47 protein-coding genes (2 of these 47 running past the window's edge) are annotated in these 57,671 nt (G+C 35.1%); 21 read left to right on the top strand and 26 right to left on the bottom strand.

Annotated features, from left to right (window positions below; all coding sequences use genetic code 11):
• Positions 1 to 1,032, bottom strand: the 5' portion of a protein-coding gene (locus B0X80_RS14855; protein ID WP_077341560.1) for an HD-GYP domain-containing protein. Its footprint begins 18 nt before the window's first position; 1,032 of the gene's 1,050 nt are visible here — the first part of the coding sequence; it begins with the start codon at positions 1,030 to 1,032; its stop codon lies off the left edge, out of view.
• 244 nt (positions 1,033 to 1,276) lie between these two features.
• On the opposite strand from B0X80_RS14855, the gene B0X80_RS14850 reads away from it, so the two are divergent.
• A complete protein-coding gene (locus B0X80_RS14850; protein WP_077341558.1) occupies positions 1,277 to 3,232 on the top strand; it encodes a RiPP maturation radical SAM C-methyltransferase in 1,956 nt (651 codons plus the stop codon).
• A gap of 30 nt (positions 3,233 to 3,262) precedes the next feature.
• On the opposite strand, the gene B0X80_RS14845 is transcribed toward B0X80_RS14850, so the two are convergent.
• From B0X80_RS14845 to B0X80_RS14835, 3 genes are all read right to left on the bottom strand, one after another.
• Positions 3,263 to 4,255: a C1 family peptidase gene (locus tag B0X80_RS14845; protein WP_077341556.1), complete on the bottom strand. Its 993-nt coding sequence runs from the start codon at positions 4,253 to 4,255 to the stop codon at positions 3,263 to 3,265.
• A 90-nt stretch (positions 4,256 to 4,345) separates the two neighbouring features.
• Complete coding sequence (locus B0X80_RS14840; RefSeq protein ID WP_077341554.1) at positions 4,346 to 5,041, bottom strand: iron-containing redox enzyme family protein; 696 nt, start codon at positions 5,039 to 5,041, stop codon at positions 4,346 to 4,348.
• Positions 5,042 to 5,224 carry an aroma-sacti cluster domain-containing protein gene (locus B0X80_RS14835; RefSeq protein ID WP_077341552.1) on the bottom strand — a complete coding sequence of 61 codons (183 nt, stop codon included), beginning with the start codon at positions 5,222 to 5,224 and terminating at the stop codon, positions 5,042 to 5,044.
• Between the two features lie 199 nt (positions 5,225 to 5,423).
• On the opposite strand from B0X80_RS14835, the gene B0X80_RS14830 reads away from it, so the two are divergent.
• Entirely contained in the window at positions 5,424 to 11,627 is a 6,204-nt protein-coding gene (locus tag B0X80_RS14830) for a response regulator (protein ID WP_077341550.1), read from the top strand.
• Between the two features lie 31 nt (positions 11,628 to 11,658).
• Complete coding sequence (locus B0X80_RS14825) at positions 11,659 to 12,564, top strand: GGDEF domain-containing response regulator (RefSeq protein ID WP_077341548.1); 906 nt, start codon at positions 11,659 to 11,661, stop codon at positions 12,562 to 12,564.
• A gap of 43 nt (positions 12,565 to 12,607) precedes the next feature.
• On the opposite strand, the gene B0X80_RS14820 is transcribed toward B0X80_RS14825, so the two are convergent.
• The 7 genes from B0X80_RS14820 to B0X80_RS14790 all read right to left on the bottom strand — a co-directional run bounded on the left by B0X80_RS14820 (position 12,608) and on the right by B0X80_RS14790 (position 21,547).
• Positions 12,608 to 13,834, bottom strand: coding sequence for a cyclic di-GMP phosphodiesterase (locus tag B0X80_RS14820; protein WP_077341546.1), 1,227 nt, complete (start codon positions 13,832 to 13,834; stop codon positions 12,608 to 12,610).
• Between the two features lie 281 nt (positions 13,835 to 14,115).
• Entirely contained in the window at positions 14,116 to 14,712 is a 597-nt protein-coding gene (gene leuD / locus B0X80_RS14815; RefSeq protein WP_077341544.1) for a 3-isopropylmalate dehydratase small subunit, read from the bottom strand.
• A 9-nt stretch (positions 14,713 to 14,721) separates the two neighbouring features.
• A complete protein-coding gene (gene leuC, locus B0X80_RS14810) occupies positions 14,722 to 16,134 on the bottom strand; it encodes a 3-isopropylmalate dehydratase large subunit (protein WP_077341542.1) in 1,413 nt (470 codons plus the stop codon).
• A 2-nt stretch (positions 16,135 to 16,136) separates the two neighbouring features.
• Positions 16,137 to 17,231, bottom strand: coding sequence for a 3-isopropylmalate dehydrogenase (gene leuB / locus B0X80_RS14805; protein WP_077341540.1), 1,095 nt, complete (start codon positions 17,229 to 17,231; stop codon positions 16,137 to 16,139).
• Positions 17,232 to 17,333: 102 nt separating this feature from the next.
• Positions 17,334 to 18,884: a 2-isopropylmalate synthase gene (gene leuA / locus B0X80_RS14800; protein WP_077341538.1), complete on the bottom strand. Its 1,551-nt coding sequence runs from the start codon at positions 18,882 to 18,884 to the stop codon at positions 17,334 to 17,336.
• 393 nt (positions 18,885 to 19,277) lie between these two features.
• Complete coding sequence (locus tag B0X80_RS14795) at positions 19,278 to 20,375, bottom strand: glycosyltransferase (protein WP_077341536.1); 1,098 nt, start codon at positions 20,373 to 20,375, stop codon at positions 19,278 to 19,280.
• A complete protein-coding gene (locus B0X80_RS14790; protein WP_077341534.1) occupies positions 20,372 to 21,547 on the bottom strand; it encodes a glycosyltransferase family 9 protein in 1,176 nt (391 codons plus the stop codon). The genes B0X80_RS14795 and B0X80_RS14790 overlap by 4 nt, the downstream gene beginning before the upstream one ends.
• Positions 21,548 to 21,780: 233 nt before the next feature.
• Here B0X80_RS14790 and B0X80_RS14785 point away from each other — a divergent pair, with 233 nt between their 5' ends.
• Positions 21,781 to 23,328 carry a capsule assembly Wzi family protein gene (locus B0X80_RS14785; protein ID WP_077341532.1) on the top strand — a complete coding sequence of 516 codons (1,548 nt, stop codon included), beginning with the start codon at positions 21,781 to 21,783 and terminating at the stop codon, positions 23,326 to 23,328.
• A gap of 83 nt (positions 23,329 to 23,411) precedes the next feature.
• On the opposite strand, the gene B0X80_RS14780 is transcribed toward B0X80_RS14785, so the two are convergent.
• Positions 23,412 to 24,002 carry a TIGR04211 family SH3 domain-containing protein gene (locus tag B0X80_RS14780; protein ID WP_077341530.1) on the bottom strand — a complete coding sequence of 197 codons (591 nt, stop codon included), beginning with the start codon at positions 24,000 to 24,002 and terminating at the stop codon, positions 23,412 to 23,414.
• Between the two features lie 279 nt (positions 24,003 to 24,281).
• On the opposite strand from B0X80_RS14780, the gene B0X80_RS14775 reads away from it, so the two are divergent.
• The 7 genes from B0X80_RS14775 to B0X80_RS14745 are packed head-to-tail and all read left to right on the top strand — an operon-like array spanning position 24,282 to position 30,179.
• Positions 24,282 to 25,784 carry a CYTH domain-containing protein gene (locus B0X80_RS14775; protein WP_077341528.1) on the top strand — a complete coding sequence of 501 codons (1,503 nt, stop codon included), beginning with the start codon at positions 24,282 to 24,284 and terminating at the stop codon, positions 25,782 to 25,784.
• Between the two features lie 35 nt (positions 25,785 to 25,819).
• Positions 25,820 to 26,347, top strand: a complete 528-nt coding sequence (locus B0X80_RS14770) for a hypothetical protein (protein WP_077341526.1) — start codon at positions 25,820 to 25,822, stop codon at positions 26,345 to 26,347.
• A 3-nt stretch (positions 26,348 to 26,350) separates the two neighbouring features.
• Entirely contained in the window at positions 26,351 to 26,542 is a 192-nt protein-coding gene (locus B0X80_RS14765) for a hypothetical protein (protein ID WP_076419557.1), read from the top strand.
• 27 nt (positions 26,543 to 26,569) lie between these two features.
• Positions 26,570 to 28,153 carry an apolipoprotein N-acyltransferase gene (gene lnt, locus B0X80_RS14760; protein ID WP_077341524.1) on the top strand — a complete coding sequence of 528 codons (1,584 nt, stop codon included), beginning with the start codon at positions 26,570 to 26,572 and terminating at the stop codon, positions 28,151 to 28,153.
• On the top strand, positions 28,140 to 28,439 hold the full coding sequence (locus B0X80_RS14755; protein WP_077341522.1) for an acyl carrier protein: 300 nt from the start codon (positions 28,140 to 28,142) through the stop codon (positions 28,437 to 28,439). The genes lnt and B0X80_RS14755 overlap by 14 nt, the downstream gene beginning before the upstream one ends.
• Entirely contained in the window at positions 28,432 to 29,670 is a 1,239-nt protein-coding gene (locus B0X80_RS14750) for a beta-ketoacyl-[acyl-carrier-protein] synthase family protein (protein WP_175623955.1), read from the top strand. Before B0X80_RS14755 ends, B0X80_RS14750 begins: the two co-directional genes overlap by 8 nt.
• Positions 29,671 to 29,693: 23 nt before the next feature.
• Positions 29,694 to 30,179, top strand: a complete 486-nt coding sequence (locus B0X80_RS14745) for a GNAT family N-acetyltransferase (protein ID WP_077341518.1) — start codon at positions 29,694 to 29,696, stop codon at positions 30,177 to 30,179.
• 63 nt (positions 30,180 to 30,242) lie between these two features.
• On the opposite strand, the gene B0X80_RS14740 is transcribed toward B0X80_RS14745, so the two are convergent.
• From B0X80_RS14740 to B0X80_RS14705, 8 genes are all read right to left on the bottom strand, one after another.
• Positions 30,243 to 30,701 (bottom strand): potassium channel family protein, encoded by a 459-nt coding sequence (locus B0X80_RS14740; protein WP_245825470.1) that lies wholly within the window; start codon positions 30,699 to 30,701, stop codon positions 30,243 to 30,245.
• Between the two features lie 44 nt (positions 30,702 to 30,745).
• Positions 30,746 to 31,069, bottom strand: coding sequence for a hypothetical protein (locus B0X80_RS14735; protein WP_076419563.1), 324 nt, complete (start codon positions 31,067 to 31,069; stop codon positions 30,746 to 30,748).
• Positions 31,070 to 31,072: 3 nt separating this feature from the next.
• Positions 31,073 to 31,714 carry a hypothetical protein gene (locus B0X80_RS14730; RefSeq protein ID WP_077341516.1) on the bottom strand — a complete coding sequence of 214 codons (642 nt, stop codon included), beginning with the start codon at positions 31,712 to 31,714 and terminating at the stop codon, positions 31,073 to 31,075.
• Between the two features lie 88 nt (positions 31,715 to 31,802).
• Positions 31,803 to 32,492 carry a PspA/IM30 family protein gene (locus tag B0X80_RS14725; RefSeq protein ID WP_077341514.1) on the bottom strand — a complete coding sequence of 230 codons (690 nt, stop codon included), beginning with the start codon at positions 32,490 to 32,492 and terminating at the stop codon, positions 31,803 to 31,805.
• Positions 32,493 to 32,518: 26 nt separating this feature from the next.
• On the bottom strand, positions 32,519 to 32,932 hold the full coding sequence (locus B0X80_RS14720) for a YjfI family protein (protein ID WP_077341512.1): 414 nt from the start codon (positions 32,930 to 32,932) through the stop codon (positions 32,519 to 32,521).
• 149 nt (positions 32,933 to 33,081) lie between these two features.
• The gene (locus B0X80_RS14715; protein ID WP_077341510.1) at positions 33,082 to 34,791 is read right to left on the bottom strand and encodes a polyamine aminopropyltransferase; all 1,710 of its coding nucleotides are present in this window, start codon (positions 34,789 to 34,791) and stop codon (positions 33,082 to 33,084) included.
• Between the two features lie 113 nt (positions 34,792 to 34,904).
• Entirely contained in the window at positions 34,905 to 35,807 is a 903-nt protein-coding gene (locus B0X80_RS14710) for a DUF350 domain-containing protein (protein WP_077341508.1), read from the bottom strand.
• 24 nt (positions 35,808 to 35,831) lie between these two features.
• Positions 35,832 to 36,812, bottom strand: coding sequence for a hypothetical protein (locus tag B0X80_RS14705; protein WP_077341506.1), 981 nt, complete (start codon positions 36,810 to 36,812; stop codon positions 35,832 to 35,834).
• Between the two features lie 341 nt (positions 36,813 to 37,153).
• On the opposite strand from B0X80_RS14705, the gene glnE reads away from it, so the two are divergent.
• On the top strand, positions 37,154 to 40,027 hold the full coding sequence (glnE, locus tag B0X80_RS14700) for a bifunctional [glutamate--ammonia ligase]-adenylyl-L-tyrosine phosphorylase/[glutamate--ammonia-ligase] adenylyltransferase (protein WP_245825469.1): 2,874 nt from the start codon (positions 37,154 to 37,156) through the stop codon (positions 40,025 to 40,027).
• 68 nt (positions 40,028 to 40,095) lie between these two features.
• Here glnE and B0X80_RS14695 read toward each other — a convergent pair whose 3' ends face one another.
• The 3 genes from B0X80_RS14695 to lpxL all read right to left on the bottom strand — a co-directional run bounded on the left by B0X80_RS14695 (position 40,096) and on the right by lpxL (position 42,865).
• Positions 40,096 to 40,794, bottom strand: coding sequence for a putative porin (locus B0X80_RS14695; protein ID WP_076419571.1), 699 nt, complete (start codon positions 40,792 to 40,794; stop codon positions 40,096 to 40,098).
• A gap of 402 nt (positions 40,795 to 41,196) precedes the next feature.
• Positions 41,197 to 41,874 carry a TcpQ domain-containing protein gene (locus B0X80_RS14690; protein ID WP_077341502.1) on the bottom strand — a complete coding sequence of 226 codons (678 nt, stop codon included), beginning with the start codon at positions 41,872 to 41,874 and terminating at the stop codon, positions 41,197 to 41,199.
• Between the two features lie 52 nt (positions 41,875 to 41,926).
• On the bottom strand, positions 41,927 to 42,865 hold the full coding sequence (lpxL, locus tag B0X80_RS14685) for an LpxL/LpxP family Kdo(2)-lipid IV(A) lauroyl/palmitoleoyl acyltransferase (protein ID WP_077341500.1): 939 nt from the start codon (positions 42,863 to 42,865) through the stop codon (positions 41,927 to 41,929).
• Positions 42,866 to 42,934: 69 nt separating this feature from the next.
• On the opposite strand from lpxL, the gene hldE reads away from it, so the two are divergent.
• Positions 42,935 to 44,362 carry a bifunctional D-glycero-beta-D-manno-heptose-7-phosphate kinase/D-glycero-beta-D-manno-heptose 1-phosphate adenylyltransferase HldE gene (gene hldE / locus B0X80_RS14680; protein WP_077341498.1) on the top strand — a complete coding sequence of 476 codons (1,428 nt, stop codon included), beginning with the start codon at positions 42,935 to 42,937 and terminating at the stop codon, positions 44,360 to 44,362.
• Between the two features lie 323 nt (positions 44,363 to 44,685).
• On the opposite strand, the gene tolC is transcribed toward hldE, so the two are convergent.
• Entirely contained in the window at positions 44,686 to 46,011 is a 1,326-nt protein-coding gene (gene tolC / locus B0X80_RS14675) for an outer membrane channel protein TolC (protein WP_077341496.1), read from the bottom strand.
• Between the two features lie 224 nt (positions 46,012 to 46,235).
• On the opposite strand from tolC, the gene B0X80_RS14670 reads away from it, so the two are divergent.
• The 6 genes from B0X80_RS14670 (at position 46,236) to B0X80_RS14645 (ending at position 51,537) form a co-directional block, all read left to right on the top strand.
• A complete protein-coding gene (locus B0X80_RS14670) occupies positions 46,236 to 46,880 on the top strand; it encodes an NUDIX domain-containing protein (protein WP_077341494.1) in 645 nt (214 codons plus the stop codon).
• Positions 46,877 to 47,332 carry a DUF1249 domain-containing protein gene (locus B0X80_RS14665; RefSeq protein ID WP_089024893.1) on the top strand — a complete coding sequence of 152 codons (456 nt, stop codon included), beginning with the start codon at positions 46,877 to 46,879 and terminating at the stop codon, positions 47,330 to 47,332. The genes B0X80_RS14670 and B0X80_RS14665 overlap by 4 nt, the downstream gene beginning before the upstream one ends.
• 19 nt (positions 47,333 to 47,351) lie before the next feature.
• Positions 47,352 to 48,137 (top strand): metallophosphoesterase, encoded by a 786-nt coding sequence (locus B0X80_RS14660; protein WP_077341490.1) that lies wholly within the window; start codon positions 47,352 to 47,354, stop codon positions 48,135 to 48,137.
• Positions 48,127 to 48,705, top strand: coding sequence for a YqiA/YcfP family alpha/beta fold hydrolase (locus tag B0X80_RS14655; RefSeq protein WP_077341488.1), 579 nt, complete (start codon positions 48,127 to 48,129; stop codon positions 48,703 to 48,705). The genes B0X80_RS14660 and B0X80_RS14655 overlap by 11 nt, the downstream gene beginning before the upstream one ends.
• A gap of 62 nt (positions 48,706 to 48,767) precedes the next feature.
• Positions 48,768 to 50,654, top strand: a complete 1,887-nt coding sequence (gene parE, locus B0X80_RS14650; RefSeq protein ID WP_139345329.1) for a DNA topoisomerase IV subunit B — start codon at positions 48,768 to 48,770, stop codon at positions 50,652 to 50,654.
• Between the two features lie 256 nt (positions 50,655 to 50,910).
• Positions 50,911 to 51,537 carry a hypothetical protein gene (locus B0X80_RS14645; RefSeq protein WP_077341484.1) on the top strand — a complete coding sequence of 209 codons (627 nt, stop codon included), beginning with the start codon at positions 50,911 to 50,913 and terminating at the stop codon, positions 51,535 to 51,537.
• A 265-nt stretch (positions 51,538 to 51,802) separates the two neighbouring features.
• Here the strand turns inward: B0X80_RS14645 and B0X80_RS14640 are convergent, their stop codons facing one another.
• Together B0X80_RS14640 and fdhD are read right to left on the bottom strand one after the other, a co-directional pair.
• The gene (locus B0X80_RS14640; protein ID WP_077341482.1) at positions 51,803 to 54,100 is read right to left on the bottom strand and encodes an FdhF/YdeP family oxidoreductase; all 2,298 of its coding nucleotides are present in this window, start codon (positions 54,098 to 54,100) and stop codon (positions 51,803 to 51,805) included.
• 349 nt (positions 54,101 to 54,449) lie between these two features.
• Positions 54,450 to 55,322, bottom strand: a complete 873-nt coding sequence (gene fdhD, locus B0X80_RS14635; protein WP_077341480.1) for a formate dehydrogenase accessory sulfurtransferase FdhD — start codon at positions 55,320 to 55,322, stop codon at positions 54,450 to 54,452.
• 118 nt (positions 55,323 to 55,440) lie between these two features.
• Here fdhD and B0X80_RS20520 point away from each other — a divergent pair, with 118 nt between their 5' ends.
• Both B0X80_RS20520 and B0X80_RS14625 read left to right on the top strand, forming a co-directional pair.
• A complete protein-coding gene (locus tag B0X80_RS20520; RefSeq protein ID WP_077341478.1) occupies positions 55,441 to 55,638 on the top strand; it encodes an ArsR family transcriptional regulator in 198 nt (65 codons plus the stop codon).
• A 348-nt stretch (positions 55,639 to 55,986) separates the two neighbouring features.
• Positions 55,987 to 57,671, top strand: the 5' portion of a protein-coding gene (locus B0X80_RS14625) for a tetratricopeptide repeat-containing diguanylate cyclase (protein WP_077341476.1). It continues 160 nt past the right edge of the window; the window shows 1,685 of its 1,845 coding nt (coding positions 1–1,685); the start codon lies at positions 55,987 to 55,989; its stop codon lies beyond the right edge, outside the window.

Below are 57,671 nucleotides of genomic sequence, written 5' to 3'. Positions count from 1 at the left end.
CACAAATTCATCTAAATGCTCAATAAAAATATTCACTAGCGCGGGATCAAAATGAGAGCCAGACTGTGCTTGTATATAAGCAACCGCTTCATCAATTGTCCAACTGTTTTTGTACTTGCGTTTATGGGTTAATGCGTCAAATACATCGGCTAAGGCGACTATACGACCATATATGTGTATTTCGTTGCCTTTAAGGCCTCTAGGGTAGCCGCTACCGTCCCATTTTTCATGATGTTCATAAGCAATAATTCCTGCAGATTTGAAAAGTCGACGATGTGACTGTTTGAGAAAGTCTTTACCCCTTTCTGCGTGGGTTTTCATTACGTCGAATTCGCTTTCTGTTAGTTTTCCTGGCTTGTGGAGGATTTCTTTTGGAATAGCTATTTTTCCTATGTCATGCATGGGGGATGCATGGAATAGGATGATTTCGTCTTCTTCAGTTAAGCTATCTGTATAATGGGCTAATAATCTACACGATTCAGCTACACGCTTAATGTGTTGGCCGGTTTCATCTGATGTTAATTCCATCATTTCCATTAGAATGTAAATCATTTCACGCTGATTTTCTTCTAACTCGTTTGTTAATCTTTCGTGTTGAAAACCTGCTTTTAGAGTTAACTTTAGATTGTTTTGTTTTAATAGGTTTTTGGCTTTATAGAGTTCTAAATGATTTCTGACACGACATAAAATTTCTTCGGCATGAAAGGGTTTTACAATGTAGTCGACGCCGCCTAATTTAAAGCCTTTAGATATTGAATCTATATCAGATTTAGCGGTGAGAAAAATAATAGGGATATCTTTATGCTCTTCCATTAACTTAAGCTGACGGCATACTTCAAATCCGTCTAATTTGGGCATCATAATATCTAGTAAGATAAGATCGAATGTTTCATGTTTGATTAATTCGAGTGCTTCAAAGCCGTCAGAGGCAAAAGATAAGAGGTAGTGTTCTTCTTTTAGTATATTCATTGCAACCTGAATATTTTCAGATACATCGTCAACAATGAGTATTTTCATGTCCTGTAAATCCATTAATCTAAACTCCTTATTATTGACATGTTATAAAAATCACACGAATGCAATAGCAACCTGTTTATTAGGTTGTTGTATTTTAAACTGTTTAATATATAAACCATAGTAGGCTTTTCATACAACAAAATCTAGAAGAAGTTTTATCATGATCTTATTTTTATAAAAGGCATTATATCTTGTTAACTTTATGACTAAATTTTATAGTGAATATAAATAATATGTTTATGATATTAAGTCGTTTTATATGAAAACAGATATTTGCTTGATCAGTATGCCTTATACCTCTCTTAGTACCCCTTCTTTAGCACTAGGTGTACTTGAAAACTATATTAGTCAGTATGGAAATACGGTTCATTCAGTTTATGGGAATTTAGAGTTTGCTAAAAAAATAGGCTTGGCAGAATACGAATTTATTAATAACGCTTTTAACGATTACTTGATAGGTGAATGGACTTTTTCTCAATCAGCATTTCCGCAAAATGACTTAGATGACGAAGGTTTTTTCGCACTATTTAGAGATTTAGATAAGCCTAAAAAACAAATGTTGTTATCTATTAGAGATAGCGCTACAAATTTTATAGACGATATGGCTAAAAGTGTATTAGCTAAACAGCCTAAAATAGTGGGGTGTACATCAACATTTCAACAAAATTGTGCGTCCTTAGCTTTGTTGAGAAAAATTAAAAATGCAGATCCCTCCATTATTACTTTAATGGGAGGTGCCAATTGCGAAGGTATAATGGGGCAAACCATCAGTGAAGAATTTACTTGGGTTGATTATGTTTTTTCTGGTGAATGTGATGATGTTATTGGGGAATTTATTGATAAATTAGTTAAAGGTGATTCAATAGATAACCGTAACCTACCTTATGGGTTTATTACCCAAAAACATAAAGCTATTTTTACTGATGCTTCTATAAAAAAGAAAGCCCCACGAGCACATATGGAAGATATGTCGCTAGTGTCTTCGCCTATTTTTGATAGCTACTTTGATACGTTAAATAATCTTAATTTATCTGAATATATTTCTCCTGGGCTATTAGCTGAAACATCGAGAGGGTGTTGGTGGGGGGCTAAACAACATTGTACTTTTTGCGGTTTAAATGGTGGAAGCATGGATCATCGTTCAAAACTACCTGAAGTAGCCATTGAAGAAATGGATTATTTATCCACTCGGTATAATGTGAGCAAATTTTTTATTGTGGATAATATTCTCCCTGTAGAATACATGAACACTGTACTGCCTGAGCTAGCCGATAAATATGAATATAATATTTTTTATGAAACCAAAGCTAATTTAAAAAAAGGCCATGTAGAAAAACTCGCTAAAGCCGGTATAAAGTGGATACAGCCCGGTATTGAAGGATTACATGATGACTTTCTTAAAATTATTAAAAAAGGTACGACGGCTATTCAAAACGTAGCGGCTTTAAAATGGTGTAGAAGTTATGGTGTAAGGGTAACGTGGAATTTATTATGCGACGCTCCTTTTGAGCAAGCATCGTGGTACGATGAAATGGCAGAATGGTTGCCTTTGGTATCGCACTTACACCCACCTTTCGATCAAATGGCAAAAATTTGTTATCACCGTTTTAGTCCTTACTTTAATAATCCTGAACAGTTTGGTTTAACATTAGAGCCCACTAAAAGTTATCAGTATGTTTATCCGTTATCAAAAAATAAACTCTTTAATTTAGCTTATTTTTTTATTAAGCAAACAGATAAAACACAAGGGATCTATACCTTAAACTTTACTTTTACATCTGAAACATCGGCTCATGAAAAAGTACAAAATATTTTAAATGAGTGGAGTAACTCTTGGTTAGAAGGATCTTTACCTATGTTATTTATGGTTGACCAAGGGTCACAAATAATTATTATGGATACACGTAAAGTCGCAACAAATTTTACTCATATACTTACAGGTTTAACCGCGACTATATACAGAATGATTGCAGAACCAACACCTAAAGCAAGATTGCTCGTTAAACTGACTGAGTATTATCAATCAGCAGAAGAAACATATACTGAAGAAGCATTAGAAGAAAGTATTGATTTTTTAATTAAAAATCATTTAATGATCCATTTAAGTAAATGTTATATGTCACTCGCTTTTATAGGAGAGTCAACAGATATGCTAGACAATCAAGATGCTCCTAGCGGTTGTATTGATTTAGTTAAAGCGGCGGATGAATTATAAGGTTCCTCCAATAATATTACGTGTTTATCGTTACAAGGAAGATAAACACCAATAGCTAAAAGTGTTATTAACTTCTCCTTCAGTCGTATTGTAGTTACTTAAAAAAAACTGATAAGGGATATAGCAATAGCCCTTATCGCCAAAGGTATCACCGTACGAATTTCTTACTATGAACACTTCTTTTTCATCATCAAAACCAACCGCTAACATGGCATGACCACCTAACCTAATCTCGTCTTTAGTTGGCATAGTCATCACGCCGTTATTGGTGATAAGAAAAAAGCTTTTAGGTACCATCATACCAAAAATAAACGGTATACCTTTTGATAACGATAATTTTAGCTCGGTTAAATCATCCTTTACTGATAATTTGCAATAACGAATAATTTTGTATTGGTTTGCTTGCTCTATCGCTTTTGTAGAAGGTTTCTCGGTGATTGCTGCGTGTATTTCGGTTGCATTTTCTTTTAAAACTTTGGCTACTTCTAATTGAACATCTTGAAATGTTCCGGTTTTAACTACAGAGGCAATACTGCTCGGGTAGGCCATTTCAGGATAAGGCCATAGCGGTTCAGAACATACACCGTGTTTGTTTAAAACTTTAATGCCATCTCGAATAAAAACAGGTTTGTTGAAATCAACTTCGTTTGCTAATACGCGTTCGTGGTAATAAATAAACATAGGTGATGCGTTTAATGATTTTGCGGTTTGCTTAAGTTGATCTTTATGAATAGCGTTGGTATTTAGTAAGGAACTATTTTCGTTAACAAAATAGAGTTCAGCGGCAACCGACAACGCACAAGCAGAGCAAGAATTTAATAACCCTTGATTAATTATGGGGGAATTTAATAAATGGCGTAAATCAACTTTTTCATGAATATGCTCAGCTATTTTAGTTTTTAATTGAACAGGACATGAAATATGAGAATAAGAGGAAGAGTTTTCTCCATGAAGATCACAAAAAAGGTGATCTCTATGATCATAACAATCAGGCTGTACCGTTGTTTTATATAACGCTTCCATAATATCTCTTCAATTATTGATTTTTTTGTGTAAAAAAACCTTAATAATATTATTAAGGTTTTTTAAATTAATATAACTTAACGTTTTAAATTACGTGTTTTTAGGAGCCGCTCTGCAAACATCTTCCATCACTAAAGCCACATAACGATAGGTTTGAAATGCACTCATTTCAATGGCTCTAAAATGCTTTTCAGTTAGTGGCAAGCTGTTAATTGTATTTATAATATCTTGCCCATGCTGGCTGTCGATAACCGCGTGTTCTAAAATAGTACTAAAACCTTCCGCGGGTAATCCTGATTTTTCAATTAAACTTTCAACATATTCAACGGTTGGGTGATTAACTTCTAAACAAGCTATATACCCTAAAAAGGCGATAGGGTGGTGGTGGCGAATTAAATAATATTGTGAACCAACTAAAGCAGAAACATTTGAAGGTGGAATACGTGAAAAAATTTCTTCACGTGATACACCTAATTTTTCTAAATCGTTAACATACCATTGGTCATGATCTGTTTCTTCAGCAATATGTTTTTCCATATACTTTATTAATGGTGCACAAACAGGATCATTGTCTATTGTATTTGCGCAATTAATAACTTCTTCCATCAATGGAACGGTTGCTCTAGCGACCATTTGATTGATAAATATATGCTCTATACACACAGCAGGATGTGTTGCCAGCTGAGTAAATTGGTTATTTATATCTGCAGCTCTAGCACTTAAAAAGCTTAAGTTAGCTTGCAAACGTTCAAAGTGAGTTATTCCCTTATTTGTTTTACCTATCACTTAAAGAATAATCCCAACGGACTGACCACTCTGGTTCTGAATTTTTTTATTAATTGATTTTAAATGATCTACTTCTTCTTGAGATAATTGGTTTATCGCATTGACGTGATCTTCATGTAATCTATCTTTATCCAAAGCACCAGCTTCATGAAGTTGCTCAACATTGGTTTTTGTATCAGACATGTTAATTCCTTGTAAAATTATTGTTTTTTAAAGTTATTCAGTTAATTACGTTAACAGAATAAGGAATAAAGGTAATTGTTGTCAATCATTGATATTGATCGATAGTTCTTTTGTTATTTAAGAAATATTGCCTTTACAAAAGATGATTTTTATTCACAAAATAAGCTATTAATATAAATTAAAAAAATTAATCAATTTTATGAATTCATCTAAATTCAGTTTCTCTAACATTTATATCATTCTATTTTTATTTCTTTTTACTGCTATCAGCAACATTGCACTCTCTATAGAAATATCTAATAAACAATTTTCCCATTTTTCATTAGAAGATGGTTTATCACAAGCGACAGCTCAAACAATGCTTTATGATAGTCAAGGTTTTTTGTGGGTTGGAACCACAGACGGTCTAAATAAGTATGACGGTTATCAGTTTAAGGTGTACAGACATAATCCAGATGATAATAAGTCAATATCAAGTAATGATTTGATATCAAGTCTGGAAGATTCTGCTGGTAATTTATGGTTTGGAACAAACGGTCAAGGTATTACTTTATTTGATAAAAAGACTGAAGGCTTTACACATTTTAAATTTTTAGAAAATGAATCAACAAGTCTCAGTCATGGTGTAGTTAAGACCATTGCACAAGACAAAAAAGGGGGGCTTTGGTTTGGTACTAAAAAAGGCTTAAATCATCTAGTACGGCCATCTGATAAATTTATACATTTTAATCATCCCCTAGAAACGGGTATTAATGCTTCTGATTTAGATATCAATTATTTATTGCCTGATAATAATAAAATTTGGATCGCTACGGCTAATAGTGGTCTATTTTATTTTGATTTGGTTAGCCAATCTTTTACGGCTATCCCAGTAGATAATGTTAGTTCTACTATTACCTCAATGGTTAAATTTAACGGTACTCAAATAATGTTAGGCACTGATGATGGGGTTGCCTTTTTAGATATTAATGCACTTAAAGTTATTGCTCATAAACCTTTATCTATTTTAAAAAATCAATACATTAGTTCGCTCTTATTAGAAGGTGATAATTTATGGATTGGCACTAAAAATGGGGGGTATGTTTATAATGTTAAAAGCAAATCTCTTAGCCATTTTACTCATCAAGAAAATAAAAACAAAAGCTTAAGCCATGCAGAAATTACAACATTAACTAAAGATCGATTTGGAGGCGTTTGGGTTGGTACTTTTGTAAAAGGATTAAATCGTTTTGATAGATCTACTATACAGTTTAACCATAGCAATACAGAAAATACCAGTTTATCAAGTAATATCGTTTTAAGCTTTTTAGAGAAAAAGAATAGATTACTTATTGGCACCTATGGTGGGGGGTTAAACATATATGACAGAAAAAGTAATACTTATGAACTCCGTAAAACAATAATAGATAACACCAATAGTATTTCAAGTGATGTTATAACTGCGTTAGTTGCCGAAGATGATAATACTTTCTGGGTAGGTACTATTGGGGGAGGAGTAAATAAATTTAATATAGTTGAAAATAGTATTTCTCATTATGTAAATACTCCCGATAATTTAAAAAGTTTAAGTAATAATAATGTATTAACTCTATTTAAAAGTAAAACTGGAGAGTTATGGGTTGGAACTTGGGGAGGAGGACTAAATAGATTTGACTCTGAAGGCGATTATTTTAAACGTTATACCCATGAAGTAAATAATAAAAACAGTATATCAGATGATAGTATTTGGGCCATTTATGAAGACAATAATGGTTTTTTATGGCTGGGTACAGAATCAGGAGGGCTAAATAAATTTGATCCTCAAACGAATATATTTACGCATTATTTGAATGATGTAAATAATAAGAAAAGTTTAAGTCATAATTATGTTCTTTCCATTCTTCAAGCTAAAAATGGCACTTTATGGATAGGGACAAAAGGAGGGTTAAATAAATTTGATCCTATATCTGAGTCTTTTATTCATTACAGAGAAAAAGATGGTTTAGCTAATGACAGTGTTGTAGGGATTATTGAAGATCTTGATGGCAATTTATGGCTGAGTACAAATAAAGGACTTTCGAAGTTTAACCCTAAAACAGAACGTTTCAAGAATTATGATAATAACGATGGGGTACAACATACTGAATTTAATGCATTAAGTTACTATAAAAGTAAACGTGGTGAGGTGTTTTTCGGTGGTGTAAACGGTTATAACCATTTTTATCCAGAAAATATAAAAGATGATACAAGCATACCTCAAGTGGTGTTAACTGATTTTTTTCTATTGAATAAACCCGTTAGAATAGCTAATAAGCGTAATTTATTAAACGACACTGAATTAAATAAAATAAGCTCCAATAAAACAAAGCAACCAATAGAAGAAGATAACTTTGCCTTACCCGCCGCAATTAATGAACTAGATGAATTAACGTTAAGCTACCACGAAAAAGTGATTGCTTTTGAGTTTGCTGCACTCCATTTTGCTGAACCTATGAACAATCAATATGCCTATAAACTTGAAGGTTTTGATAGTGAATGGATTTATACCGACGCTAAAAACAGAAGGGCAACTTACACCAATATACCGGCTGGTAATTATGTGTTTAAAGTTAAAGCCAGTAATGGTGATGGATATTGGAATGAAGAAGGTAAAACGATAAAGCTCAACGTTTTACCGCCTTTATGGGAAACTTGGTGGGCTTATACATTATATCTTATCGCTATTTTAGGGATTATCTTTTTTCTTATTTACCGTCAACATATTAAACATTTACGTGAACAGGCTCTTAACATTCGTTTAACCCGTGTTGATAAACTGAAAGATGAATTTTTAGCGAATACTTCACACGAATTACGTACGCCACTCAATGGTATTATTGGGTTGGCAGAGTCGCTTATAGATGGCATTGCAGGTAAATTACCCGATAAAGCAACTCACGATTTATCTATGGTTGTATCTAGTGGTTATCGTTTATCTAACTTAATCAATGATATTTTAGACTTTTCTAAATTAAAAAATCACAGCTTAACCTTGCAAACAAAACCTATTGATTTATGCAGTATGGTTAATGTTGTTATTGCACTTTCTAAGCCTACGGTAAAAAACAAAAAACTTTTGTTAGTTAATAATATATCTGCAGATTTCCCCCCTGTTATGGCGGATGAAGATAGAGTACAACAAATTTTATTTAATTTGATTGGCAATGCGATTAAATATTCATTAAGTGGAGAGGTGACCGTATCTGCTAATGTCATTGGTAAAAAAGCTTTTATACGTGTTAAAGATACGGGGATTGGGATTGAAGCATCAGAGTTAGAAAGTTTATTTGACTCGTTTAAGCAAGCTGAGCACACAGAACTAAAATTAGAAGGTGGAACAGGGCTTGGCCTAGCTGTTACAAAGCAGTTGGTTGAATTGCACGGTGGTTCTATAGAGGTAAGTTCAATACCATTACCTGATGAAAACCATGGAAGTTGCTTTAGTTTTTATCTCAATTTAGCCAGTAAAAAGGAAATTAAAGAAACAGAAGGCAGTGCAGTGCTGACAAATACATTAGAGCAGTCGTTAGTTACTTTACAGCCTTTAGATGACGAAATAGATTACTTTTTTAATATGAGTGACTCTGAAAAATATTTAGGTACAGCGGATAACAAAGAGCGCACGTTCAGCATACTTATTGTAGACGACGACCCCATTAACCGTCAGGTTTTAGCTAATCACTTAATTCCTAAAGGGTATCAATTAACGCAAGCGTTAGGTGGTCAAGAAGCACTTGATATTATTGAAAAAGAAAGTGAAAACTTACCTCCTGAGCAGCGACCATTTGATCTTGTATTACTTGATGTGATGATGCCGAAAGTCGATGGATATCAAGTTTGCCAAAAAATCAGAGAAACTTATTCAGTTAATGAACTACCGATAATATTCTTAACAGCAAAAAATCAGGTAGCTGATTTAGTCGAAAGTTTTTCAGCTGGCGGTAATGATTACTTAACTAAGCCTATTTCTAAGTACGAGTTGTTATCTCGGGTTGAAACACATCTAAAATTACTTGATATCAACCGTAATTTAGAGCGACAAGTTAAAGAACGAACGTTAGAGCTAGAACACGCAATGGAAGCCAAAAGTGACTTTCTTGCAAAAATGAGTCATGAAATTAGAACACCAATGAACGCCATTATTGGTTTAAGTCATATCACATTAAAAACAGAGTTAGATAAAAATCAAAGAGACTTACTTGAAAAAACTCAAGACGCTTCTCACGCGTTATTAGGTCTTATTAATGATATTTTAGACTTTTCAAAAATTGAAGCAGGTAAAATGGGTGTTGAATGTATTCCTATGACAATAGATACACTCATCAGAAAAGCTAATAACATTTGTGCTCTTCGTGCTCACGCTAAAGAGTTAGAATTGGTAGTTCAAGTACATAAAAATGTGCCGGAACAAATCAAATCTGATCCTGTTCGTTTACAGCAAATACTGGTTAATTTAATTGGTAATGCGATTAAGTTTACAGAAAAAGGGCATGTTCATATTGAAGTGAAACAAGTCAGCAGCGATCGTTTACCTATATTAACTCAGCCTATTTATAATAATGAAATTGATCTCAATAATTTACGTGTGCTTGAATTTAGTGTGTCAGATACAGGTATAGGAATTAGTAAAGAATCAATTGAACAATTGTTTAAATCATTTTCACAAGCAGATAGTTCTATTACACGTAAATATGGTGGTTCCGGATTGGGGCTTTCTATTTGTAAAGAATTAACCAGTCTTATGGGAGGGGATATTTGGGTTGAAAGTGAAGAAGGCAAAGGGAGTAAATTTAGTTTTACTATTGTCTTTGAAGCGCTTGAATGTTCTATTTTAACCCCTCAAAATTTACACCTGATGGACGAATTACAAATACTGGTAGTGGATGATAATCCTATATGTTTAGACATTATTAGTGATGCATTATGTGAATATAATTGTAATGTAAGTATGACTAATGATGCTATTAGTGCTCTACAATTGTTGAAAGAGCGAAATCAAGCTGGATGTCCATTTGATATTGTAATTACTGATTGGAAAATGCCCGATGTAGATGGTATTGAATTTGCCCAATTAATTAATCAAGAACCAGACTATTATCACGTTAAAGCTGTTTTAATGGTTACTGCTTTCGATAAAAATAAAGCGATACCTATGGCTCAATTTGCGGGTATCGACGCTTTTATAGAAAAGCCAGTAACACCTACTTTATTATTAGAATCTATTTTAAATGTACTTAAACTAACACCTGAACCAGATTCCAATCATTTGAATAGCACTTTAAACGTAAACTATTCTAATAAGCATATTTTATTAGTTGAAGATAATGAATTAAATCAACAAGTTGTTTTAGGGTTTTTAGAAGAAACTCAGGTCAATATAGATATTGCAGATAATGGTAAAATAGCATTAGAGAAGCTAGCCAATAAAGCCTACGATTTAGTTTTTATGGATGTACAAATGCCAGTAATGGATGGAATAACGGCAACCAAAGAAATTAGACTGCAAGAACAATTTAAAGATCTTCCTATTATTGCAATGACAGCTCATGTTGTACCTGAAGAGTTAAATAAATGTTTCGATGCAGGTATGAATGAATACTTTACTAAACCTATTGATCCTAAATCGTTAATAACCTTACTTGCCAAGTGTTTTAGTGTATCTGAACCTTATTACCTACCTTTGAAAGCAGAAAAATCTTCGAGTAAAAATTCTTTTAATAAGCTTCCTTGTAGAGGTAAAACCCCGCACGATCAATTTATAAAAGATATAACGGCTTTAAAAGAAATTAATGCGACTAAAGCTTTAACTATGATGGAAGGCCGTGAAGAGATATTTAAAAAAATTGTCATTGGCTTTTATCACAGCGCTTCTGACACAATGAAGCTAATGGAAACACAGTTCAATGACCGTAGTTATAAAGAGCTTTATATTACAATTCATTCTTTAAAGTCTAATGCCGCATACATAGGAGCATACACATTATCAACACTTGCCGATAAGCTTGAAGTATTGATAGGTAGTAATAATATTACTCCTGAATTAGGCCAAACAGATAAAACAAAAATTGAAAAATTGCTTAATCAAGTCTGTGCAGAGCTTAATCTTGTGTTTTTAGCTTGTTCGCCTGTGGTTGAGAATTATGTAAATATGTCAGGAACCAATTCAGAGTTATTATCATTACAAGATATTAGTCGTAATATGTTAACGTTATTGCAAGAAGAAAATGCTGAAGTAGAAGATTTATTACCTGCATTTATTCAGTCTACTCGTCATACTGCATTTAAAATAGAAGCAGAGCAAATTGTTGATTATATAGAAGATATAGAGTACTCGAAAGCAATCACTAGTGTGAATGCTTTAATAGAAAAAATAACTCAGGTTTAATTACTCATTGTATATTTAGGAAAGATAAATTTTGGAACAAACGATTTTAATTGTAGATGATGATAAGTCGAATAGAAAAATTCTAAGAGACTTACTACAAGAGCAAGCTAAAATTATTTTTGCTAAAAACGGTATGCAAGCAATAGAGCTAGCTAAAAAACATTTGCCAGACCTTATGTTACTTGATGTCGTTATGCCTGATTTATCAGGATTTGAAGTTATCAGCGTTATTAAAAAAACACCTGAAACCATGAACATATCAGTGATTTTTATTACGGGGTTAGCCAATGATGATGATGAAGCTAGAGGCTTTGATTTAGGTGGTTGCGATTATATTTATAAACCTTTTAAGCCGAATATCGTTATTGCTCGTGTCATGATGCATTTAGAGTTAATTAATCAACGTAAAATGCTACACGATATTGCTCATTTAGACGCTTTAACGGGGGTTTTTAATCGTCGCCAGATGGATGTTGTTCTGAAAAATGAAGTTGCAAAAAATCAATTGAATGAAGCCACTATGATGATAGCATTGATCGATATAGATTTTTTTAAATTATATAATGATAACTATGGACATGGTGCTGGCGATATAGCATTAAAGCAGGTGGCTATTGCGTTAAAAGAAGCCTGTACGAGTAAAGAGTATTTTGTTGCTCGGTATGGAGGAGAAGAATTTGTTGTAATTTGTGCAGATTGCAATATTACCTCAGCACTCGAATTGATCGAAAAAATGATGCAAGCTGTGCATTTAAAAGCAATAAAACATGAGTATTCAAATGTTTCTGAACAACTTACACTAAGTGTGGGGGCTGTCGTCGTTTGTGGAAAAAGTGCCAAACATAGCGGACTTGATGCATTAAATAAGGCTGACGAGTTATTGTATGACGTTAAATCTAATGGCCGTAATAGAATTAATATTGTTCCTTTGAATTAGCTCATGCTCGTTTTCCATTCAATGTTGCCGGGTATAGGAAAAACTAATCGATAAAAGCATTTTTAAAAAATTTAAGTAAATCTAAATTAAATTCTTCTGGTTTAATACAACTCGCTATTTGGTCGTTGTATTTGGGCTTACTTAAATCTAGCTCTTCCATTGTGATCACTTGATTTAAACGCGTATTGTAAAAAACGCGCACAAAAGGATTTAGTGGTTTATTTTTGTTAAGACGACTGATCAATCCTACTTTACCACTGTTTAGCTTTACGAGAGTCCCAATAGGGTAAAGCCCTAAACATTGAATAAATTGCTCAACTAATGCTTTATCATAACTATTGGGTGATTCACTCATCAGTATTTTAAAAGCTCTAATAGGGTGCATACCTGCTTTGTATACTCTTTCTGCTGTCATTGCATCGTAACTGTCAACAATCGCAATCATACGGCCATATAAAGAGATGTCTTTAGCTTCTAATTGATTTGGGTAACCTTTCCCATCGATTCGCTCATGGTGCTCTTTTACAACTGACATTACAATATTAGAAACGTGAGGGGTTTCTTTAAGTGCTTCTACACCTAAAACTACATGAGTTTTCATTATTTCATATTCATCTGAAGTAAGCTTACTTGGCTTATGTAATATATGATCAGGAATAAGAACCTTACCTATATCATGTAAAAAAGCGCCTAAAGCTAGTTGTTCCATCACCTTTCGCTCAATGTTTAAGTGCTTGCAAAATATGGTCATTAGAATAGATACATTAAGAGAATGTTCAACAAGATAATCATCTTTCATCCTTAAGCGAGTCATACATAAAAGAGCATCAGGATTTCTAAAAATGGAATCAACAATTGCGTCAGTACTTTCTTGAACAGCATTAGTGTCAATAATTTTGTTTAAAGTGATATCTTGCAATATTTTTTCTTGTAAGGCTTTAGCGTTGTTATAAAGCTTATTAGCCGTTTTAATTTCTTTGTCTAAAGAGGTTGTAAGATCTTTAGGTTCGGGTATTGATGACTTTTCTGCTGTAGCTGTTTCACTGTCTTTTGTGGCGTCATTTTGTTTGGTTTTTGATGGGTCTATGATCACATAAGTTACATGCGATTTTTTCAGTTGCTCGATGCTTGATTCTTTTAATATATAGCCTTCAGATTTTATATTTACGTCTTTATTTTTAGTGAAAATGGATAAAACATACATACCAAGGGTTAATTGATTTAATGGTATTTTTTTTTGTTTTTCTAAAACATTATCCGAGTTTGACATTTAAAATCCTAAGTGAGACGTTTTAGTTATTTTTATACTAATTTTTTACTAGGTATAAATCGATAGATTCATCATAAATCAGTTATTAGGTAAATTATAGTTCATGATTGATATTTTTGTGATGGAATTACTGTTGTAATTTAGTTGCGGAAAAATAGGGAATTATTATATGTATCAGGTTATTGTAAAAAGGCAACGTATCATTATAAATGAACGTTGCCTTTATTTATTTGAAGAGTATTGCTCTTATTTTCTAAGCTAATTAATGCTTGAGATTGTTATTAAGCCCAGCTTGGACGCTTCGCTTCAAACGCTTCAATTAAGTCTATTTTATTTAATGTCCAACCAACACTATCAACACCTTCAGCTAAGCAATACTTGTGGAATGTATTCATCTGAAAATTAAAAGTTAACTCACCACATGAAATACTTTGGCTAGGAAGATCAACCGTAATATGGATGTTGTTAGCTTCTGCCGCTTCAAATAACTGCTGAATTTCATCATCAGTTAATTTAACTGGCACAATGCCTATGTTGATACAGTTACCGTAAAAGATGTCAGCAAAGCTTGGTGCGATAATTACATCAAAGCCGAACTCTTGTAATGCCCATGGAGCATGCTCTCGGCTTGAACCACAACCAAAATTTTCACGTGTTAATAAAATACTCGCCCCTTTATATTGCGGGTAGTTTAAAACAAAATCAGGATTTTCTTGTGTGCCGTTATTGTCTAAATAACGCCAATCATTAAATAAATGCTGACCAAAACCTATACGTTCTGTTTTTTGTAAAAACTGTTTTGGGATAATTTGGTCGGTATCTACGTTAGCCATATCTAACGGAGCAACTAAACCTGTATGTGATGTAAATTTTTCCATTACTTGCTCCTATTTAGCGTTAAGGTCAACAAAGCGACCTTCAATTGCGGCAGCCGCTGCAACTTCAGGACTGACTAAATGAGTACGACTATCACGACCTTGACGGCCCTCAAAGTTTCGGTTTGATGTAGAAGCACAGCGATCACCTGGCTCTAAACGGTCATCATTCATACCTAAACACATTGAACAACCGGGTAAGCGCCATTCAAAACCTGCATCAATAAATATTTGTGATAAACCTTCTTCTTCTGCCTGGGCTTTTACGCGGTATGAACCCGGTACAACAATAGCATCAACAGTATCAGATACTTTTTTATTCTGTTTCGCGTAATCGCTAACGATACTGGCTGCAGCGCGTAAATCTTCAATACGTGAGTTAGTACAAGAGCCTATAAATACTTTATTAACGGTGACATCTGTTAATTTAGTGCCTGCAGTTAATCCCATGTATTTTAATGCTTTAACACAAGACTCTTTTTCAACAGGATCAGAAAAGTCGTCAGGAGATGGAACAACAGAATCAATCGATGTTACTTGTCCTGGAGTTGTACCCCAAGTCATTTGCGACTTGATGTCTTCACCTTTTAAGGTTAATACATGATCAAATGTTGCATTATCATCTGTTTTTAATGTTTTCCAATAAGCGACAGCCGCATCCCAATCGTCTAGTTTAGGCGCGTATTCCTTATGTTGTAAGTAATCAAATGTTGTTTGATCTGGAGCTATTAAGCCAGCTTTTGCACCGAATTCTATGCTCATATTACAAATGGTCATACGCTCTTCCATGGTTAATGCTTCAATAGCTTCCCCACAGTATTCAACAACATAGCCTGTTGCACCTGCTGAACCCGTTTTACCAATAATGGCTAAGATAATATCTTTAGCGCTAATACCTTTGCCTACTTTACCTGTTACTTCAATTTTCATGCTTTTAGCACGATTTTGACGAAGTGTTTGAGTTGCTAATACATGCTCAACTTCTGAAGTACCAATACCAAAAGCTAATGCGCCAAACGCACCATGTGTTGCTGTATGCGAATCACCACATACAATAATTTGACCTGGTTGAGTAATACCTAACTCGGGTCCCATTACATGAACAATACCTTGGTTTTTATGACCCATACCAAAAAGTTTGATACCAAATTCTTTACAGTTTTCTTCTAAAGTACGTAACTGGTTAGCACCTGCAGGGCCTGCAGCATCAATATCTGCTTTACGCGTTGATATGTTGTGATCCATCGTTGCTATGGTTTGTTGAGGACGACGAACAACGCGGTTATGAAACTTTAAGTTAGCGAAAGCTTGTGGGGTAGTCACTTCATGAATTAAATGACGATCTACATATAAAAGTGGTGTTTCACCTTCTTTGCTTTCAACTAAATGTTGAAAATATAATTTTTCGTATAAAGTAGTTGCCATGATTACTGCTCCTTAATGTTAGCGCAGATGATTTCACCCATCTCAGCGGTAGTTTTTGCCGTAGCTGTACTTTCAGGTGTTAATAAATCACCCGTTAAGTAGCCATCGTCTAATGCTTTTGATACGGCTTTTTCGATAGCTTGTGCAGCATCACCTTGGTTAAGGCTATAACGTAGCATAAGTGCAGCAGAAAGAATTTGTGCAATCGGATTAGCAATACCTTTTCCTGCAATATCAGGAGCACTACCGCCTGCTGGTTCGTACATACCAAAGCCTTCTTCGTTTAAGCTTGCTGAAGGTAAAAGTCCCATGGAGCCAGTGATCATTGCGCAAATGTCTGACAAAATATCACCAAAAAGGTTAGAACAAAGCATTACGTCAAACTGTGCTGGGTTTTTAACTAATTGCATAGCGGCGTTATCAACGTACATATGGTCTAATGCAACGTCAGGGTATTCTTTAGCAACATCTAATACCACTTCGCGCCATAGTACTGAGGCTTGTAATACGTTTGATTTGTCAATAGACGTTACTTTGTTATTACGTTTTTGCGCTGCTTTAAAAGCTAAGTGAGCAATACGACGTATTTCTTTACGCGAGTACACCATAGTGTCGTAACCGTATTCGTCTTCACTACCCGCTTCACCAGCACGACCTTTAGGTTCACCAAAGTAAATACCACCGGTTAATTCACGCATAACTAGAATGTCAAAACCTGTGCCTGAAATATCAGCACGTAAAGGTGAAAGATGCGACATAGCAGAAATTAAGCTAGCAGGGCGCATATTACAGAACAAACCGAAATGGCCACGTAAACCTAATAATGAAGCGCGTTCTGGTTGTTCAGCAGAAGGTAAGTTTGCCCATTTAGGACCACCTACAGAGCCGAATAAAATAGCGTCAGCTTTTTCACACCCTTCAATAGTACTTTTGGGAAGTGCTTGACCGTCATTGTCGATAGCATAGCCACCCACATTATAATCGTTCAAGGTAAGGTCGAAATTAAATTTTTCAGCAACGGTTGCTAATACTTTTTTTGCTTCTGCCATGACTTCAGGACCAATACCGTCACCGGCTAATATTGCTATGTTAGACATTCTTTACCTACTTTATTTGTTACTTAATTTGTTGAACTTACTAGTACATTCAGCTATTTGTGGTAAATTTTTGTAGTAAGTCCGCTTTAAATATTCTTATTACTATTTATTTGCTTTACGTTCTTCACGTAATGCGGCAATGTGTTTTGCGCGTTGTATTGCGTTTAATGCTGATACAAATGCTTGCCCTGACGCTTCAATTACATCGGTTGCAATACCGTAGCCATGAAAATTACGGTCTTGCCATTTTACGACTAAATTAGCGACACCTAAGCCGTCTTCACCTGCACCTTTATTCGATATTTTATAATCAGCAACTTCAATTTCTTCATCAACGGCTTTTTTAATAGCTTGATATAGCGCATCTACAGGACCATTACCTGTAGCTGATTTTGTTTGTATTTTATCACCTACGCTTAATTTAACGCCCGCTGTAGCAAATTCACCACTACCAGACTGTACGTTAATATCTAAAATTTGGTAATGCTCTTGGCTATCTTGTTGTTGAATATTAAATAATAAGGCTTCTAAATCATCATCAAATACTTGGCCTTTTTTATCAGCTAATTTTAAGAAGTCTTCATATAATGCTTCAATGTCGAAATCGTCTTCGTTGTAGCCTAATGTGCCCATTCTGTGTTTAATTACATGGCGACCACTACGAGAGGTTAAGTTTAATTTTGTTTTGCTGATGCCGACACTTTCAGGTGTCATAATTTCGTAAGTATTAGACGCTTTCAACATACCATCTTGATGAATGCCTGAAGAATGACTAAAAGCATTACTGCCTACAATTGCTTTGTTTGGTTGTATTGGCATATTACATAAATGACTAACTAGCTTGGAGGTACGAGCAATTTCTTGATGATTGATGTTCGTATGAACATTCATTAAATCTTGACGCGTTTTCATGATCATCGCAATTTCTTCTAATGAACAGTTACCCGCACGTTCACCAATACCGTTAACGGTACATTCAATTTGTCGCGCACCCGCTTGTACAGCAGAAATTGAGTTGGCCACTGCTAAACCTAAATCGTTATGACAATGTACAGAAATTACTGCTTGGTCAATATTAGGAACACGGTTGAATAATTGTGTAATAATTCCGCCAAACTCGTTAGGTAAAGTATAACCTACAGTATCAGGAATATTGATAGTTGACGCGCCTGCTTTAATTGCATTTTCAACCATACGACATAAGTTATCAATTGGTGTACGGCCAGCATCTTCACAAGAAAACTCCACATCGTCAGTAAAGTTACGTGCATATTTAATTGCATGTAATGCCATAGCTTCAACATCGTCAAAACCCTTACGTAATTTTTGCTGTACGTGAACATCTGAGGTAGAGATAAAGGTATGAATACGGAATTGTTCAGCAACACTCATTGAATCAGCACAGGCTTTTATATCAGCTTCTACAGCACGAGATAAACCACACACTATAGAGTTTTTAACGGTGCGAGCTATTTCTTGCACTGAGTGAAAATCACCGGGTGAAGATACAGGAAAACCCGCTTCAATAATATCTACACCTAAACGCTCTAACGCTTGAGCTATTTGGATTTTTTCATTTACTGATAAACTAGCTGTTAATGCCTGCTCACCGTCTCTTAAGGTCGTATCAAATATTATTACTTTGTCATTCATGGTTATGTCCTTGGCGGTTATACACTTAAGTACGCAGGCAAAAAAAAACCCGCGAATTATAGCGCGGGTTTGATATTTATTCTTTATAAATTTTAAACAATAAAACAGTATCCGCGTATTTTATCTACGAGGAGGAGTAAATTTTTAGTTGTAGCGGTTAAAAAATTCATATTATTGTTTAATATTAGTTTCATTGATATTTATTTGTGATTATTAGTAACTCATTTAACTAGATAGTGTCAATGAAAATCTATAAATTTTCATTATAGATTATGCTTTTTTAATTGAACCGTCTTTAATTAGTTGCTTTCGTTTTTTAGAGTTAGCCGTTTATTTTGTTTATACAAAAAGAAATAACACTATGAAAATTTAATTGGCGGGGCGCTAGTTTTGTCAATCTTGGTGTTCAGTTAATGATAAATATTGTTGGCTAATTTGTTGTGCTGTAACTTTAGAAAGAATGTCAGCCTTAGATAAATCAATTTCATACGATAAAACACGCTCTATAGCATCTGCAAGCATTTTATGATCACGTCTAGGTGTTAAAAATTGACTAAGTTCATTAGTTAATATTTCATTAGGTCCATGTGGGCAATCAGTGCTAACAACCATTGTGTTTAAGGTGATCGCTTCTAATAATACATTTCCAAAACCTTCATAATCAGAACTTAAAACTAGGGCTTTAGCTTTTTTTATCCAATTGTATGGGTTTTTTTGAAAGCCAGGTAAAATTAAACGATGTGATACGCCATATTTTGCAGCCAGTTTTTTTGCTTTTTCTGGTTTATTACATAACAAAACTAATTTTATATCTGTTTTTACTTCTGATAATGCAGCGAACAAAATATCGTGTCGCTTTTGTTTTGCCAAGCGGCCCACATGAATAATATATGGTTCAGAAGGGATGGCCGAATTACTTATTGATGCTTTTTGTTGAATATCGTTAATGTCGAATGGGTTATAAATTGTTCTAATACTTTTGGGCGTAATCGTATTGCCTTTAATTATTTCTTGTTCAATTCCTTGTGATACCGTAATTAAGTTTTTCCCCGAAAGGTTTTTCTTTGATTTAAGTAAGTACCAGTAAGCGAGTAAACCTAATTTTTTTTGTCGAGTTAATTCTTCTTCTACACTGTTATGAACAATATAAAAAACAGGTTTTATTGAGCTTTGGGCAAGTAAATTATTGCTCCTATCTAAATTAGATAATATTAAATCAAATGTATTTCCTTGTTGCTGAGCGTCTTTAAACCAATTTTCTAATTTTCTAATACTGGCTTTTTTCTGCCAAAAACGATCAACTTTAGACGCCTTATGAGGGAACAAGTAAAAAACAGGAATAGTTTCTGGAATGATGTAGTCGCAGCGATTACTTAACGATAAAATCGTAACTTTATTGCCTTGAGAAATTAGTTCTGTCGCTAAACTTATCATGACTCTTTCTGCGCCACCACCAGTCAAACCATCAATTACTATGGCAATATTTTTCATTTTGTATTGTTCCTTTTGTTAAGCGTTTTATCATTTGCTTTGTCTGGTGCCTTCGTAAATAAAGAGATTATATCTTCAATAATTATGGCTAAGCCGTCTATTGGTGCTTGTTGAGCCATATTTTTCACAAGAGTTTGGCTGAGTTCGTCTTTTTTATCAATTAAACGAAGTGCTTGTTTCGTTAAGTCTTCAGGTGTCGGTTTTGCGGGGAGAACGAGTTTTTTATTTTGACAGTGTGTTAAGCGAACTGGTTGATCTGATGATACAGGTGCTGCTGTACAAGGTTTATGTAAAGCAATACATTGTAATATTGTGTCTCCAGCACTTATTACACAGCCTTGTGCAGCGCTAATTAGAGCAATAAATGCCGCATTATCAATGTTTTTTATACCAATAATGTTACTGGTATTATTAGCATCTTTATTTTCTGTTGGATCTAGCGTTGATGAATAATCTAATAACGCTTCAGGTATGTTTTTAGGATAATTACTGCCAAAAATAACAACGCACTTTATTTGGGTTTTTAAATTAAAAGCTTGCGCGGCTTGATAATAAATATCTGCCGCAAGTTTTCCTTCTATTAAATGTCCTCCTGAGCCCGCATTGAAAACAAAGTAATTTTCTTCTATTAATGAAAATTGTTTGAGTACCGCTTGTTGATTTTTTTTATTATTAGGGTCAAACACGGGACCAATATTTTTGGGCTCTTTTTTATTAAATAATCGAAGCTTTGCTTTTTGTAATGCATTCAAAGGTTTCATGCAATAATTGGGCTGAACTACCCAGTGAATATCGGTAAATAATAAACGATTTATTTTTAGGCCTCTATTTCGTTTTTTATTATGTTGTGAAATAAATGCAACTTTGGCACCTACAGCCTTAGCTTGTTTAAAGTGTGCTGCCCTACCTGAAGCATCAAATATGACTAAGTCAGGCTGAACAGTTTTGATTATATTGTTAACACCTTTAATATCTTTAGTTGGAGAGTTTTGGCAGGTATGAACGGTGTACGGGCAATCTTTAATATAATCTACTTGGTTATTTAGGATGAAGTGGATATTTATTTTAGGCCATTGTAATAAAAGTGCTTTAGCGATTACTAATGAACGCATATATTCACCTATACCTGAAGGTGAAGAAACAGGTATAAACAATACGTTTTTCGGTGTCATTTGGAGTTTAACCTAATAATAAAAATGAGATATTCGTAGTTTATAATACCTGAAAACATTATACGCCTCTAATTTTTATAGTTTTATTCTTGCTTATTTTAATCAGTAGATGTGTTCAGGAGGTAACGCTGTTATAATTTTAACATTTACTTTTCCCATGTTTTTGAAAAAACACAGCTCTACTTTGCGCAAGTAAAGTGAATTTTGGGTTAACGCTCTTTAGGATTATTTTAATGTTTTTTAAGTCAGTTTTTACTGTTTTTTCTTTTTTTATTATAACTTTATGTCATGCGGTGCCGTGGGTTGAGCCTGATGATCTTGCCTTAAGAAATGATATTCAACTACTTGCTGATGCGGGTATTATAACAGCTCCAGTTACAACATATCCTCTTATGTGGAATGCGATAAAATCAGATATTTTATCGGCAAAAGTTCATTTATTGACAGATACTCAAAAGCAAGCACTCAATCATGTGAAATTTAGCTATTATTACGCATCTCAGAATCAAAACATTACTAAAAAAAGTGTTTATCTTGCGAGTCACGCTAATCGTTTTACTAGTTATGGTAATCGTGAATTTGATCGGGGTTATATAGCATTATCAGATGACTTTTTTGTGGGGAATCTCGCAGGGAAATTGCAAGTTAATTATCGCATGGGAATTAATGAAACGTCTGAATTAAATCAAGCAAGCGATATGAATATTGATGGTAGTTTTCTAGCGTATAAATTAGGAAATTGGGTTGTTAGTGCTGGTGCGATTGATCGTTGGTGGGGACCTAGTATAGATAGCAACTTAATCATGAGTACCAATGCAAGGTCATTACCCGCTATAAGTCTTACGCGAGATAACTCGGATGCTTTTGAAACACCTTGGTTAAGTTGGATTGGTCCTTGGACTTTAACAGCACAAATGGCCAAATTAGAAGAAAATCGAGCGGTATCGAATACGTTAATGTGGAGTACCCGAGGAACATTTCGCCCTATACGTGGCTTAGAAATTGGTGCTAGCTGGTCATTTCAGTGGGCAGGTGAAGGGCAGCCAGGCTCAATTAAAGATTTTTTCGATATTTTAAAAGGAGGCCAGAAGTGTGCGAATGGTGATTCTACTTGTGATGCTGAACTAAATACTTATGAGGGTAATCATTTAGCTGGTTACGATATTCGTTGGTCGGATGTAGTGTTTGGATTACCTTATGCTGTTTATTTTCAAACAATTGGTGAAGATGGCTCTCCTAATGAAGGTCTTATTACTGATAAAGCTAATATGTACGGTATAGAAACACGCTTTAGTTTATTTGAACATAGAGTGTTAGTTAATATTGAATATTCTGATACACAAGTGGCTTGTGGAGATGTGAATACGAGTTTTAATTGTTTTTATGAACATGGAACTTACCAGTCAGGGTATCGTTATTATCAACGCAGTATTGGTTCTACATATGATAATGATGCGCAATCGCTAGTAACAACCTTTTTAATTCAGACCGCATCAGGTAATAGCTGGCAAGCTAAATTAAGAAAAGTAGAGCTTAATACTGATAATACTGACGGCTTTTCGAATAATATTAATCTTGGTAATCAGGTATCAAAGGTTGCTGAAGATTTATTAGAATTTGATGGGCAATATAAATTTATTGCTTTTGATTCGCGCTTTACTTTGGGTTTAACTTTAACTCATTCTACATTTGATAAACTTAATACATCAGACACTAATAACGTTTATAAAGACGATACAGAAATTGACGCTTATATTAAGTGGGAATATCGTTTTAAATAATATTACAACGTATTAAGGCCTAATAAACAAGTCATGCGAGTTATTAGGCCTTGATACATAATAAATGTAGAGTCAGTAATATGTTATTTCCAGCTATTCATGCTGCTTTTTTTATTGGAAGATAAGCGAGGAAGAATCAAGCCTAAAACTAAGCCTATACATAAAACGATAGCGCCATTAAAAAACCACTCTTTCTTTATATTCGTATCTTGATCTTTTAGCTTCAGCTGTACTTCGCTAAGGTTTTTGTTAAGTACTGAAATTTCGTTATTTAGTTGCGTTTTTTCACTGCTTAATCGGTCTACATCTTTATTTGCACGTAATAAGCTTTCGGTTACTGAACCCGCATTACTTTCTAAGTCGGCTAATTTTGCATTAAGTTGAGCAATAACCACTCTAAGCCCTGCTTTAGTTGAAACATATTGGCTTTCTAACCAAACTGTTCTTCCTTTTTCATCAATAACTTCAGAATATTCATTACTGTTATTACCTGTAATTTGAACTTCTGAACCTGAGGTTACTGTACCTAAAATACGGTAGTTTTTACCCGGACCCGAGTGAACAAATATAGGAAGCTCGTCAGAAATATATCCCACAGTTGTATTTTCTTGCGCGTATACACTTGAAGAAAGAATAAATAATAAACAGGTAAAAAAAGATCTTAACAATGTCATGCGGTAACCAAATGCTTAATTAATCGAGAATGACTGAAAATATTAGGGCTTTGGCACTTTGATAGCAAGTAGAAAGGCAATTATTTTTGCTCTATTTTTGTATATATCGTTAAACCACTTAAATATGTGTAATTGATTCGTTTAAACTGAGGGCTGTATGTTGAAAAAGATTGCCTATAAGTACGAGCTTTTGTATTGTAGGGGCTTCATAAGTTATATGATTAATTACGTAACGTATAAAATTAATATAGCGATTATAAATACTTAACTTGAGACATCATGGCGATAGAGATAGAGCTAAAATATTTAGTTTTTAGCGATAACACAGCAGACATCATTTCAACCTTATTATCAAAACAGAAGATTGACTATATTGAAAGCGTTACTCAGTTGGGTAATTGTTATTTTGATACGCCAGATTTAAACTTAAGAAAACATGATATGGGTTTACGCATTCGTGAAAAAGACGGAATGCTAGAGCAAACAATTAAAACCGCGGGTAAGTTAATCGGTGGTTTGCAGCAGAGGCCTGAATTCAATGTGCCAATTACGGTTAAGCAACCTCAACTCGATCTATTTCCTGCTGAAATTTGGAAACCCACCCAAAACCTTGAAAATATCCAAAATCAATTAGTTTCATTATTTTCTACTGACTTTGAGCGACATATATGGCTGATTAACACCGCAAAAGGTGGTGTAGTTGAAGTCGTTTTTGATCAAGGTGAAGTCTCAAGTAACGGATTAGTTGATCCTATTTGCGAAATTGAATTAGAGCTGGTTCGAGGTGAGCTATCTGAATTATTTGACTTAGCTGAATTATTTTTAACTGAACTCGAATTGAGACCTGGGCTGAATAGTAAAGCCGCTAGAGGTTATGGTTTGTGGAATGAAACTAAAACCACATCAGTATGTTCTCCGCTTGCTTTGCTACCGTTAAATCAAAATGAAAATATTAGCGAAGCTTTTCTTACGGGTTTAACTTCTGGTCTTAATCACTTACAAAAATCTGTAGAGCATTATATCGATGAGCCTTCTTTATCCGATTTAGCGGTGATTAAAGATACTCTGGCATTAATGGAACATGGCTTTATCTTTTTTGAAGAGTATTTATTAGAAGAGTTAACTGATATTAAAAATGAAATAACCTATTTTGTTGGTGTTTTTTCATGGGTTGAACATCTTATCTATTTAAAAGAAATAGTGAATAAAACAGGTAATTACCGTAAAAAGCTTGATTACAGCGCCGAACTTGTGACCGAGTTAAAGTTAGAAAAAAGAAGGTTTCCTAATATAGACGAAGTGAAACAAGTTTTTCACTCTCAACGATTTAACCAATTACAACTTAACATTCTGAAGCTTTTGATGCCAAATCAGAAGCTATTTTCTAGCAGTGCAGTCAATATAAATATACTAACTTTTGCTACTAATCAGTTATCAAAAAGTTTAGATGATTTAGTTAAAGCTATGTCTGAGGCTATGTCTTTAACAAGTGAACAGTACTTAGAGCAAAGTTCATTACTTAATATCAGCTTACACACAGGAATTTGGTTTGCTGCATTATTTAATGAAGAAGAGCGAAGTAAATACAGAGCGCCTTGGTTAGATATTCGAGAAGGTATTACAGAGTTGCAAGTGTTATGGCTTATTCAACAGCAACTTCAGCGTTTACCTGAGCAACCCGCCAAATTAATGAATTGGCAAAAAAGTAAGGTAGACAATTTATTACACGCTTTAGATCATTCTAAACATAGCGCAATGTCTCTTGTGCCTTATTGGTTGTGATTATTTGTACCGTTATAAAAACGTAAGTTAAATAGATGAACAAGCCGTTATTATCTTTTTTTCGGGCATTTATGGTTTGGGTACTATTACTCCAACTGCTCGTTTGGTGGATTGATGAAAGTACTAGGCTTGCTTTTTTTATTCAAAGCTATCTTGCTGAAGCAGCAGGTTATTTAGGGCATTTTTTTTTAGATAATGTAAGTGTTATTGATAACAAACTTATTCATGCTGATACGCAAAGGTTTGTTATAGTTGACCATAAATGTACGGCATTATCGTTAATCGCTACATTATGGGCTGCCATTTTTGCCTTACAGTATAGGTGGAGCTTAAAAATATTAATGGCAATTAGTGCATGTGTTTTGATCCAAATTGAAAATATTATTAGAATTGTTCATTTATTTAATGAAATTAAGTACCCAATAAATCAATTCGAACTTTACCATTTATACATATGGCAGTTAGTTAATTTTGTTTCTGCATTAGCACTTTTCTTTTTAATGAATTGGCTGGCAGAAAAGTATGAAGCCCGAATCTCAACAGATCAGATAAAGCAAAGGTAGAAAATGTTTAATAAAGTTGTTGTTATATTTTTTATGATGTTCGTTTTGTTTGTATCTCACCCTGTTTTTGCGGTGGGTGGAGGCGGAGGAACAGGAGGCGGTGGAAGTAGCGCAAGTGTACCTTACATGCATCCAATGTTTCATATAGCACTTGTCGTGGTAATTGCTTTAGTTTATAAATTTAAAAAGAAATAATCTGTTATTAGATTGTTGTTTCTTCAAATGAAAAATCAAAAACAAGCTTTTGATTTACTTCTAGTATTCTTAACTGTGGGGCTATTTTATTTAGCTTTTCCGAGTGGTGGATATGGGTTTTTAGCTTGGATTGCTATAGTTCCCACGCTTTTTTCTTTATATGGCGCTAAACCTAATTATGCTTTTACTTTAGCTTTATTAGCGGCCACCTTTGGTTGGTTTTGTAGTATTTGGTGGGTTATTCCTGGTATTGCGGATATTACCTATAGCCACGCTAATTTAATTATTCCTTTTGTTTTTCTTTTCTGTGTCGTTTGCGCTTTGCCTTATGCTATTGGCACATGGTTTTATGTCGCTTTAAAGTGGAATGAGAGTGTTTTAGGTGCACTTAAAGCAGCATGTTTGTTTACCGTCCTTGTTAATTATATTCCTCATATTCTTCCCGGTAATATTGTTCATTCATTATATCTGTCGCCTATGCAAATACAGCTTGCTGATATTGGTGGTGTTGGGCTTGTTTTTTTTATTATTCACGCGGTCAGTTTTTTACTAGCAGGATGTTTGGTTGAACGAAAACGTAATAAGCAAAAGAGCTTACAGTACCTAGTCGTGGCATTGCTGTTTTTTATGGGGAACTTGTTATACGGACTTGTTCAGTCGGCATTGATTGAACAAGAGGTTAAAAGGCATCATAGCAATCAATTAACGATAACAATGGTGCAACCTAATATAGATGTAAAACTGAGAACACGAGATGACTGGTTAACCGTGGCTAAGCCATTGCAAACGCTTATTCATCAAACATTGTCTGAACAATATTCTGATAACCTATTATCAAATAGACCCGATTTAATCATTTTTCCTGAAGTGCCAGTGCCATTGTCTTTTGAGTTTTTTAATTATGATAAAAAATTATTCAGTGAAGCTATAGGTAATACGCCTTTATTATTAACAGCGATTGAACCTATAAATAAAACCTTAAATGAGAATAATGGCTACTTTAATACCATTGAATTAATTCAACATAATCAAGTAACGTCACGCTACCAAAAACAGAAGTTATTGCCTATAGGAGAGTATCTACCCTTTGAAAAACAACTGCCATGGTTACGTAAAATGTTACCTTACGCGCCTAATTACAAATCAGGCGAGCATTCAAAAACGTTACCTTTACTAATAAACAATAATACGATTAATATTATCCCTTTAATTTGTTATGAAGCCGTTTTTACAGATTTGGTTGGTAAAAGTATCAATACACATAATAGTTTACTGATTAATACCGTTAACGATGCTTGGTTCGCTAGTACCGCCGGTGTTAATGTGCATTTAGCCTTGTCATTATTTCGTACCATTGAGTATAGAACACCGTTAGTAAGAGCGACTAATACAGGGATCAGTAGTATTATAAATGCGCAAGGAAAGATCATAGCAGGTTCTCTTATTGAGTCGAATAAGCAAGGGGTTTCAATCACTCAGGTTTACATAAAAGATATAGAAACGTTTTACCAAAAATATCCGAATACGAGTAAAATTATTTTTATACTTATCACCTTATTATCGTTAATCGTCGACTGGAAAAAGGTTAAATTAAGTCATGAACACAAGTAACGTTAGCTCATTTACTAAAGCTAAAATCATCGATATTGTTTCTGAATATACTACTGAAGATTTGAAGCAGGTTTCCCATAGTGATTCGTTAGATAGTATTGGAATAGACTCTCTCTCGTTAGTTGAAATTATTTTTGACCTTGAGGAAGCTTTTGATATTAATATTCCTAGTGAGAATGAATTAGAGCAACAAGGTTTTAATTTATCTAGCCTTGATGATGTGGTTACTTTGGTTGAAAGCCTTGTACAACAAAATATTCAAAATAAAGTCGATAATAATGAGTAAACGCATTGTTGTTACAGGTATGGGCGCTATTTCAGCTGCTGGTAATAATGTTAGTCACTTTAGCGAATATCTTTTTGACAACAACAATAAGCTAATAAACACAATAGCACCTATTAGTTTATTTACGCCCGAGCCTCACCATGCATCAATGGCGGCAGAAGTTAAAAATTATGATCCAGCCAAAAACTTTTCAAAAGCAGAGCTAAAACATTTTGATCGTTTTACTCAATTTGCTTTACTGGCAACGGATGAAGCAATAACACAATCGAAACTCGCTTTTAATGATCGCCCTTTAGCTCAACGCACTTGTGTTGTACACGGCACCAGTATTGGCGGACAAGAAACTATTGAACAGTCTTATTCATTATTGTTTGAATCAGACAAAAAGCGTGCTCATCCTTTTACTGTACCTAAATTATTACCGAGTTCAGCCACCAGCCATATTTCAATGAAGTATGGGATTAAAGGCCCCGCGTTTACTACTTCATCGGCCTGCTCATCTTCAGGACATGCGTTGATCATGTCTGTACTAATGCTACGCAGTAATATGGTAGATGTTGCAATAACAGGTGGAGCTGAAGCTTGTATCACTTCAGGTAATTTTCATGCTTGGGACGGATTACGCGTATTATCTCATGACACTTGTCGTCCTTTTTCAGCGAATCGAAGTGGTTTGATTATAGGGGAGGGCGCAGCGACCTTAGTATTAGAAACTTTAGATCATGCGTTAGCACGTGGTGCAGATATTTACGGTGAAATCGTTGGTGTAGGTATGAGCTCTGACGCGCACAATATGATACAGCCATTGGCTGAAGGCGCTGAAATGGCGATGAATGCAGCCCTTCAAGATGCCGATATTTTACCGTCAGATATTGCTTATATTAATGCTCATGGCTCAGGTACTAAGCAAAATGATAAAACAGAAACCTATGCGATCCATCAAGTATTTAAAGCGCATGCACCTCAGTTAAAAGTGTCTTCAACTAAAGCTATTCACGGTCATGTGTTAGGTGCTGGCGCAGCATTAGAAAGTATTGCCAGTATTTTAGCGATAGAAAAACAGCAATGTCCGCCTACCAAAAATTTTAAAGAAAATGATGATGAATGTAATTTAGACTATGTTCCTAATCAAGCTCAACCTCATGGCATAGAATACGCAATGAGTAACTCTTTTGCTTTTGGTGGACTAAACACATGTATCATTTTTAAAAAGTATATACCTAAAATTTAATACCATTCAACAAGGAGAATAACGTGAGTGCTTTATCAATTCGAACAGCTGTTAAGGATGATGCAGCAACCATTTTATATTTCATTCGTGAATTAGCCATTTACGAAAAAGCTGAGCACGAAGTACTAGCCACAGAGCAAACGATAGCAGAGTCGATATTTACTGAAGGTAGCCATGTAAATGCCTTAATTTGTGAGCTTGATGGTAAAGCTATAGGTATTGCTATTTATTTTTATAACTACTCAACGTGGTTGGCCAAGCCCGGTTTATATCTTGAAGATTTATACGTATCTCAAGAGTATAGAGGTAAAGGCGCTGGTAAGTTACTGTTGCAGAAAATGGCACAAATAGCTTTAGACAAAGGTTGTGGCCGTTTTGAGTGGAGTTGTTTAGATTGGAATAAACCTTCGCGTGATTTTTACGAGTCTATTGGTGCTGTTTCACAAGATGAATGGGTAGGTTATCGAATGTCGGGCAAAACGTTAGTCGACTTTGCTGCAGGGAAATAACTTTCCAGCATTCTTTTTATTATTTTCCTGTATTTCTCATGATTTGATGAAATGAATTGAAGCCTAAGGTTTATTTATTTCATCAATTTTCTTTTCAAGTTCTAGTAACTTAGCGTAAATATCGGCATTTTGTTTACGTAGTTCTCTGTTTTTAATATTGGTGTCTGCAAATCCAAAAATGCGATTAGCGAAAATAGCACCTAACGTACCTAATGTACCTACACCAAGTAAAAACATTGTATATACAGCGATACGACCCATGGTGGTAATAGGATAAACATCTCCAAAACCTATGGTTGAAGCCGACATAACCATTAGCCATATAGCATCACCGTAAGTTTTTACAGGGGAGTTAGCGTTTTCTATTTCAAAAATATAAGTGATGTGACCCAGAGATAGGGTGAGACACGCCATGACTAAAAATAGAAAACAGGTTAATACTAAAAAATTGTAATTTTTAACACCAAAGTTATCGACTTTATACAAGTGTGTTTTTTCCATAACGGATTCAAATATTAACACCGTTCATCTCCTTAGTCTTATTTTAACAAAGCTTTAAATGGCTATTATTTTTCATCATTAACGTGTTGGATCAAATCGTCCATCAATTTCTTTTTAATATCTAACTGTTGATCTGGCGATAAGTTATATTTTTCAGCAAGAAGTTCATAATCGGCGGGGGCTAAACTTACCGTTAAACGAGGGCGTTTAGGGCGTTTACTTGTAGGTAAACCTAGAATGTCACGTATTTGATCTGAAGGGCTTAAGCCTGCTTCAAGGGCTTCTTTTCTAATGGCTAGTTGAATTTTTTCATCCATGTCAAAAGCAACTTGAACAGCTTTAACAGCTTTAACAGATGATTCCCATTTTTCGAGTATTTTACGCGCCACGTGTTAACTTCCTGGATACATGTCAATAATATCGGTTGTTGGTCTAAACAAAGTTAAAAACACTTCAGTATCGCCGTCTTGCCATACTTCGATATCAATACCTCTAGTATCTTCTTTATCGAATAATGCATATAGCTCAAATTGCTCGCCAGCGTCTTTCCCTTCATACGATGAAAGAGATTCTACTCGATTATCCTTTCTGTGAAAATAGCCAACTTGTGAATAGGTTTGTTGTTGATATTGATCGCTACTCCACTGAGATGTGCTATTTGAATCAGCTTGTCTTTCCAAAAAGGCATTACCCGGTTCGTCAAAGATTGTCGCAAAATCATCTAAATTGAAAAGTGTTTCAACGTCATTACGTTCTATTTTTAAAGAGAATTTAAGGTAGGTTTCATCGTCAATATCTAGGGTAAGATAAATTTGAGTGTTGTTAGTGCCTTTTAGTACCCATTCCGTTTCGGTTTTGCTTTCGTATTCGTAACAGTTAATAGCTGATACTTGAAACTCTTGACCACGTAACGTTTCAGGTAACCCAAAGCTATCGCTAAGTACAATAATATCGTTTTTTTTGAGTTGATTAGCGTGTGTTAATTTACGTTCTACTTCTGCTTCTTTTTTAAAAATGTTTTTTAAAAAGCTCATATTTATCACCATAAAAATCGCTTGTTATTTGCATAACAAGCGATTGAGTCAGTATCTTTTTAGTCTATTGCTATAAAGCGACTAAAGTCTATTTTTGTTTCGCTTTTAAACGATCAAGAACTGAACTTGCGCTTGCGTCAGTTGCACCAATGCCTGCTTCTTTTAACTTAGCTTCAAGCGAGTTATCAGAGTTTTCAGACTCTAATACTTCAGCAGCTTTCATTTGGTCATCAAATTTTTGCTGTTTAGCTTTAATGCGCTCTAAAGAATCTTTAGCACTTAATAACTTAGAGTTACTTGAAGAGAAGTTATCAGTAATAGCTGACGTTGCTTTTTGCACACTTTCAGTGGTTTTTACCATAGAAAGTTGACGCTTGTATTCAGCCACTTGACGTTCACTTTTCTTCACTAAGTCTTTTAAGCGATTCGCACTACCTTCAAAACTATCTAAAGATTGTTGCTGTGTGGTTTGTTCGCTTTCTAAAGCGGCAATTTTTTCTGCTACCGCTAAGGCTAATGTTTCATCGCCTTTTTCTAAGGCTTGAACTGCGTAGCCTTCGTGCTCAGTAATTTCACGTTTAATACGATCAACTTCACGGCTTGAAGCCATTTGTTGTGCCATAACACCGGTAAGATCACGTTTAGCTTTGGTTAAATGGTTTTCAGCATCGCGAATTTCTTGTTCGAAAATACGAGTAGCATTTGCATCTACAATCGATTCACCTACTTCAGATGCACCACCACGGATAGCTGTCATTATCTTTTTGAAAATACTCATTTTATTACTCCTAATAAGGCGGTCATTTAAATTAAAAAATCACTCATGTCGTCGATGATTTCGACAGCATTATTACTTAAAACAGCGAGCTCATGCTCAATGTCGTCGTATGTTGAATTAATAGATAAAGCCCCAAAAATTACATATTTGTCGCCAATTTTTGAAAATGAAGACAAAGGCATAGGTATGTTCATTTCTAGCATACTTTCGTGCATTTCATGTAACTTGTCAGACTTAACTTCCTCTGCACCCCAAAGGTAAGTAATGCAAAGAATTTGATCGTCAGACACCGATAAAAATATAGGTAACTCTTCACGGTCAACGACTGAAATTTGTAAAACATCAACTTCACCTGAAATGGGTTGGCAATCAAAAACCATTCCTGTTTCTGAACTATCTGCCATTGTATTTAGGTGGTTTGCTATCGTATGAATATTCATGTTGTTCCTCTTCATGTTAATTCTTCACATTGTCGTATATTAAAGAATAAACGATTTTGCTAATCGACATATTATGTCAATGGGGTTAATTTAACACTTAGACATAATATGTCAAGCATGTTTTTTACTATTTTTCTAAATATGCGTACTTATTGTAAGTAGGAGTTATTAAGTCCTTGCTGATCTTGCCATGCATTTTGATGTAACTGATAAATGGCATGACTACCTAAATAGTTAACGGGTATGCTTTCCTTGTTTTTATAGAAATTATGAGGAAATTCAAACGCGTTTTTAATCATAGGTAACGTTAGCCAAAAATGCTCGACGGGTAAAGCTTCTAATGCATTTAAACGTTGTAATGGACTTGCTCCCATTTTACTGGCAATTGTCCAGCCCCATTCACCAAAGCTAGGCACATTGTCGTGATATTGTTGTACAGACGAAAAGTTTGCAGCTTCTAAGGTTTTTTGAACCGATATAAACGATTTTTTAGCATGGTAAGGGCTGGTTGATTGCACACCTATTAAACCATCTCCCGCAAGTAGTTGTTTTAGGCGAGCGTAAAAGTTAACTGAGTACAATTTGTTTAAGTCAGGATGGCTAGGGTCTGGTAAATCAACAATAATAGCGTCGTATGACTTACCTTGTGCTAATAAATCATCTATGGCAATAAAGGCGTCACTCTTAAATACTTGTACATTTTTATGCTGTAAACTTTTTTGGTTTAACGCACTAATTTGTACAGCTAAAGAAGCTGGGAGTTTCTTTTCGGGATGGGTGAATATATCGATAAGTTCGTCGTCTAAATCAATAAGCGTAACGTGTTTAGGTGACCACTGCAGTACATCACGAAGCGCAAGGCCGTCTCCGCCACCAATAATTAAAATGTTATCTTGTCGGGCTGAGCCTGCCAATACAGGCGCAACTAAATAACTGTGATAAATAAACTCGTCTGAAGATGAAAACTGTAATCGTCCGTTGAGGTAAAAACCAATAACACTGCCTTGTTCAACGCCCATATATCGTTGAGTAAAAGTAAGTTGTTGAAATTTGGTTTTGTCTGAATATACCACCTTGTCGAGATAGAGCAGGTTATTCATTTGGTTTAACCAAGTATTACCTTGTTGATATACCATGCCAACAACAATAAATAACACTACATGAAGACTAATAAGGGTTTTTTTCCATGTGAGTTTTTTCCAATAGTAAAGGATAAAAATACTACCCACGAATAAGTTCAACGCGGCAGTTAATGCACTGGCTTTACTAATATCAATTGTTAATAAAAATAATACCCATATAGCTGCTCCTATACCTGCACCAATATAGTCGGCGCCATAAATAGTACCTATATTATTTTTTAAATGTTTTTCGTGTATTTCTTCACGAATTCGAGCAATTAATGGAATCTCCATCCCAATAAAAAAACCGAGTAATAAACCAAAAAAATACGGGCTATTAAAAGCAATAAAACTCAGTTGTTTAAAAAGACCACCGCGAGGCATAGCATCAGGCGGTAAAGAAAACATATCTGAAATAAGCAAGGGGAAGGTTTGGGTTATAGCAATAAAACCACCAATAATTAAAATAGATAAACTACCCAGGATCGCAATAATAAGTTCTAACCATACAAAACCATTAAAAGCACAGGTAATTTTACGCGCTGCAAAAGCACCTAGTCCCATAGCGACAATCATTAAGCCGATCATGGCGTAAATGGTGCTTTCCATAGCGCCTAATACACGTCCTGCATAATGAGAAAGTAAATACTCATATATAAGTCCGCAGCCAGCTAAAATCGCCATAGCTAATATAAGAAACGTGTCGTGCCAGAGTAAGGAGGATTTATTGGTATTCATGAAGGCTTATAGGTTAATGTGTGTTAAAAAAGTAAGCCGCATAGAAATTATACGGCTTTATTTGAAAGGAGAGAGTGTTAAACACAAATGTGTCGCGTGATTAACTTTGGTTGCTACGCCATTAATCCGGTAAGGATCAAAGCAATTGAAATGCTAATGGCCATTTCAACACTTGCCACACCAATATTATGTTGCTGATCAACTTCTTCTACTAAGTTAATACCCCATAAAATGAGTTTTTTGGCGAGTGTTGTAAGCACTGAAACTAGTATTGTCATAACGATACTAAATACTAACCAACCAAAGAGGTTCGTTAGCAAAGTTTCAGAAGAATAAGTTAAGAAGTAACTTGCTGCGGTTACGGCTAGCGCTGTACTAATAACTTGGCCAGCATAGCGAATAGCTAATGCTGTTTGACCGTCTGCAAAAGCTTCTTGCATACTGTCGCCTTGATTATTGTTAGCGTATTGTTTTTCTTTAATACGTGTAACCATTACTAACATGGCCTGAGATACTACAAAACCAGCCGCAATAGCAACAAAGGTACTAATATTTAAACCATTTACCCAAATAAGTACGGCCCTAATAATAATGGCTGTAGCTATAGCTCCTGCGGCATCAACAATACCTACAGAAATATTATGTGCTTTAATTTGTTCTGTTTTATTAATTTGGTTTAATGCAATACGGTCGTGAACAATGCGACCAATTTTTATTAAAATTAATCCAAAAAGTCCGTAAGACAACATTCCTATTGCTTCAAGTAAATAGCTATCTGCGCTTTCACCCATAATAGCACCGCTTAGTGCAATACCCATCGCGGCAATACTACCAGCAACACTAATTCCAAAGGCAAAGTTATCTTCTTTAGATAATTCGTCAGTTGAATTAACTTTTGCTGTAAAGCCAGAAATAAAGCGCATAGCGCCAAGGAGTAAAATAGCGATTGAAATATCAATGGCTAAATATATCAGTAAGTCTTGGTTGAGATTGGTTATGTCTATTAATGTATTCATTATTTTTCCCTATTCTGCTACTCGCTATTTGCCGCGTTTAAAGCCACGAGAAGTAGAGCTTGAGCTATTTCTGAAACTGGCGTTTTTAGATGAACTTGAAGAACCTTTAGCGTACGAACTTTTTGATGAGCTCGTAGACTTAAACTTATTAGCACTCGTTTGTGCTGTTCGGCTTTGGCTTGATAATGACGAAGAACCTGTGCGATTTTTACTATAAGCACTGGTAAATTTTTGCCCACGACTTTCAAACGATTTACGAGTACGGGTTTCAAGTGAGTTTTGTTTACTTAATTGACTGGGAGAACTATAACGTTTTCTTCCATAGTCGTTGTAATAACTATAGTTTCGGCTACGCCCCCAGTCGTTGTAATAGGTACGACGAGAACCAAAAACATCACCTATCATAGAATACATACCGTACCATGCCCAAAAAGACATACCATTACTGCCTGTAGTCCATTGTCCATAGTTTGGGTTACCTATGAGCTGTTCACCTGTGCCAAAGTCTTGTGCATTGTTTGCTTTAGCGCTTTGGCTTTTTGATAAGGCGTTGATTCTAGGTAGTTGTCCGTCAGACATATCTGCTAATACATTTAAAGGGTCGCTAAGGGCATCTGAAAATAACGTAGGATCAGCAGCCTGATAAATGTTTAGTAACTCATCATACAAAGCTTGTTTACTCGCGAACATATTAGGTTGATTTTTAGCGGTGTTAAGTCGATCAACTAACGCAAGGAACATAGGCCCTTCAACGGTTGCATCTTTTTTGAATTGCTCAATTAACGGGGCTAAATTCGGCTTTTGTTGTAGAACATGCTCAGCGTATTGATTAATGAGAACAGCATTTCTTACGCTGCCATTTTTTAATTCATTGGCTAATTGTTCAATACGTTGTTCCGAAATAGATGTTTGTTGTACTATTTGCTCATTAATAGGATCACTACATCCCACTAAGCCAATGGTTAGTATCAACAACAATATTTTTACGTGGTGCATTCCTGCCATAGGTGTCCTCAAAAATGCTTGATTATTATTTATTAATATCATCCTTGACATAATATGTCTAATGGTTTGATACGCTATTTACAAAAAGCATAAACGTTTATTTTTACAAGTCTATTTTATTACCATTACCGTAATAAAAAAATGGGTAATTAGCTCGAAACTTTAAGCAACAATTATTTTATTTTAATGAGGGTGATAATCAAAACTTCACACACGCTCAACTAAGGTACTTACTTGTATTTGAGCTACATTCAATGTAAAACATCTCTAAAGAAAAAACAGCCTCTAAAGTTCTCATTTCAATAGATTAATGAAAAATATGCCATTTATTTATGGAGTATATGATGCATAGCCATGTAAAAAAAGTAACTTCTGCTTGTTTAGTGCAGCAACAAGAAAAAAGTTGGATGCAATTTTCTGCACAACACCCTAATGCAACAGAACAACTTTCAGAGATACAACTCGAACACTTTAAAAGCGCAATAATGTTAAGTGATTACATTTTAAAAAGTGCGCTTCAAGCTCCTGACATTGTAATAGGGTTATTTGTATCAAATTATGTTTATCAAAAAGAAACACCTAACTATCAAAAGTTATTAAGTGATTTTATAAGTGAATGTAGAACTGAAGAGGATTTACATAAAGCACTAAGGTTATTTCGATTACGTGAAATGGTGGCTATTGCAACGGCCGATCTTGTTTTAAATATTCCGTTAAATGAGTCATTAAAACGTTTATCAGAACTGGCTGATGTATTCGTGCAAGGTGCGTTAGATTGGCTAAGCCAATTTTGTTATGAAAAATGGGGAGAACCTAAAAATAGCGAGGGCGAAACTATCCCTTTATTGGTTTACGCTATGGGTAAATTGGGCGGAAAAGAACTTAACTTTTCATCTGATATCGATCTTATTTTTACTTACCCAGAATCAGGTGAAACCCAAGGCGCTAGACGTTCAATTGACAATCAACAATTTTTTACACGTTTAGGACAAAAGCTGATCACGGCACTTAATCAGCAAACCGCAGACGGATTTGTGTACCGTGTTGATATGCGTTTAAGACCTTTCGGTGACAGTGGACCTTTAGTGTTAACTTTTAATGCTATGGAAGATTACTACCAAGAGCAAGGCCGAGATTGGGAGCGTTATGCCATGCTCAAAGCTCGTCTCATTGGTGAGGGCAAGTACCACGATCAATTAGATAAAATGCTTAAACCTTTTGTTTATCGACGTTATATCGATTTTAGTGTGATAGACAGTTTACGCCGAATGAAAATGATGATTGCGCAAGAGGTTAGGCGTAAGCAACTCATTAATAATATTAAATTAGGTGCTGGCGGTATTCGAGAAATTGAGTTTATTGTCCAAGTTTTTCAGTTGATCCGAGGCGGACAAGTTAAAAGTTTACAACAACGAAATTTGTTAACCGTACTTCCTTTATTAGTCGAAGAAGGTGAAGTGCCCGTTAAGAGTATGAAAATACTTAAAAATGCTTATGAGTTTTTACGACGTGTTGAAAACATTATTCAGGCACTTGGTGATAAACAAACACAAACACTTCCTGACTCTGAATTAGATCAAATGCGAATTTTAGCTGCATTAGAGCAGGATGAGTTAAGTACATGGCCATTATTTTTAGAGCACTTACAATTCCATATGTATGGTGTTCATAAAGAATTTATCGCGTTGATTGGTGAAGAGAGCTCTCATCATCATATTAAAGATTCACATTGGGTGACTTTATGGGACAGCGATTGGGATCATGAAGAAAGTTGTACGTGGATCAGTAAAGTTAATCAAACATGGAAAGTTGATAGTATTTGGCACCAAATAAGTGACTTTAGAGAGGAACTTACTAAAAAAGGTATTGGTAATAGAGGTCGTCAAACATTAGATAAATTAATGCCGCTACTCTTATTCTTTTTAAATGAAGACAATGTAGAAGATACAACATTAGAGCGCGTACTTTCTATTTTTAAGAAAATAGTTACACGAACGGCTTACCTTGAATTACTTAATGAAAATGAAGGGGCGTTAAAGCATTTAATTAAATTATGCCGTTCAAGTTTGTGGGTAACAGAACATATCGCTAAGTTTCCTATTTTACTTGATGAGCTTATTGATCCTACCCTATTTAGTAATCCACCCTTAGAAACTAGTTATGGATCAGAATTACGCGAAACAATGCTTCGTATTCCAGAAGAAGATCTTGAAGCGCAAATGAATATGTTGCGTCAATTTAAACAAGTTCAGCATTTACGTTTAGCAGCTGCAGATATATCGGGTGTATTGCCTATTACTAAGGTAAGCGATCACTTAACTGCAATTGCCGAATGTATTATTACTGAAGTGATTAACCTAGCATGGGCACACGTTACACAAAGATTTGGGCAGCCGCTTTCTACTGTAGGTACTGATGATAAAGGTTTAGCTGTTATTGGCTACGGTAAAATGGGCGGGATAGAATTAGGATACGGTTCCGATCTTGATTTAGTGTTTTTACATAATAGTTTACCAACCGACATGACCAATGGCGAAAAAGAAGTTCCTGCCAGTCAATTTTATGCCAAGTTAGCCCAACGTATAATGCACATTTTTAACACCAACATGGCCAGTGGTATTTTATATGAGCTAGATATGCGTTTAAGACCTTCAGGTAATTCAGGCCTTTTAGCTGTGCATATTGATACTTTTGAAGAATATCAAAAGCAAGATGCTTGGACATGGGAGCATCAAGCGCTGGTAAGAACACGTTGTGTTTATGGAACTGAATTTTTTGTTAAACGATACGAAGAAATTAAACGTAATATTATTGCTAGCCCAAGAGATAATGATGTACTGAAAAAAGATGTTGTAGAAATGCGTCAAAAAATGAAGTCCCATCTTGATAAATCAACAGAAGATCTGGTTGATATTAAGCAAGGAGAAGGGGGCTTAGTGGATATCGAGTTTTTAGCACAATATTTAGTATTATCACATGGTTATAAACACCCTAGTTTAGGAAAGTATTCCGATAATATTAATATTTTTAATGAGCTATGCGCGTTATCTTTAATTAGTGAAGAAGACAAAGATGCGTTAATTTCGAGTTATTGTCATTTACGAGATTTTGGTCATAAAGCAACACTGCAAGGGATTAATTCTTTGATTGTTAATAGCGAGTTTACTGAAGTAGCTAAAAATATAACATCAATTAAGGATAGGTATTTAGTATAAAATTCGCATTTCAGGTGTAATTAAAAAGGGAGACTAATGTCTCCCTTGTTTATTCAATAATATTAGGCTTAAAAGCGACCTGTTAAACCAAGTGAAAATCTATCATCACTATTTTCTAATGAAGTAAATTCAAGGCGAGCTGAAATCGCTGGAGTGAAAAAGTGTTGAGCACGAATTGAACCATTATCACCATCTACTGTTGAAAGCACTAATCCCACACTTGATTGAGCAGTCCAGAAGTAGTCAGCTGCAGCTGTAAAGTCGTTATCTAAATTAAGGTAAGACACTTCTACGTTAACAAATCTGCCATTATCTAATGTAGCAATATATTTAGTGTTTAGTGTTAAAGAATCAGAAAATTCTTCATCAGCACCTGAAACTGATACTAACCAGTTTTTATCAACAAAATAACCAATTTCACCAACAAGTCCAGTGTCATCACTTCCGCCATCAGCGTCGAAATAAGTAACATCTAAACCTACAAAAAGGTCATTGTGGTAATAGTCGCCACCTAATACTAATTGGTAAGCATCATTATCAAAATCTGTGTAGCTAAAACTAGCGCTAGTGCTTCTACCCATAAACGCAGCTTCTGACCATGCTGTGTTATTTGTAGTAACGCTGTTAAGGTAATATGTGCCTTCAAGTTTGATAGTATCGTAGCTATCAACACGAGAATAATCTACATCAATTTGAGTGTTATAATCATTAGCTAGGGTAGCTGAAGAAAGTAGAGATAAACCGAAAAGTGCTGCATATGTTTTCATTATATAAATCCTTTATATGTTATGTAAATTTCTAAGAAAAATTGTAGGAAATAAATGGATTTACACACAAACTGGTAGCACAAATATACAATGCTATTTGTGCGTAAAATCCATTTCGCGCGCACTATACTGACCTACAAAAAAGAAAACAAGTTTTTAATAGGTTTTTATCATATTTTGAAGTGATTTCTATAAAGTAGAGGTTGGTTGACTGATTTCATTTGGGTGAGAAAGCTTACTTAAATAACAGCAACTCAATGCAAACCTTTTATTTTTCTCTGTTCAATAAAAACTCTTTAGAGAAGAGCCTTAGGATTTGAGCTTTATTGGTAACGGGCATATATTTGGAAATTTTAAGTAAGTGTTCTAGAGGCATTTTAAATGGCCTCATCAGTATTTTATTTAATAGCCTGAATTTGATTTCAATAAACTACAGCGCTCGTCTAAATAAGATTTTGTGCCTTCTATTACAACGATAGCTCTCGATTGGTAACAAAAATAAATAGAAACACCATTTTGGAAATGGCCGCTGATACCTTGACCTAACTGTAAGGCGGTTTTTAAAATGCTTTTATTGATCCTAAAAGCATCTTTAACCACATAGTCACGATTGAGTCGCCAATAGACTTCTAATTTATCTTCTTTCGCATATTCAGATAGTTTTTGAAAAATGGTTTCACCTAGTCTAAAAGGTCTTGATTCAATAGAACCTTGCCAGTTTTTTGGGTACGCTCTAACCACCTTTCTTCGTGCATCTAATAAAAGTTCAAGGTCACCTTTAGGATCAGGCAGATAAACAATATTATTACGAATAGTCGGTTTATCCGTATTCGATTCGCCATTAATATTGGCGTAAAACGTAGACAAGCCTGTCGCGGCTTTGTTCTCTCTTTTTTTATTTACAACAGACTTTGCATCTTCAGTCGTGGCTGAAATACTTCCTTCGTTTTCGGTAACCTGAGTGGATAAAGGCTTGTCATCACTTCCTAGCGACATGAGTAGGTCTTGATTAGTAAAAAATAAATAGGCAATAATAATTAATATTGTGCCGAATATAATATTTCGTATCCAAAAACCCATAAGTCCTTACTCATTAATAACATTAGATAATCTATACCTTAACCAACAAAGCTTATTTATACAAACTTGGGTCATTTTCATTAGGTCGTGTTTTAAACCTTCTATGTAACCACATGTACTGTTCAGGCTTGCGCATAACCGCTTTTTCAACTTCGTGATTAATGCGTGTAACGTCTTTAATGTCATCGTCGGTAGGAAAATCGTCTAAAGCTGGTGTTATTTCAATCGTATAACCGCTACCGTCATCATTACGTTTGGGGATTAATACAAAGGTTTTAGTGTTAGGCTGGCGAGCAAAAATAAGCGTTCCAGTTGTACTTGCTGTTTCTTTTACATCGAAAAAAGGAACAAATACACTGCGGTTTCTACCATAATCTTGGTCGGGTAAATACAAGCTAGATTCACCAGTTCTAATCGCTTTAATTAAGCCTTTTACATCTCGTTTACCAAGCATATATTTATTTGATCTGCCTCGACCTCTGTATTGAAAAAACTCCATTAACGGATTGTTATGAGGACGATAAAAAATAACTAATTGGTGATTAAGCCCAAAACCACGGCCAGCCATTTCAGCACATAAGTAATGCATAGCTAACAAAAATACGTTGTGACCCTCTTGCTTAGCTTTTTCAATATGTTCTAAACCTATAACGGTAAATTTTCGCTTAACACGCCAGTCAGGCCACCACCATCCCATGCCGGTTTCTAAAAGTGCAATACCTGTACTTTCAAAGTTTTTACGTAAAAGTTGTTCGCGATCATGTTCATCCATATCAGGAAAACAAAGTGCTAAATTACGAGCGGCCACTTTTTTTCTGCTTGAACCTATTTTAAATAGAAGCTTACCAATTTGACGCCCTAAAAAGAGTTGAAACTTATAAGGTAACCAAGAAATAGTGTACATAATCAGTACGCCAAGCCAAGTTAACCAGTATTTAGGTAATAGAAAAGACAGTTTAAAATCTGGTTGTAAAACTTTATTTTTACTCACGGTATAAATTCAACTCATAGTAATTCGTGTGATACACTATCGCGCATTATATCTGGTATAGGGTACAGGATGAAAGTAGATATTCCAGCTTTTAGTAAAGCACGTGTTTTAGTGGTAGGCGATGTTATGTTAGATCGTTACTGGCATGGTCCAACGCAACGTATTTCTCCAGAGGCCCCAGTGCCTATTGTTAAAGTTAACCACAATGAAGACCGTCCTGGTGGTGCTGCAAACGTCGCATTAAATATTGCCTCGTTAGGTGGGAAAGTCACTTTAGCGGGTATTACAGGTAACGATGAAGCGTCAGATATTTTAGAAACACGCCTAGCTTCAATGGATATTAATTGCCAATTCGACAAGCAAGATAATACGACAACCATTACTAAGCTACGAGTACTCAGCCGAAATCAACAGCTTATTCGTTTAGACTTTGAAGAGTCTTTTGCTCAAGTTGATAAATCAGTTTTAGCACGATCGGTAGAACAATTGTTACAAGAACACGATGTTTTACTTTTGTCAGACTACGACAAAGGTACTTTATCAGATGTTCAATCTCTTATTACCGCAGCGAAAAAACTCAATAAAGCTATTGTGGTTGATCCTAAAGGAACTGACTTTAGTAAATACCGTGGAGCAACGTTAATAACGCCTAATTTATCTGAATTTGAAACCGTTGTAGGGGCTTGTAATACAGAAAGTGAACTTGTTGCAAAAGGTAATAAATTACTTGAAGATTTAGAGCTTGAAGCGTTATTAATTACTCGTAGTGAACAAGGGATGACGCTATTACGTAAAAATGAAGAAGAATTCCATTTACCAACTCAAGCTAAAGAAGTTTACGACGTAACTGGAGCTGGCGATACCGTTATTGCAACGTTAGCTTTAGCTATTGCTGCTAATGCAGGGTATGACCAAGCAAGTGCGTTAGCTAATGTAGCTGCGGGGATTGTTGTGGGGAAAATTGGTACTTCTACTGTGAGCGAAGCCGAAATATTAAATGCCTTATCAACCGGGCAAGAAAGCGGTTTTGGTGTATTAACAGAAGAACAACTGAAAATAGCAGTTGGTTTAGCGCAAGCTCGTGGTGAACAAATTGTAATGACGAATGGTTGCTTTGATATTTTACATGCTGGCCATGTATCTTACTTAGCAAACGCTAAAGCTTTAGGAACACGTTTAATTGTTGCCGTTAATAGCGATGACTCAGTTAGACGTTTAAAAGGTTCAGGCAGGCCTGTAAACCCTAACGATAGACGTATGGCTGTGTTGGCTGGTTTAGGCGCTGTAGATTGGGTTGTTCCATTTACTGAAGATACGCCACAACGACTTATTGCTAATATTTTACCTAATGTTTTAGTAAAGGGGGGTGATTATAAAGTGGAAGAAATTGCGGGTGGGGCTGAAGTTATAGCTGCTGGTGGTGAGGTTAAAGTACTTAATTTTGAAGAAGGTATTTCAACAAGCGCTATTATAAATGCGATTAAACTCGAAGATTAATGATTAATAAATATTGTTAATAAATGAGCGTTATTTTTAATGAGTGAAATAGAAAAGGCAGCGATAGCTGCCTTTTTAGTTTTAAATATTTAATTACATTACTTAACCTTAACTTGGGTTAGAGAATGAATTAAGGCTCTCATTTATCAAAAGCTCAATCTGTATCGTTATTTTCCTAAGTTATATTAGTCTCTCAACATTGATATGTTTGTGTGTAACAATGAGAATTTATGACTAATAGCTGGCTATTAGCCATAAATTCAACGAAGTTAGGCGTAAAAATAGCTTGTTGAGTAACTTTGCTTATCCCGAGCTGAGGTTATTTACGTTGAAGGTAATAAACCGTTATTAATATCAACTAAGTCTTGCTCGGTAATCGTTCCTGCAGCTTGTTTTAACGATAATATTGCTTGAATGTAATTGTATCGAGTTGATGAAAGATTACGTTTAGCGTTATATAAATTACGCGTACTGTCTAACACATCAACAATCGTTCTTATCCCAACATCCATTCCTGCTTCTGTTGCGCGTAAAGCACTTTCTGCACTAATCACTGATTGCTCTAACGATTTAATAGCTGAAACAGCAGCAATTACCGTGTTATAAGCATTGCGCGTACTTCTTACAACATTACGGTGAGTTTTAGCTAGGTCTTGACTTGCGGCAACATAATTACTTTGTGCTTGGCGTACAGAACTTGTAATGGCTCCACCCGTGTATAAAGGTACGTTAATTTCAATACCTATTGATTGACTATTAAAGTCTACAGTTGGTGAGGGCATCAATTGGTCGTCAATATCTGATTTTGAATAACGACCATTTAAATCTATTGTTGGATAGTGTCCAGCGCGCGCGGTATTAATGCTATCTTTACTTATATCTACACTAATTTTTTGTGAAATTAAGCTTAAATTTTTCGCTTCTGCTGTCTGTTGCCAGTCGTTAGCACTTTCTGGGGTAGGACGAGAAGCACTAAAGCGTTTCGTATTTAATACATCTAAATTACGTGGATAAATATTAGTAATTTCACGTAAAGCTTCTTCAGCGTTAAATACGTTATTTTCAGCTCTAATTTCAGCAGTAACGGTATTATCGAACTGTGCCTGTGCTTCGTGTACATCAGTAATAGCTGTTAAGCCCACCTTAAAGCGTTGTTTTGTTTGATCGAGTTGACGTGCAATAGCTTTTTTTTCTGCTTTTGCAAATTCAAGGTCGTCTTTAGCGCTTAGTACATCAAAGTAAGCTTTGGTTACTCTAACAATTAATTCTTGTTGAGCTACTTGAAAAGCAATGTCACTTTGGTGCGCTCTTTTTTTAGCAGTACCTAATTTTAACCAAGAAGCATGATGATATAACTCCATTGATAGGCTAGCGCCAATCGTTTTAGTTTCATTATCTTCTGATTTTATATCATTGACTTCTTGTTCTGTTAATTCAAACTTCCCGAAAGCGTATAATTGAGGAAGTAAAACAGAACGTGCTTGAATAATGCTTTCTTTAGACGCCATAAATTGAGCATGTGCTTTTAATACTACAGGGTCGTTTGCCTGTGCTTGCTGATAAACATCAAGTAAATTTTCAGCACTAGACGAATGGCTAGTAACCATAACAGTTAAGCCAATAATGAGAGATATAATATTTTTTTGCATGGGTAGGTAATCCCTTAAGGTATAATCCGTTTATGAATATAATCACCATAAACATTTTAATAAACTTATTTTACTTCGTTAGCTGTTAGCTACAAAGAATTAAGTGTTAAATAATCCATTCTAGTGTAACAAATTATTCAGTGGCAATGATATACGTCATTATATTTTAAATGGAAGTCGGCAAACCTAATCTCCAAAGACCTGTAAATGAGGAAGTAAAAGCTATGAGTATCAAAAAATCATACCCAGATATTTTAAGATTTGGCCACAAAGATATGACGATAGTTAAAGTAGAGCCAAAATTTAAAGGCTTTTTTACTATTAATGAAGTGCATGTGAACCATGCGCTATATGAAGGTGGAACCAGTATTACCCTTAAAAGAGAAATCTTTGAAAGAGGCGATGCTGTTGTTTTATTGCCGTATGACCCCGTAACCGACAAAGTCGTCATTATTGAACAGTTTAGGTTAGGTGCTATGAGTGGCGATACGCCGTGGCAACTTGAATTTATTGCCGGTATGTTTGGTGAAAATGAACATCCGATTGATGTGGCTATTAGAGAAGCTAAAGAAGAAGCGAATTTAACCATTGAAGAAAACGACATTATCAAAATAAATCAATTTTTCCCTAGCCCAGGCGGAACAAGCGAATGTATTTATATGTTTGCAGCAAAAGTTGATGTAACTGAAGTAGGTGGAGTATACGGTTTAGAAGAGGAGGGTGAAGATATTCTTGTTCATGTTATCGCCAGAGAAGAGGCTATGAGTTTATTAGCGCAAGGAAAAATTACCAATGCGTCAACTATAATTGGGTTACAATGGCTACAACTGAATTACTCTCAATTACAAAAATCTTGGTCTACTCTATGAATGTAAAAGCAAAAAAATATAAACCACAGCTAGCCACATTAATGAATTTGTGTGATGTGAACTATATGTTGTTAATTAAATTGCTTGCAGACAAAGAAGAAGTAGGACATGAACGTGAGTTTTTCATTTCAGATTTTTTATCATATGTTGTATCTGTAGATGAAGTGACGCGTTATACCACCTTGATCACTATTAGCCAAAATACGGTAGAAGTTGGCAAGGAATTATCTCATCTATTTCAGCCTAAAATGGTTATTCGTTTATATCACGATGCGCGTATGGCAGAAGTTATATCATCGCAAAATATTCGCCAAGTAAAGCCTCGGTACGACTACCCCAATAAAAACATGCATTTGCCTGATGAAAAACAACAAATCAATATGTTTTTGAAAGAGTGGTTACAATTATGCCATGAGCTCGGGCAAGTTAAGCTGGCACTTGATTTAAAATAGTTTAGAAACGACTTTTAGTATGAAACACGTCTTAAAAATTGCACAAATTAGTGACACACACTTGTTTGCCGATAAATATACATTGCATTATGGAGCTAATGTTTATCAGCATTTAGTTAATGTATTAATACATATTCAAGGCGTAGAAAAACCTGATGTGATTTTGTTTACTGGCGATTTAACACAAGATCATACTGATGCTTCTTATCATCAATTTGTTGAAATATTTCAGCAACTCGATATTCAAATTCCCGTTCATTTTATTGCGGGTAATCATGATGAACATCGTCAACTCGATCAGTATTTAACAAATAAACCGTTTAATTCATCAAAAATTATTACCAATAATACTTGGCAGATACTCTTAATAAATAGCAAAAGCGAAACACCCTCAGGTTATGTATCCGAAGGAACATTAAATGAGCTAAGCAAAAATATAGATCCTGAAAAAAAACAGCTTGTGTTTATGCATCACCATCCTATTGATGTAGGTTATTTTATTGATAAACATGGTTTGAAAAATAAAGCTGAATTTTGGAGTGCTATCCAACAGTTTCCTTCTATTCAAGCCATAGCCTGTGGCCATGTGCACAACGACTTATCGATACAACCCGAACAATCAGGATATAATATTCCCTTATATACTTGTCCTGCTACGTCTATTCAATTTGACCAAACAGCAGATACATCAGCCTGTAATGGTCAAGGTGCAGGCTATCGAATATTTGAATTAAGTAACGATAAAACGTATATCACACGCACACATTTTGTAAGCGATTTAGCTAAAGGAAATCATGATGAGTAATTTACTTTTTATCCATGGATTTAATTCATCACCGTTATCGAAAAAAGCGCAACAAACTCAAAAATATATACAAAAATATTTACCAGAGGTTAGGTTTCATTGTCCTCAGCTGGCGACTAACCCTAAAGATGCTATTAACCAGCTTGAACAATATTTAAAAGCATCACCTGCTGAACATTGGGCGTTAATTGGATCTTCATTAGGTGGATACTTTTCTACATATTTAAGTGAAAACTACAATTTAAAAGCGGTATTAGTGAATCCGGCTATTAAACCTTACGAGCTATTATCAGGTTATGAAGGCGAACAAATAAACCCGTATACGCAAGAAAGCTACAAAGTAGAAAAGCGTTATCTTGACGATTTAATTGCGATCGAAAAGCCTCATATCGCAAAAAATAATTATATGGTCATGGTACAAACAGGGGATGAAGTGTTAAATTACCAAGAAGCGGTTGATAAATTTCAAGACAGCCATTTAATTGTGCAGCCAAATGGTGATCATAGCTTTGTTAATTATGAAAAAATGCTACCTAAAATTGTAGAGTTTCTTCAGTTAACAGCGTAAATTGCTCTAAAAACAAAGCATAAATAACTTTCTTTATTAAATACAACGAATAGATGACTCAAATGAACGAACAATATAATTCTGATTCTATCGAAGTTCTTAGTGGTTTAGACCCAGTAAGACATCGTCCCGGCATGTATACCGATACATCTCGTCCTAACCATTTAGGGCAAGAGGTTATCGATAACTCAGTGGATGAAGCTTTAGCGGGCTACGCTCAAAACATAACGGTAATTTTAGATAAAGATCAGTCGCTAGAAGTTATTGATGACGGTCGAGGCATGCCGATAGACATTCATCCTGAAGAAGGTGTAACAGGTATAGAGCTTATATTTTGTAAACTACATGCCGGTGGTAAATTTTCGAATAAAAACTATCAATTTTCAGGTGGTTTACACGGTGTGGGTATTTCAGTCGTAAATGCTTTATCTACACGTGTTGATGTTGCGGTAAGACGCGATAGTAAAGTCTATGAAATGGCTTTCGAAAATGGTGAAAAAGTTGAAGAGCTACATGAAACTGGCACCGTAGGACGAAGAAATACAGGAAGCCGAGTTAAGTTTTGGCCTGATCCTGGCTATTTTGATTCACCTAAGTTTTCAGCACGCCGTTTAGCTCATTTATTAAAAGCCAAAGCCGTACTGTGCCCAGGTTTAACCATTAAGTTTCATGATAAAAATGAAGATAACAAATATGAATGGTGCTATGCAGACGGTTTAGTTGATTATCTAAAAGATTCAGTAAAAGATTACGAATCTTTACCTAAAGAACCTTTTGTTGGTACTTTTACTTCACAACAAGAAGCTGCCGATTGGGCAGTAACTTGGTTACCTGAAGGGGGGGAAGGGGTTGGTGAAAGTTATGTAAACCTTATTCCAACGGTTCAAGGCGGTACTCATGTAAATGGTTTAAGACAAGGTTTGCTTGAAGCCATGAGAGAGTTTTGTGAGTTTCGAAACTTAATACCGCGTGGGGTTAAATTAACGCCAGACGATGTATGGGATAAATGTTCATATATTCTTTCAGTAAAAATGCAAGACCCACAATTTGCGGGCCAAACCAAAGAGCGTTTATCGTCACGTCAATGTGCTGCATTTGTTACAGGTGTGGTTAAAGACTCTTTTAGTTTATGGCTGAATGAGCATACTGAAATAGCTGAATCGCTAGCAGAATTTTGTATTTCAAACGCCCAGCGTAGATTACGTGCTAGTAAAAAAATTATTCGTAAAAAAATTACTCAAGGCCCTGCGCTTCCGGGTAAGTTAACGGATTGCGGTAGCCAAGATATAACTCGAACAGAACTTTTTTTAGTGGAAGGTGACTCTGCTGGCGGTAGTGCTAAACAAGCACGAGATCGTGAAATTCAAGCTATCATGCCTCTTAGAGGTAAGATTCTTAACACGTGGGAAGTGGATTCAGGACAAATACTTGCCTCACAAGAAGTGCACGATATTTCAGTGGCATTAGGGATTGATCCCGCATCTGAAGATTTATCTGAACTACGCTACGGTAAAATCTGTATTTTAGCGGATGCCGACTCCGACGGATTGCATATAGCAACTTTATTATGCGCTTTATTTACTCAGCACTTTTTACCTTTAGTTCAAGCTGGGCATGTTTATGTAGCCATGCCACCGTTATATCGAATTGATGTAGGTAAAGAAGTATTTTATGCGTTAGACGAGGCTGAAAAAGACAGTATACTTGCTCGCATAGAAGCCGAGAAAAAACGTGGAAAAGTTAACGTACAACGTTTTAAAGGTCTGGGTGAAATGAACCCTCTACAATTACGCGAAACTACCATGGATCCTAACACTCGCCGTTTAGTACAACTCACGGTTGATGAATTTGATACAACCATGGAGCTTATGGATATGTTGCTTTCTAAAAAGAGAAGTGGCGACCGTAAAGAGTGGCTACAAAGTAAAGGTAATTTGGTTGAGTTATAACAGAAACAGAGATCTTTTAAGCCAGTAAATAAAATATAACATGACACTATATGCTTTATTCACTGTTAATTAGTGTCTAATAAGTCATAAGGTTATTCATCAGGAAAAGGAACTTGTTCTTGTATGCGAGGAGCAGGAAGAAGTCATTGCTATAAATGCGGGGGCTTCTGGTTGGGCTTGATCAAGACTGCTATTTGTTATTTTTAAGTAAGCTTTAACTAGAATAGAAAATCATAAAATAAAATGAAAGGCAATAATGAAGAAAAATATTCTAGGCATCAGCCTTATTAAGCCATCTGATATAAAAAAGTCACTCGAGAAGTCTATAGCGCAACAAGAGTTTAGAAAAAAAATGGCTAGAGGGCATTTAATAACTTTTACTATTGAAGAAGTAGAGAAGTTAACAGAACCTAGCACTATCAGAGAGTCGTTTAATTCAATAATACTGATAGAGTCTTGTAAAATACTCTTTAACTCTGTTGAAAATGGTAGATACACAACAAGTTTTTGTGAAGCATTTGGGCAGTTGTGTTGGTCCATGACAGATGAGGTTGATTTAGATAGTAGTTATAAAATTCGAGTATACTCTTCAGACGCTTGTTCATTATTAAATAATTATTGTATCACAACACCTAGGGGATTATGTTTCTCTAGTTCTATCGCAGATTATATTTTTGATAACCATCTTTCTTTTTCTAAAATAAAAAAAATTATAATCTCTCTTGAAAGTAGATTTGTTGAATTTTCGAATAGCATAGAAAAAACTCAAAGAAATATTAAAAATGTGCAACAGACTAATCCGTTCGATAAAGAGGCTTTCGAATTACGATATATTAATAGTAAATTTAAGTTCTACCCTAAATCTAAAAAAGAAATAGATTAAAATATAATGCAGATAGTTATATCATTGATGATAATAAGTTTACTTGTACCAAATAAATTTACGACACTATTTGGTGTTTATTTATTGTTTTGTGACTAAATAGTGTTTTTTGTGATTCTCCGATTAATTTAATTTTGGTGTTTTATGGCATCTTATGGTGTATTCAACAAACAAGATTAATGAATATTACTGAGACTATACACTTTAATATTTTATTCGTACATTGAGAGGGGGAATGATGTTTTTATATCATTCCCCTTTTTTATTAAGTAATTCTATCAGATGTGTCTGCTTTTTTTATGGTTACCGCAATCGATTTTGACGTAGGCGTATCGCTTTCATCCCCGGTACTTTTTAATGCCACTAAAGGGTTAGCTTCAGGGAAGTAGGCGGCAATATTACCTGTTGGAATGTCGTAGTTGACTAATTTAAAAGAATAAATTTTACGTTCAATATCATCTGGCCATAAACTTTCTACATCAACTAAGTCTTCATTTTTTAAGCCCAAGTCAGCTATGTCGTTTGGGTTCATAAAAATAATATTGCGTTCACCACTAATACCACGGTAGCGGTCTTCAAAGCCGTAAATGGTGGTGTTGTATTGATCGTGCGAACGTAAGGTTTGTAGAACAAAAACGCGATTTTTTGTTAATGCTCTAATCGATGCGGGTACAATGTCGTCAGGCAATTGGTTTGCGCTAATTTGAGCTTTTTTAGTTGCAGTATTCCATGTGAGTTCTGCTGCGCTATTACCTAAATAAAAACCACCCGGTTGACTGAGTCTTTCATTCATTTTGTTAAACTCAGGCAAGGTTTGCCCTATATAGTCGCGAATTAAATTGTAATTATTGGCGAGTTCTAACCATTTTACTGGGGTATCGCCTAATGTTGCGTGAGCAATGCCTGCAATTATAGCCGGCTCAGAGCGCATGTTACTGGTGTCTGATTTAACAACGCCTTTTGATTTGTGCACCATAGAGAATGAGTCTTCTACAGTAACAGACTGTTCGCCAGTGGCTTGTAAGTCAATATCGGTACGACCTAAACAGGGTAATATAATTGAAATTTCACCAGGGAATAGGTGCGTTTGATTTAATTTTGTCGCAATATTTACGGTAAGTTTACAACGTGTTAGAGCTTGTTGTGTAAATTCAGTATCGGGGGTTGCAGAAACAAAGTTACCGCCTAAGGCAATGAACACTTTGCTCTCGCCTGAAAGCATAGCTTCAATTGCTTCAACAACATTATGACCATTTTCTTTAGGCGGAGTGAATGAAAACACTCGAGACAAATTATCTAAAAACTTAGCATCAGGTTTCTCATTAATGCCCATGGTTCGGTCACCTTGAACATTTGAATGACCTCTAACAGGACAAAGCCCTGCACCGGGTTTACCTATGTTGCCAAACAGTAATTGTAAGTTGGTGATTTCTTGAATAGTAGCAACTGAATGTTTGTGCTGGGTAATTCCCATTGCCCACGTAATAATAACGCTTTTGGCTTTTTGGTAAATGTTTGCTGCTTGCGTTAATTCTTCAATACTAAGGCCTGATTGCTGGGTAATGTGCTCCCATGTTGTTGTTTCTACCGTTTGTAAGTAATCATCTAATCCTTGTGTGTGTTCCTTTATAAACTCAAGATCGAAAACACTTTTATTATCTTTTTGTGCGGCCTTGTGTTGTTCAAGTAACACTTTAACCATGCCTCGAACACACGCCATATCACCACCTAAATTAGGGGTGAAATAATACTGTGAAATTTGAGTTGCACTGCCTGATAACATTTCAACAGGCGATTGAGGATTAGCAAATCGCTCTAAGCCTCTTTCTTTTAATGGATTGAAAGTTACTATGCTAGCGCCTCGGCGAGAGGCATGGCTTAATGAGTCCAGCATTCTAGGATGGTTAGTCCCTGGGTTTTGCCCAAAGACAAAAATAGCATCGGCTTTTTCAAAATCATCAATTTTTATGGTGCCTTTACCAATACCTATTGATTGTTTAAGGGCAACGCCGCTGGCTTCGTGACACATGTTTGAACAATCGGGAAAGTTGTTAGTGCCAAACTTTCGAACGAAAAGTTGATATAAAAAAGCTGCTTCGTTGCTGGCGCGGCCTGAAGTATAAAACTCGGCTTGGTTAGGATTTTCTAATTCGTTGAGTTGCTGTGCAATTATCGAGAAAGCCTTATCCCAAGATAAAGGTTCGTAATGGTCGGTTGTTCTATTATAAATAAGAGGTTCAGCTAAGCGACCTTGGTATTCTAAAAAGTAGCCCGTTTGTTTTTGTAACCAGCTAACGGAATGTTCTTTAAAAAAGTCTTTGCCAATGCGGCGTGAGGTTGCTTCCCAGTTAACAGCTTTCGCGCCATTTTCACAAAAGCGGAATCGTCCCGGTTCATCTTTCTCTCCCCACGCACAACCGGGGCAGTCAAACCCATGATCTTGATTTGTTTTAAGTAGGTTTTTAATATTTTTAGCAATATTGTCACTTTTAAATAAGTGAGTCGCTGTGCTTTTTAATGCACCCCAGCCACCCGCGTGACCCTTATAATTTTTTACTGACATTTTATAACCTACTTGTTATGCGTTGTGGTAATTATACCCGTTACCACTCAAGATGCGTATTTCAGAGTGCTTGAGCGATATCAATTCAAGGTAATGCTTTGTAATAATGGTCGCTCCCTTATAAAAAGCATTAACGCAGAAGTGATTTTGCTCAAGCGCTTCTTCGATGGGTCTAAAAACAATTTATGCTTCGCTATTAACTTTAGTCAGGTTCCTACATGGATGTAGGACATTAGGGTAACGCAGGAGCAGTTACCGAGAATAACCATGACGTAAACTTAATGCCTTGCATACATGGATGTAGACCTTAGATTTCGTCTGGAACATGAAATCTGTGCCTAAATTGTTTTTAGTTCCCACTGAAACCTCCATCTTGAATGGTTACGGGTATATAATCAATGCGATGATTGCCATGATATACGTTAAATTTATTATTTTTAGTAAAACCTATTAAGGTAATATTAAACTGAATCGCTGCAGATATGGCTAAGCTTGAAGGCGCACCAATAGCTATTATTACAGGGATAGCTGCAGTAATGGCTTTTTGTATTAATTCAAAACTCACCCGTCCGCTAAGTACCAAAATAGATTGCTTAGTTATTTTTTCTTTAAGAAATACATCGCCAATCACTTTATCAACGGCGTTATGACGACCAACATCTTCGTAAACACATACCCATTGATTATCGCTAATATAGCCAGCGCCGTGCACAGCACCTGATAAATTAAATAGCGGCTGATGACTATTAAGTGCTTTTGCTATTTCAATAATCTTATCACTTTTTAACCATGAATCAGCATTATCGATAACACTATCCGTTTTAATTGCTAAACCATTAAGTGAGGTTTTTCCACAAATTCCGCAGCTTGACTGACTAGGGAAAGAACGTGTTATTTTTTTCCAGTCAGGTTGTACGTTAGGTGCAAGTTTAACAATAAGGTGATTGTTATTTATAGCTTCATCTGGAGGGGTAATATTTACAACATCTTGTATTGATTTAATAATTTGTTCGTTAAATAAGAAACCTGTGATCAGAGCGTTATCATGATCAGGTGTTCTCATTACTACGGTGAGATCTACCGTTTGGTATGCTTTTGATTCTTTATCTAAAAAAGACAGGCTGATCAATAAAGGTTCTTCAATAATGGCATAATCTTCAGTAGCGCTATGTGTACTGCCGTTATAGTGGCGTTGGTTAATACTTTTTAAACCGCTTATCATTAATTGTTAGGCTTTATATTAAATTGTTAATAGTAATAGTATACACCAACCGTATATGAGTTATAGATATTCCATTAATGAATTTAAGTATTTATATCTAAAAGTATTCGATTAATTAATGGTAATGTCTTTCTATCCTAAATGTTTATCATCTGCAAATCATTTTATAAAACCTAGCGAAGAAACAAGATTAAAAATTTTGTTATTAACTTTAGCTGAAACAGAACTTTGCGTGTGTGAGCTAGTGCAAGCGATGGGATTACCTCAGCCTAAAATATCTAGGTATTTAGCACAGTTACGAAAGCCGGTTTGTTAACGGATAGAAAAAAAGCAAATGGGTTTTTTATTCAATTGGCTCTGATATTTCTCAATGGCAAAAAGAGACGTTAGCGATATGTGCCGCAAATAATGAAGGCTAACTTATTGCTTGTTAATATCTGCTTTTTTAGCCTTGTTATCGGGGATTTTTATAAAAAAAGTGCAGATATTGCTTAATAAAATATTGAGTCATTAAATAAGCACTTTCTGCGGGTTACAATTAGTTTTATACTAGTAAACCAAACTTAATTTACTGATAGATAAATATTTGTTTCAACTTTTTACAAAAAATATAATTATAAGGTCGAATAAAACATATTTAATAAGTTTATTGTGTGTTTTTTTTATGGTGCCTTTTTTTAGCTACTCTTCAGCACAAGAGCCTTTGAAGTTTCCTGAAATAATTGAACAAATAGAATCGTTACAAAAGGACGACTTATTAACGGCTATAAAGCTTGCTTCGTTTTACGATAAAGACATAACTCAATTTAACCTTGAAGAGCGTATTCGCTTTAAAAGACTACAAGCTGAACTTTATAATAATAAAACAGCCTTTGATCTTGCTAAAGTTGCGGCAGAAGAAGGTTTAGAGTTAACAAAAAAATTATCGCATCCTTCCATTAATATGGCCAAACTACTTAATTCAAGGGGTTATGCTATTGAAAGTGAGGGCTATTATGATTTGGCGTTACAAGATTATATTGCCGCATTAGAAATAGCTGAATCGTTAGATGATCGAAAAGTTGTTATAGAAACACTAACTAATTTAGGTGCGGTTTATTACATTACTGAAAAATTTCAGCGTTCTATTATTGTGTTAAACGATGCTTTATCTCAAGCCCAAATATTAAACGATAATAAAATGTTAGGTTTAGTTTATTTAGAATTAGGGGCTCTTTATAGTTATTTAAAGCAAGAAGATAAAGTGCAAGAATTTAATAAAAAAGCATATTCTCACTTAACTAAAGCTAACGAACCTCATAAAGCCTTAATGAGTTTACAAAATATTGCCGTAACTCATGCCGCACATAAAGAATATTTACTTGCCATAGAGTTATATAAAGACATTATAGGTAAAGCGAAGAAGTCAGGTAATTTTTCTATTTTATCAAATAGCTATTCAGAAATGGCCGAGGCTTATTTAAAGAAAGAACCTAGCGATCCTCATACGGCATATCATTACATTCTTATTGCTGAAAAATATGCAAAATCAGTAAAAGAGGCTAACTACGAAACTTTATTATTAGTGAATAAAGCTGATATATTGAATCACTTAGAAAGGTATCAAGAAGCACTTGCTATTATTAACAGAGCTGAAAAACTTGTGCCTGTACAAGCTGAAAATATTCAAACGTATTCAATTTTAGAACTGTTACGTATCAAGTCAGAACTGTATTATGCGCAAGGTTTATATGAAAAGGCGTATAACACTCAAAACGAGCGACATACTAATACGCGTAACATAAACTCGCGTAATAATTTGAAAGCACTTGAAGGTATTCGAATTCAATATGAAAGCAAGCAAGAAGAACTTCAAGCCAAGGCCTTAAAAGAAAAACAAGTTGCTCAATCTCTCGCATTACAAAAGGCTAATGAAGTTTATCGTAATAAAACATTTTATATTTTTATCGGTGTTATTACTGTTTTAGCATTGGCTTGGTTTTACATCATTAACTTAAATAATCAGAAAAAATTGTTAAACAGCCGAGAAACAGATCATTTAACCGATTTGCCTAATAGACAAACGTTATTGGCATTAGGATCAGCTCAATTTAACCAAGTCACTAAAAATAAAGCTGATTACAGTGTGCTAATCATTAAAGTTGACAACTTTACTAATATTAACCAAGTAAAAGGGTACGACATAGGTAATAGTATATTGATTGAAATATCATTAATTATTACCAATATTATTGGAGAAAACACTCAGTGTGGACGATATTCAAGTAATGAGTTTATTGTGCTTTTACCTAATGTGAATGCTCAGATAGCGGAAGATATTGCATATAATATCCACAGCTATATTTATAG

This window comes from Pseudocolwellia agarivorans, assembly GCF_002000085.1.
Classification (GTDB): Bacteria; Pseudomonadota; Gammaproteobacteria; order Enterobacterales; family Alteromonadaceae; genus Pseudocolwellia; species Pseudocolwellia agarivorans.
The sequence above is the reverse complement of the archived record's forward strand: the minus strand, read 5'-3'. Positions and strand labels throughout refer to the sequence as shown.

What these genes read in the sequence shown, in the direction of transcription:
- B0X80_RS14850 (WP_077341558.1), top strand. Translation starts at nt 1,277, where the DNA reads ATGAAAACAGATATTTGCTTGATCAGTATGCCTTATACCTCTCTTAGT.
- B0X80_RS14845 (WP_077341556.1), bottom strand. Translation starts at nt 4,255, where the DNA reads ATGGAAGCGTTATATAAAACAACGGTACAGCCTGATTGTTATGATCAT.
- B0X80_RS14835 (WP_077341552.1), bottom strand. Translation starts at nt 5,224, where the DNA reads ATGTCTGATACAAAAACCAATGTTGAGCAACTTCATGAAGCTGGTGCT.
- B0X80_RS14830 (WP_077341550.1), top strand. Translation starts at nt 5,424, where the DNA reads ATGAATTCATCTAAATTCAGTTTCTCTAACATTTATATCATTCTATTT.
- B0X80_RS14820 (WP_077341546.1), bottom strand. Translation starts at nt 13,834, where the DNA reads ATGTCAAACTCGGATAATGTTTTAGAAAAACAAAAAAAAATACCATTA.
- leuD (WP_077341544.1), bottom strand. Translation starts at nt 14,712, where the DNA reads ATGGAAAAATTTACATCACATACAGGTTTAGTTGCTCCGTTAGATATG.
- leuC (WP_077341542.1), bottom strand. Translation starts at nt 16,134, where the DNA reads ATGGCAACTACTTTATACGAAAAATTATATTTTCAACATTTAGTTGAA.
- leuB (WP_077341540.1), bottom strand. Translation starts at nt 17,231, where the DNA reads ATGTCTAACATAGCAATATTAGCCGGTGACGGTATTGGTCCTGAAGTC.
- leuA (WP_077341538.1), bottom strand. Translation starts at nt 18,884, where the DNA reads ATGAATGACAAAGTAATAATATTTGATACGACCTTAAGAGACGGTGAG.
- B0X80_RS14795 (WP_077341536.1), bottom strand. Translation starts at nt 20,375, where the DNA reads ATGAAAAATATTGCCATAGTAATTGATGGTTTGACTGGTGGTGGCGCA.
- B0X80_RS14790 (WP_077341534.1), bottom strand. Translation starts at nt 21,547, where the DNA reads ATGACACCGAAAAACGTATTGTTTATACCTGTTTCTTCACCTTCAGGT.
- B0X80_RS14785 (WP_077341532.1), top strand. Translation starts at nt 21,781, where the DNA reads ATGTTTTTTAAGTCAGTTTTTACTGTTTTTTCTTTTTTTATTATAACT.
- B0X80_RS14780 (WP_077341530.1), bottom strand. Translation starts at nt 24,002, where the DNA reads ATGACATTGTTAAGATCTTTTTTTACCTGTTTATTATTTATTCTTTCT.
- B0X80_RS14775 (WP_077341528.1), top strand. Translation starts at nt 24,282, where the DNA reads ATGGCGATAGAGATAGAGCTAAAATATTTAGTTTTTAGCGATAACACA.
- B0X80_RS14770 (WP_077341526.1), top strand. Translation starts at nt 25,820, where the DNA reads ATGAACAAGCCGTTATTATCTTTTTTTCGGGCATTTATGGTTTGGGTA.
- B0X80_RS14765 (WP_076419557.1), top strand. Translation starts at nt 26,351, where the DNA reads ATGTTTAATAAAGTTGTTGTTATATTTTTTATGATGTTCGTTTTGTTT.
- lnt (WP_077341524.1), top strand. Translation starts at nt 26,570, where the DNA reads ATGAAAAATCAAAAACAAGCTTTTGATTTACTTCTAGTATTCTTAACT.
- B0X80_RS14755 (WP_077341522.1), top strand. Translation starts at nt 28,140, where the DNA reads ATGAACACAAGTAACGTTAGCTCATTTACTAAAGCTAAAATCATCGAT.
- B0X80_RS14750 (WP_175623955.1), top strand. Translation starts at nt 28,432, where the DNA reads ATGAGTAAACGCATTGTTGTTACAGGTATGGGCGCTATTTCAGCTGCT.
- B0X80_RS14730 (WP_077341516.1), bottom strand. Translation starts at nt 31,714, where the DNA reads ATGAGCTTTTTAAAAAACATTTTTAAAAAAGAAGCAGAAGTAGAACGT.
- B0X80_RS14725 (WP_077341514.1), bottom strand. Translation starts at nt 32,492, where the DNA reads ATGAGTATTTTCAAAAAGATAATGACAGCTATCCGTGGTGGTGCATCT.
- B0X80_RS14720 (WP_077341512.1), bottom strand. Translation starts at nt 32,932, where the DNA reads ATGAATATTCATACGATAGCAAACCACCTAAATACAATGGCAGATAGT.
- B0X80_RS14715 (WP_077341510.1), bottom strand. Translation starts at nt 34,791, where the DNA reads ATGAATACCAATAAATCCTCCTTACTCTGGCACGACACGTTTCTTATA.
- B0X80_RS14710 (WP_077341508.1), bottom strand. Translation starts at nt 35,807, where the DNA reads ATGAATACATTAATAGACATAACCAATCTCAACCAAGACTTACTGATA.
- B0X80_RS14705 (WP_077341506.1), bottom strand. Translation starts at nt 36,812, where the DNA reads ATGGCAGGAATGCACCACGTAAAAATATTGTTGTTGATACTAACCATT.
- glnE (WP_245825469.1), top strand. Translation starts at nt 37,154, where the DNA reads ATGATGCATAGCCATGTAAAAAAAGTAACTTCTGCTTGTTTAGTGCAG.
- B0X80_RS14695 (WP_076419571.1), bottom strand. Translation starts at nt 40,794, where the DNA reads ATGAAAACATATGCAGCACTTTTCGGTTTATCTCTACTTTCTTCAGCT.
- B0X80_RS14690 (WP_077341502.1), bottom strand. Translation starts at nt 41,874, where the DNA reads ATGGGTTTTTGGATACGAAATATTATATTCGGCACAATATTAATTATT.
- hldE (WP_077341498.1), top strand. Translation starts at nt 42,935, where the DNA reads ATGAAAGTAGATATTCCAGCTTTTAGTAAAGCACGTGTTTTAGTGGTA.
- tolC (WP_077341496.1), bottom strand. Translation starts at nt 46,011, where the DNA reads ATGCAAAAAAATATTATATCTCTCATTATTGGCTTAACTGTTATGGTT.
- B0X80_RS14670 (WP_077341494.1), top strand. Translation starts at nt 46,236, where the DNA reads ATGAGTATCAAAAAATCATACCCAGATATTTTAAGATTTGGCCACAAA.
- B0X80_RS14665 (WP_089024893.1), top strand. Translation starts at nt 46,877, where the DNA reads ATGAATGTAAAAGCAAAAAAATATAAACCACAGCTAGCCACATTAATG.
- B0X80_RS14660 (WP_077341490.1), top strand. Translation starts at nt 47,352, where the DNA reads ATGAAACACGTCTTAAAAATTGCACAAATTAGTGACACACACTTGTTT.
- B0X80_RS14655 (WP_077341488.1), top strand. Translation starts at nt 48,127, where the DNA reads ATGATGAGTAATTTACTTTTTATCCATGGATTTAATTCATCACCGTTA.
- parE (WP_139345329.1), top strand. Translation starts at nt 48,768, where the DNA reads ATGAACGAACAATATAATTCTGATTCTATCGAAGTTCTTAGTGGTTTA.
- B0X80_RS14645 (WP_077341484.1), top strand. Translation starts at nt 50,911, where the DNA reads ATGAAGAAAAATATTCTAGGCATCAGCCTTATTAAGCCATCTGATATA.
- B0X80_RS14640 (WP_077341482.1), bottom strand. Translation starts at nt 54,100, where the DNA reads ATGTCAGTAAAAAATTATAAGGGTCACGCGGGTGGCTGGGGTGCATTA.
- fdhD (WP_077341480.1), bottom strand. Translation starts at nt 55,322, where the DNA reads ATGATAAGCGGTTTAAAAAGTATTAACCAACGCCACTATAACGGCAGT.
- B0X80_RS20520 (WP_077341478.1), top strand. Translation starts at nt 55,441, where the DNA reads ATGGTAATGTCTTTCTATCCTAAATGTTTATCATCTGCAAATCATTTT.